The following is a 57,671-nucleotide window of genomic DNA, read 5'->3' as shown; positions in this document are numbered from 1 at the left end:
CCTGCCGCCGGTCATCCCGTGACAGGGACGAGTGGGATACATACGTCCGTACCCCGAGGTCACGCAGCGCAACCGTCAACTCCTCGACCTGGCTGCGGGAATCGCAGAAGACCAGCCTCTTCATCCCCTGATGAAGGCGGGCGACCACGAGGGCGGCGTTACGCAGGGAGCCCACGTAGTCGATCCCGACCTCCGTGGTGGCTGTCGCGTCCGTGGTGGCCGTCACGTCCGTGGTGGCCGTCACGTCACTCGGCCGGACGACCGCGCGCGGCCGGGCGGATCCGTCCGCGAGCCAGTCGAGCAGTACGTCCGGGTTCCCGACAGTTGCGGACAAACCAATCCGCTGTACCGGCCGGTTGGCGAGCCCGCGTAACCGGGCCAACACCCCCAGCAGATGCCAACCGCGGTCGTCACCGGCGAAGGCGTGGACCTCGTCGACGACAACCGTCCGCAGGCCGGCGAAGAGCCATCGATGATCGACGCGCGCGGAGACGAGCATCGCCTCGATCGACTCCGGGGTGGTCAACAGAAGATCCGGCGGATCCACGGCCAGCCGCCCGCGTACCGAGTCGGCGACATCTCCATGCCAGACGGCGGCCCGCCGGCCGAGCCATTCGCACATCGCGGCCAGCCGCGGTTCGAGGTTGTTCAGCAACGCCCGCAGCGGACACACATACAGCACCGACAGCCCGCGCCATTTCTCCCCGGCCATCCGGGACAGCAGGGGCAGCGCCACCGCCTCGGTTTTCCCACCGGCGGTCGGTGCCAGCAGCAGCACGTCATGCCCGTCGAGGACCGGACGTATCGCCGCCTCCTGCAACGGGCGCAGGGCAGGCCACCGCAGACTGTTGACGACGTGATACTGGACGGCCGGGTCGAGGGCGGCGAAGCCCGAGGCCCCGGAAGCCCCGGAAGTCCCCGAGGCCCCGGAAGCCCCGGAAGTCCCCGAGGCCCCGGAAGCCCCCGAGGCCCCGGAAGCCCCGGAAGCCCCCGGGGCCCCGGACGTCCGGGAGATCACAGCGGTAGGTCGATGTCGTCGACCGATGCCGCCGGGGGCGGTTGTGGCGGGCTGGGCATCGCCGCACGTTCGGTGTCGGTGAGCTCGGTGGCGGACAGCCGCGGGACGTACGCACGCCGGGGATCGAAGGCGGGATGCTGGTCGACGCGGTCGAGCACATCGACGAGTTTCTTCACGAAGATGCGGGGCGCGACGCCTACTCGCCCGCCGAACTGCCCGACCACGGCCTGCGCGAACTCGGCCAGGTAGCCTTCGTCCACTGCCGTGGCGAACCGCTCCGGATCACCATGGCCGGAGCTGTACAGCTCCCGGATCCGGCCGCCGAGCTCCAGCAGGGAATCCCGGTTGAACCCGGGCAGTCGCAGCTGCACCGCCCGAGGGTTATCGAAAGCTTGATCCGGGAGGAAGTCGACGTGGAGCCGCTGCGCGAGCGGGGCGAGCCGTTGCGCTCCCTGCGGTCCGTCGAAGAACGCGGGAGTGCCGGTGATGACGAGCATCAGCCCGGGGAATCGCCCAGCGTCCACGTCGTCGATGAGCTGGCGCAGCGCGTTGAGCGCCTTGTCACGCATGTCGCCCCGGACCCGCTGCAGCGTCTCGACCTCGTCGAGGACGACCACGAGACCGGCATGGCCGCTGTCGGTGAGCACCGCGAGCAGCCCCTGCAGGAAGCCGAGCGCTCCGTCGTGATCGAGGTCGCCCCGGACACCGCCGGCCCGTTTCACCGCCGCCGCCACGTGCGGTTGCCCGCCCAGCCAAGCGATCAGTCCCTCCGCGGCCGCGGTTTCGCCGGCCGCGGTCGCCCGCCGGTACGCCCGTAGGGCGGCTGAGAAGGACGGCGCGACCCGCCCGACGGCGGCCAGCCGCTGTTCCAGCAACTCGTCGACCCGGCGCGCCAGCTCATTCTCGACGACCTCGCCGCCGGCGAGAACGTCCTCCTCCAGCGCGAAGAACCAGGAATCGACGATGGGACGCAGCGCGCTCGGCGCGAATTCGGCGGTCGCGAGCCGTTCGGCGAGCCGGCGGTAGACCGTTTCGAGCCGGTGCAGCGGGGTCTCGTTCTCGGAGATCGCGATCTCGGCGGTGGCGAACCCCCGGGCCTTGGCCCGCTCGGCGAGCCAGCGGGTGAAGAACGTCTTTCCCGCGCCGTAATCGCCGCGGATCGCCCGGAACGTCGCCTGTCCGCCGGCGAGCCGGTCGAGATCCTCCTCGATCGCCGTGGTGAAGCGGTCAAGACCGACCGCGAGCACATCCAGGCCCTGCCGCGGCACGGTTCCGCGCCGAAGCGCGTCGATCACCTCCCGTCGGCGTTGTTCGGAGATGGTCACGTCAGACCGGCCTGCGTCGCCAGCAACGCGGCGTTCAGCCGCACGGTGTCACCATCGATCCGCAGCACCTCGTAGCCGTCGATGTTCAGCACCCGCTGCGCCGCGGCGAGGTGGCTGGCGATCCGCGCGTCCGGCACGTCGAGCGCGCGGGCGACCGTGGCCCGCGTGGCGGCGCCGCCACGGGCGTCGAGCGCCCGCAGGAGCAGCCCGAGCCGGTCCGCGGGCATGGCCCCGCGACGCATCCGGGCGAGCCGAGCCCGCATCACCTCGGTATCGAGCACGCGATCCACCCACGGTTGCGGCGTCACCTCGGACTCGTCGAACAGACCGAGGTCCGGCTGTGCGGCCGAGCCGGCACGTCCGGCCCGCGTGGTGCCCGTGGCCGGCGTGGTGCCCGTGGCCGGCGTGGTGCCCGTGGCCATCGGCTCCACCCACCAGGGAGGCGCGGCATGGTGCAAGGGAGTCCAACCGGGCAGGTCGAGGTCGACCCGACGCAGCAGCGCCAACGGGATCACGATCTCCTGGGCACTGGCGCCGCCGTGGTAGCCGTTGCGCAGGGCCGTATAACGTAGCCGTTCGTTCCAGGCGGCGACGATCCGGCCGCCGCCCAGCAGCACCCGCGGGCCGATGAGCGTGACCTCGTCCTCGTCGGGCGGGCGCGCCGAGGATCGCCACCGCGCGCCGCCGCTGTCGTCGGAAACCAGCCGGGAGCCGCGTTCATGGACGTGGCCGTGGTCGCTGACCAGCAGGACGGCCCGGCCCGATCCGTCCGCGGTGGCCAGCAGGTCGAGCAGCCGATCGACCGAGCCGGCGGTCCAGGGGGTGCGCCCACCCTTGTCCAGGGTGTCGTCGACGGTGTTCACAACGATGCCGACCACGGGGGCGTCGCCCCTGATCGCGTCCGCGACGCGCGGCTCAAGCACCTCGCCGGCACCGGCCGCGGCGAGGTCGCCCTTGTGGAACAGCGGCCAGCCCCGCTCGGCGAAGGATGCCTTCTCCTGGCTTTGCGTGCCGTCCACGAGCCGCCCGCACAGCAGGCTCGTCCGCGAGGTCCGGGTGACCGACGGCAGGGTGGCCAGCACCGGTCGGGCCGGGGTGAGGGTGTGTTCTACCCAGCCCCGGGTCGACAGGTCGGCGAGCAGCTCCCGCGCCACCCCGGTGGACATCCCGTCCAGTACGAGCAGCAGCAGCCGGCATCGGCCGGCCAGCGGCACCACGATCTGGTCGAGCACGTCCTCCACCGGCAGCAGCTCGCCCAGCGTCGACCCGGTGCGGGTGTGGTCGGCGAGCAGATTCGCGAACCGCCGTTCGTGTTCGCGGCGACGGGCGTCGACCGTCGTGCACAGTGTCCGGTAGGCCGCGGCGACCACCTGATCGACGTCGCCCTCCCACACCCGCGCCCGGGCCAGGTCGACCCATGCGTCCTGGTCCTGCTGCCGACGGGACGCCTCGGCAAGGCTCGGCGCCGGTGGTCGGGCGGACGCGGCCTCCTGGGCCAGCCAGCGCAGCAGCCGAACGGCCATCTCGGCGCGACTCACCCGCTCGGCATGGTCGGCGGCCAGCGCGTGCGCGTTCAGCCGCGCCACCTCATGTTCGACCGGCCCCAGATCCTCGGCGCGTAGCCGCCGCTTGCGCAGCACCGCGGCGACCTGCGAGCCAATGTGCCGCAGGCGCTGGGTGAGACCGGATTCGAGGACGGCGCTGGGATAAGACAGCTCAGCGGCGCCCTGCCCGGCCAGGATCTCCTCGGCGCGTCGCAGGATTCCGCCAGCCACGGCCCGCCCCTCCTGGCCGAGCAGCCGCTGAACCAGCCCTTCAGCCGCGCGTCCCCATTCCGCGGCGACGGACGGGGCGAGAGCGCCGTCGACCACCCGCGTCTCCAGCATGGTGCGCGGCACCTGCGCCGTGTCCCGGACCTCGGGATGGCTGAGAGCCGCGAGCACCAGTCCGACGGCGACGGCGTCGGGACCGTAGGGCCCGGCGAAGCACCGGAGAACGGCGGCCACCACGTCGCCTCGACCGCCGCGGCCGGCAAGCCATCCGCTCATGCCGGTACGCACCGCCGGGTCCAACGCGCGCCACCGCGCGAGGTGTTCGGCGTCGAGGCTCCATCGCAGCAGGCCCGCGAGGTCGAGGTCGAGCGGGGTGAGCCCGGCCTGGGTCTCGGCGAGTGTGGCCAATGCCGTGGCCCGGTCCAGGTAGCCGTTGCGCGCGGCGGGATACCCGTCCGGCGGGGGGGTGGCGAGCAGCGCGTTCACCGCCCACTGCTCGTCGACGAGGGCCGGATCGATGCCGTGTGCCCGAAACAGGCTGGTGAGCTGCTGCCAGCGATCAAGCGGCAGGATCTTCTGACCGGCGAGCCGGGCAGTGATGCTCGTCCCCAGCTCGCCGGTTTCGTACTCGGTGAGCAGGACGAGTACCTCCCCGGCAGGGAGATCGTCGACCTGTTGCAGCTCGTCGCGGATCGCGAGGGTGGACACGCATGGCCGGACCACTACGCCGCGGCCACCGGGCAGTTCCAGGCGTTCGTCGTGCGGCCACACCGGCGCCGCGGCCAGGGCGACGACGCGCGCCTTCTCGTCTCGGCGGAGCACCTCGGCCACCTTCGCCCGGACCAGGACCGGCGCGGCTACCACGGTCACCGCACGGCCTGCCAGGTGACTTTGATCCGCCAGCCCTGGGCGGTGAGCGCCGCGAGCGTGGACGTGAACTCGGCAACCGAGTCCTGATCGACCTCGCGGGCGCCGCTGGTTGCCACGCCGCCCGGTGTCGCCACGCCCGGTGTGGCCACGCCCGGCGGGTTGATGGTGCCGGTTCTGCTCGCTGGGCGGGAGACCCGTCGGCTCCATTCCAGCAGCAACCCGCGAGCCTTCCTGTCCGCCTTGGTGAGCGCCGGCTGGAGGTGCTGGACGTACTCGTTGGCCGCCCAGACCGCGGCGAGCTCGGTCACCAACGCGGCTGCCTCCGCGCCCCGCGGATGCTCGGGTCCCCAGTCGGCCACGGTGGTGAAGATGTTCCAGTCCACCTCCCGGATGGCCGCGTCGAGATCGGCGGCGGTGGTCAGGCTCCGACCGGTGTGCAGCGGGACCGCGGGGAGGTCGAAGGCGGCGAGCCGCTCGACCAGGGCCAGATTGTCGGTGATGGTCGCCAGGTCCGCACAGAGACGCAGCGCGCCCTGGGCGATCCGGACTCGTTCCGTCGCCGGGTCGGTGCCGTCCCGGAGCACGGTCGGTCCTCGGCGGATGAGGGCCGCGTGCAGCGCGCGAACCTTCGGAAGCCGGTCCGCGACGGCTGATCGTACCCGAGTGGCCAGCAAGGCGACGTTGCGCGCGGTACACAGTTCGGTGATGTCAGTGATCAGGAAGAGGGCGTGCGCCCGGCCGCGGGCCTCCTCCCAGGTGTCCCGATCGGGTAGCGGCTCGGCGACAACGCGCGCGTCCGCGGGCAGCGGGCGCGGGATGCTCACGTCGAGCGGCCGGCCGTGGAGGATGCCGCGGTTGGTCTGCTCGGCGAAGACCAGCACAACAAGGTCCGCGATCTCCTGGGGCAGACCCATCCGCTTCGGCTCGTCCAGCCAGGCACGCAGGTCTCCGACCGTGACCGGCCGGCCCGCCGCCTCGGCCTCGATGATCTTTCGGCCGAGGTGCCGTTCCCAGTGGTGGCCGAGGACGAAGTACTGGTCGCTCTGCTCGCCGAGCCCCAGCGGGTTGGCCACCTTCCGCATGACGGGCCGCTCGCTGGATTCGACCATGATCCGGTGCTCGGGATGTTCGATGGCCCGGCGCACCTGGGCGTGCACTTTTGCCAGGTCACCCGGGCGCACCTCGCCGTCGAAGTGGGGGTGGGCCGGGAACTCCCAGCTCAGTGCCTGGTCGAGCAGGTTTTCGAAGGCGGGGCGCAGGGCGGCACCGGCGGGGACCCGGGGCGTGAATCCCGGTTCGAGGCTGACGAACATGTCGATCCCGCCGTGCGCGGGATCGACGACCGTCTCGTCCGGGGTGACGAGGCCATAGGCTTGCAGCAGCGCGTTCGTCAGTTGGCTGCGCAGCTGGTCGAGCTGCGCGGTCAACTGCTGGTGGGCGATAGCCCGGTCATTGTCGGACAGGTGCCCGGCGAGTTGGTCGAAGCTCGGCCCGACGGCGTATTCCAGCCGCAGGTAGCGGCCCAGGCTCCATTGGGTGTGTGCGGTGAAGTGCCGCGGGACCCAGCAGAGGGTGCGCGCTGGGAGCGCGTCCCGCAGCCGCGAGACCCGGTCGAGGGCCTCGGCCGGGGAGTGGTCGTCCGGATCGAAGGGGACGTCGAGGGCGAGCCGCCAGCCGTTGTGGGTGGGCGTGAACATGCTGTCGCCCACGTCACCGGGGTCGCGAAGATAGCCGTAGATGAGCTCGACGTTGCGTTTGGTGCCGCGCCAGGTGGCGGTGACGATCGTCGCGCGGTCGATACCCTCCGGTTTCGTGGCGCCGAGCGCGTCGAACAGCAGCGTTCGCACGGTCAGCCGGCGGTCGCCGGGCGAGTCGGCCCCCTTGGCGTTCTCCAGAATGCCCTCGATGTCGACGCCTTCGAGCCGCACCGACAGGAGCGGGCTTGCGTCGTCCCCGCTGACCTGCACCGCGCCGAGCCGGGCCGCCCATTTGCGGACGACCTGGGTGACCGCGCCCGTCTCCTGACCCGGCACCATCGACCGGATGTACCCGTGGTTGAGGGCCACGATCCGGCGGGCGGTGAGATCCCGCATCGACGGGACCTCGGGGAGCAGGGCGGCGAGCACCAGGGTCTTGGCGATCCGGTCGTCCATGTGCACGGCGTGTTTCGGGGCCACCCCGGTGACGGTTTCCTCGGTCAGCCCGTGGCTTTCCAGGATGAGCCGACGGATCTCGCCGTAGACCTTCTGCGCGTTGCGCCACAGTCCGCCGAGCTCGCCGCTGATCGGCGACGCATCCGTGATGAGCGCGTCGAACAGGTCGGAGACGGGGACGAGCTGGCCGAGCTGCAGGGTGTCCCGCTGGTCAACGAGTAGCTGCTGCATGACCCGCAGCGCGGTCCGCTCCCGCTGGAGGAACCCGGACAGCGCGACGAGCGTCTCGACGAATGCCGGGCTGAACGGATAGGTCAGCCGGAACGCGGCCCGGTCGGCGTGGGCGGTCATCAGCGCGGCCCGGATGTCCGCTCGGACCCGGTCCATCGCGGCGAACGAGGTGTCGATCTGTGCCCGGGTGGCATCGCTGCGCGGCCGCAGGACCCGCTTCGACATGATGAGCGGCAGGTTGTTGTCGGAGAGCTTGATCGAGCCGAACCGACCCTCCCACCACTTGAGACTGTCGGCGAAGGCAAGATGTTCGGTGCCGGGCAGGTTGGTGCCGACGAGCTCGCGCAGGTCCCGCTGGCGGGCGACGAAACTGATGATCGGCACCGGTCGGTCGGCGTTGGCCGCCTCGACGAGCTTGGCGACCTTGGGAGCCTCGTTCGCCACCCAGGCGTGATCGGCCATCCTGGTGGCGAACCACAGGATGAGCTCGTCGAGGAAGAGGATCAGCCCGTCGTAGCCGAGGCCGGCGGCATGCTGGCTGATCGCGGCCAGGCCGTCGTCGATGTTGACGTAGCCGGTGGCGGCGCCCCGGGCGAGCTCGGCGAACCCGACCAGCGCCTTCTCCAGGGTGCCGACCAGGTCGCGGCGCTCCTGCGCGGCGGGAGCGGCGGTCAGTGCCTGCTCGAACCGGTCGGCGTCCCAGGCCCCGTGGTTCAACGTGCCCCAGCGCGGGTCGGCAGCCGAGCTCCGGTCGCCGCCGCCGAGCAGGCCGAAGAACGCCTGGTCGCCGAGTTGGCCGCGCAACGCCACCGCGGTGTCGAGCAGCGGCTTGTCGATGAGGACGGCGGGCAGCGGCGCGTCCGGGTGCAGCGCGCGGACGTGCGCCAGGTAGCCGCCGAGGACCGCCTCCTCCAGCGACGTCTTGCCGACGAGATGATACGGCACGACGAGGAACTGCTTGCCGATGACGTCACCGTCGAATGCGGTGATGACAGGGGCGAGCTCGCCGATCGCCCGGGCCCCGGGGTGGTTCCGCGCCAGCGCGCCGAGCACAGCCATGAAGTGGCTCTTGCCGGACCCGAACGAGCCGTCGAGGTAGGCGGCCTTGCTACTGCCGTCGGTGAGCGCGCTCTTGATCAGACCCAGCGCCTCCCCGAACCGGATGGCCAGCTCGGGGGTGACGACATACTCGCGCAGGGTGCGATCGATCTGGGTCACGCCGCGGGACAGGTCGAGGACGAAGTCCCCCGGGTACACGGCCTCGGGGATGTCGAGGAGTTCCGAGATCAGGGTCATGACCGGGCCGCCTTCGCCGGAGTCGTGGCGGGCTTATTCGCCGGCTTCTTCGCCGGCTTCTTCACCGTGGTTCTCGTCTTCCTGGCCGCGGGGAGCCAGCCGGTGAGATCGTCACGGGTCAGCCCGAGCTGGCGCACCTGCTCGTCGAGGAAGCCGGTGTAGGCGTCCGCGGGCCGAATACCGAACTCCGGGTCCAGTTCCGAATGCCATTGCGCGACCCACGGCAGGAGTTCCAGCAGCCCGGCGAGCAACGGCTTGGTTTTCTCGGCGTCCCAGGCGTCGACCTCGCGCCGATCGGCGATATAGGTGGCCAGCGCCTGCGCCTGCTGGAGATGATCCCAGCCGGCCCAGCCCAGCAGCAGGGTCCCGTCCCGGGAAGCATCCGGGTACGAGATGAACCGCTCCTTGGGCACGTCCAGCTTCCCGCGGCTGCGCCAGTAGGACGTCTCGCGGAAGTCGGTCTGTTTGTACTTCGGCGGCACCTTGATGTCGATGATTTTACGCGGTGGGGCCGGTGGCAGCGGCTCGTCGGACTCCTTACGCCGCTCCTCCTCGGCCCGGATCCGCTCGTCCTCGGCATCCTGCTCCCGCTGGAGATCCCAGGTGCGTTCCCACTGCGCCCGGACCCGCAGCCCCATGTCGGTGTACCGCCAGGCGGCGAGGAACGGTACATGCTCGTCGCGCACGAGATCGGCGACCACGTCACCAAGAGCGGTGTCGCGGGCGTAGAGCCTGGCGACGGCGGTGAACTCGGCGTCGGTCCGCAGCTCGTCGGCGAGCTGGGCGACGGTGCGCGGGGTCGGTTCCGGTCGGTGCCACAGTTCGCGGGCCTCCAGCCGGTCGAGCAGCCAGGCGCGCAACGCCTCGGCCTCCATCTCCGCCCACGGCCGGCTCGCCCAGCGCCGCTTGCATTCCGGCCGCTCGATGAGGTGAAGGTACGGATCATCGTCGATCTTCGCCAGCCGCCGCTCGACGAGGGCCCGGTAGTCCTGCGGCCAGTGCGCGGGCAGCTGGATGATCGGCGTCGAGCGGTGCCGGGTGAACCATTCCGTCTCGGTCTCGCCGGCATCGTGCTGCCGCGCCAGCACGATCTCGAACGCCCGTTCGCCAAGCGCCAGCGGCGGCTTCGTCACACTCGAACCGATCAACCCGTCCGCGTCGTCGCCGAGCAGCCCGTAGAGACCGTAGACCTCCCAGTCCAGCTCCTCCTGCGCCGAGATCATCTCCGCCCGGATCCGCTCCCACTCCGCCCGCGCGTGCACGAGTGCCTCCCGGGTCGGAACAGCGACCCTGGCCACCGCGGCCGGCGCGACCCGCTGGAGCTCCTGAGCCAACCCGTCCAGCCGCGTCGCCAACACCAGTGGCGCCCCGTCCGGCAGCGGAAACTCCTTCAGCTTGGTCCCGGTGAACTCGTAGAAGTGTTCCCAGTCGTCACTGGTGAAGCCTCCTCCCTGGCCACGGATTCCTTTGTCGTGGCTCACCTGCTTGAGCCAGAAGCACGCCGCCGACGAGTTCAGCACCCCGACCAGCCGCAGATGTTTCTCCTCCGTGGCTCCCTCGGGCAGCTTGAGAACGGTTGCGGTACGATTGAATATCTTGCCGCCTCGGTCGAGTGTGAAGTGGTTGTGGGTCGAGACGAACGGAAAGGCGATCGCCAGCGGGGTGTGCAGTCGGTTTGCATATATTTCTAAATATGCATACCATGGTCGATCGTTTTCGGCAAGACTTCTACCGAATATTGTGCGAGCAGACAGGATTGTTCGGTTTGGCCAGAGGAGATTTTGTACAACTTCCTGATCTTTTAAAAGGGGGATTCCTTTGGTTATGTCGGCATACGGATTAATTGCAATGGGAGGTTGTTCGATCGTGTAGTCACGTACTAGCTCGCCGAAAACATGGGGGACCATGTTGTCCTGAAACCTGGTCACCGCCGGAGAACTATGGGCAAGTATCCAAGCGTCATCTTCGCCGAGCTGGACGGTGCGTCCGATGTCAACTCCGAGATTATGTAGACGCGCGCTGGTTGTGTCTATCTGAGCTTGCAACTGAGCCGCTCCACCGCCAGCGAGTGACCAGGGATGCCTCGCAAGATCTATCCGCTTGATTCCGAGGGTGCTGATATACGCATCCGTGTGGTCAGCATTCGCGAAGTTCTCTACTATTCGTGTCCACACGAGGCCTTTGGCCGGGTCGGCCGGTGCGCTGGGCTCGCCCCGGATCCCAAGGACAGTCTGCACCGTGGTCAGGGAGGGGCGGCGGTGGCGGCCGAAGATGAGGACGGTCGGGGTTCCGTGGCCGGGGATGTAGGCGCCGCTGGTGTCGACGAGCAGGGTGAGGTCGACGCTCGGGAAGAACTCCTCGATGAGTTTCTTGCCGAACTCGCGCTTCATGAAGGAGTTCGCGGTGATCTGGCCGGTGAAGCCGCCGTTGACCGCGAGTCGGAAGAACCGCTGCGCGAACGGCACGCTGAGCGCGTACTGGCGATGGCATGCGCTCCAGCGCACCCGATAGGCGTTGCTGGGGGCCCGGTCCTTGACCGTGATGTACGGCGGGTTGCCGACAACCGCGTGGTAGCGGGCTTCCAGGATCTCCTTCAGCTCGCGAGCGTCCTCGTACTCGTAGGTGAACTCACCCTCACCGGTGGAACCCGTCAGGGCGTGGGTGGCGACGCCGTCGAGTTCGTCCTGCTGATCCTCGGTGCCCCACAGCAGGGAGTCACCGATGGCGATGCGGATGCGCCAGACGGGGGCGTCGACGAGCCGGGTGATCCCGCAGACGGCCAGTGCGGCGATGACGAGGCGGAACCGGGCGATCGCCGCCGCGAACGGGTTGATGTCGACACCGTGGACCTGGCCGAGTACGCGCTCCACGTGGACCTTGACGTCAATCCCATGTTCCTGCTTCTGCCACCGGTCGAGCAGGAGGTCGAAGGCGCCGAGCAGGAAGTGCCCGGAGCCGCAGGCCGGGTCGATCATCCGAACCTCGGCGAGGCCGAACTCGTCGATCGCCGGGGCAAGGGTCCGGCCGAGGATGAACTCCTCGACGAACTCGGGGGTCTGGAGCAGCGCGTAGTCCTTACGCGCCTGTTCGGAAAGATCCTGGTACAGATCGCCGAGGAAGCGGGTGGAGGACGCCGGATCGGAGAAGTCGTGGACGAGAGCGCCGGTTTCCGGGTCGATCCGCCGCCAGAACTCCAGCAGGCCGGTCGCCGCGTCCGGTGAGATGTCCACCAGGTGCAGCGGGTTGTGCCGGTTGACCAGATCCCGGGTTGCGTCGTACGCCTCCAGCCGGGCGACCGCCGCCCGCAGGTAGTCCAGGTCGGAGTCATTCTTGTGGTCCTCCGCCTGGAAGTAGAAAGTCTGCCATTCCCGGGCCTCGGCCACCCCGTCGACCCGTTCCCTGGCCTCGCCTGTCTCGTCGGCCTCCTGCTCGGGGCGGACCGGGCCGGCCAGCATCGGACGTCCCAGCAGCGTGTTGTCCTCGCAGAATCGGGTGAACACGCAGGCCAGCACCCAACCGACCGCCACCTGGGTGAGCTGCTGGTCGAGCCACGTCTCGTAGCCGACGCCGGTGCGACAGCCGGTCTTCGCCTCCTGGTACCGCTTGTGCAGCCGATCGTCGACGTCCCGGTCCGACCGGGCCCGCGCGCGCAGGTCCGCCTCCAGGCCGCGGACCTGCCGCTGGAGATCGGCCAACAGGCGTCTCGCCTCGATCACGCTGCTCCTCCCTCAGCGCCGTCGGCGAGCCGAGACTCGTGCCGGACAATCCACTCCTCGGACAGCGCCAGGCCCTGGTTGCCGAACTGGGGCACGGGAGCGCCACCATCCAACAACGGTTGTTTGTCCACGTCGGCCCAGGGTACGAGCAGCCACACCGTACGCACCGGTGATGTCTCGGTCGCCATCCGCACCGATGCGCGCAGCTCATCCAGTACCACCAGCGCCGGATCGTACCGGGCGACCACCCCCGCATTCGTGATCAGCACCGCCGGCCCCGCGGCCTCGATCGAGGCCCGCACACCGGCGAGCCCGGCCTGCGCGACCCTTGAGAGGTTGGCCCAGTCGCGCGACGATCGGTCGGCGGCGTCGGCCGCCAGGACGATCGACCACTGCACCCGGTGCTGGGCGCAGAACTCCCGCATCCCCGCGAGCAGGGCTTGTTCCGCGTCGACAACGGTGACATCCTGCGCGGCCAGGCAGCGTTCGGCCCGGGCGAGTCGCCGCGGCGGCACCGACAGCACCAGCCAGCCGCCGTCCACCAGCGAACGGGTGAGCCGGTCATCCGCGGCCAGCACCTCGTCGGAGACCCGGCGCCATCCCATTGTCGTCCAGGCGGCGCCCGCGCCGGTGCTCCAGCGCGGCCTGGTTCCACGGGAGGTGACCAGGGAGGTGAGCCCGGTCACCTCGATGCGGCGGGTCACGTACCGCTTTTTCTCGTCGTCCCAGCACAGCGGCACCCCGGCCGCGTCGAGCAGGGCGTCCAGCTCGGGACGGCCGGGCAGCGCGCCCGCGTGCGGGAACCGCACGATGATCCGCTCGGCCACCTGCTCGGGGGTCAGCTCCGTGCGGCCGTACAGCGCCCCGGCGGCCAGCCGCAGCGCCCGTCCCGCGTCGAGGCCTCGCGGGTAGACCTCCAGGCGCGGCGTCACCGCGGCGTTCTCGGAGGCGATCATGGCGACGTCGAGGAGCCGTTCGGGGAAGATCAGGGAGGGGTCGGTGTCGCCGGGGGCGCGGACGGCGCGCAACGTCTCGATGACCCGAGCCGGAGCCGGCAGCGGGTCCGCGCCGGCGAGGTCGTCGGCCGCGCCGCCGAGCCGGGAGGCCCAGTCCAACCGATCGGCGGTGGAGGGCCCGTCCCCGGCGCGCGCGGGGCCGGCGGCGACGAGGATGCCGTTGGGCTCTCGGCTGTACACCAGCCGTGGATCGCCACCCATCTCGGAACCGCCGGAGGCGTCGTGGGTGGTGTCGTGAGTGGTGTCGTCGCGGGGGGAGTCGTCGGCCAGCTCGGCATCGATCGCCGCGCGTACGACGGCCTCGGCGAGCCGGGAGCGCAGCGGTTCCTCCACCGTGCTGCCCTGAAAGTCGAGCAGGGCCGCCGCGCAGTGCCGGGCGGAGGCGACCCCACCGACCGACTCGACGACCTTGACGATGGTGTCCCGCAGCTCTCGCATCCCGTCGAGGGCCAGCCAATGCCGCTCGAACCTGGCTACCGCCTGCCGGACGGTACGTTGCTCGCGGTCAAGGGCCTTGGCCGCGTCGCGCACGCTCGTCCATGCGTTGCCGCCCTGCTCGCCGAGGCCGAGCAGGGCTTCGGCGACGGCCCGGTCGGTCGCGCGGGGGATGAGCCCGGCGGCGACGCGGTCGAGGAGCGTCGGCTCGGTGGGCCGCTCGGCCGGGGAGGAGGTGACCTGGCCGGCCAGCCGGTCCAGGTCCGCACGCAACTGCTGGCGGGTCTTCGTACCGATGCCGGGCAGCCAGACGACCTGGGCGGGCGACAGGTCGAGCGCGCCGCCCACCGTATCGATCGACAGCCGTTCGAACACCGACAGCACCGGGCGGGACAGACCGGCGGCGCCGATGGGCGTGTCCCGGCTGATGCGCGCGGAGGGCGGCTGCGGGACCACGCTGGCCGGTTCGGCCAGGATCGCGTTCCAGGCGCGGCGCATGTCCTCCGCGGTGTCGAAGCGCTGTCTGACGTCCCGGTGCAGCGCTCGGCGGAAGAACTCGGTGAGACCGGTCGCGTACGACCGGTCGAACAGCTCGGGTTCGATCGCCACGTCGGCGTCGACGAAACTCGGATGCCCGCCATGGGTTCCGTACTCGGGCCGGCGTGCGGTCGCCATCTCGTAGAGCGTCACCGCCGCGGCGTATCGCTCGGCAGCCTGATCCCATCGGCGGCGCTCGCCGCGGCCGAGGAACGGGTCGAGGTACGGGCGGGTGCCGGCTTCGATGGCCTCCAACGGCTCCTTCGCCAGGGAGAAGTCGAACAGGACGAGCTGCCGCTTCTTGCCCCTGCCGCCACGTTCGGCGACGCCGAGGTTGTCCGGCTTGATGTCGCGATGCGCCAGCCCGGCCCGCTGTAGATGCTGGACGATCTCCAGCAGGTCGTCGCCCCACCCCTGGAGCCATTCCGGTTGTAGTCGGCCTCGCTCGCGTAGCTCCTGGGCGAGGGTGCGTTCCCCGGCTGAAGTGATCAACAGGGCCCGGCGTGGGCCGACGTCGATCACGCCGTCGCTCAGCAGCTGCACGACACCGGGATGCTCGCTGAGGGTGCGCAGCGTCTCGGCCTCGGCGACCAACCGCGGATCCCTGTCTCGGTCCAACGACACCTTGAGAACCGCGCGCCCGCCGTCCCGCTCGACGAGCAGAGCGAGCGCCGTCGAGCCGCGGCCCAGCCGGCCGAGGACCGAAAATCCGCCCTCCAGTTCGGCGCCGGCCTCGGCCTCCAGGGGATCAACGACAACCGGTGCCTCCTCCGCGATGGCGGCCAGCCGTTCCCGAACCAGGTCGAGATCGAGCAGGAACGCGGCCATGTCCCGGGTGCGTTGCTCCGGGTCGGCCTCGGTCGCCCGGGCGACGAGCTCGTTGAGCTCCTCGGAGACGGCATCAACCTGTTCGGCGAGTAACAGTCGGTTGTGTTCGGACAGACGTCGGCTGAGCTCCCCGGATGAGGCCGCGGGGGGTTTCCCGGTGAAGATCCGGTAGGCGATGGCGCCGACCCCGAAGACGTCGAGGGTGACCCCCTTCGCCGTGCCCCAGCTCCACTCGGGTGCGAAGTAGGCCGCGGCGGCGTCGTCGGCCAGTTCGACGTAGCCCCCCGTCGACGTGGCCGGGCCGGTGGTGCTCGGTATCCCTGACGTCGATTCGGAGCCGCGGGAGGCCGTCTGCCAGTCCGTGATCTGGAGGGCGAAGCGGTCGGACCGGCGCCGAACCCAGACGCATCGCGGGCTCAGGCCCCGGTGCGTCAGCACCCGCCGGTGGGCGTACGCCATGGTCTCGGCAAGGACGCGCAGCAGTGCCAACCGATCGTCGAAGGACAGCTCGCGTTCGTGTTCTTGGAGGAAATGGTCCAGCCGGATCAGCTCGGGATCGTGGGGAAAGACGAGCGCGGGGCCCAGATCGTGCTCGACGAAGTCGATCGGCGCCGCGATCCCCGGATAGTCGATGCCGCGTAGTGCGAGGTACTCCCGCTCGGCGGCCCGCACGAGCTGGTCACGCTGGTGCACCGACTCCACACCACTGGCCAGATAGATCCGCACCCGCCGCGGCCGGTCGTCGGGAAACCGCTGGTTGCGGGCGAGGAAGTCCTGCCAGCCGACGCCCTCCTGGAAGGCGGGCAGCTCCAGGCGAAGGCTGCCGACGGTCCGCGCCCGCTGGGACGGGCGGATTCCGGCCTGGTCGACGGCCCGGGCCAGGGCATTACTGAGCTCGCCGTCCACCCGGCCGGGCTGCCGCGCGAAGTCCAGGAAACTCGGCAGCTGGGTCTGGTCATGCCGTCCGAAGACGTGCGCCCGGCCTTCTGGGACAAGGCGGATCTCCAGCCGCGCGTCGCTCAGGAATACCGCGCCCTCCACCCATGGCACCCGTCGGCCCCGCATCGCCGGCCGGGAAACCAGCAGCGACTTCAGTTTGCGGGCCTTGCGGTTTGCTCCGATGACGGGGTTGTCGACCGGGGCGCGGTGGCTCTGACGCCAGGTGCCCGCGTCTCCCACGAGGACACCGGACCAGGACTTGATCTCCAGCACGACGATGCCCGCCGGCAGGACGAGAAGCAGGTCGACCTCGTTGACGGAACCGTCGGACCCGAGAAACTCGGCGTTCGCCCAAGCCCGGTAGGGATCCCCGGTTGGTAGCTGCGCCTTGAGATAGGACAGGGCCGCACGCTCCCAGGCGTACTCGGACGGTGTGCACTGCGTCCAGCGCTCATCGTCCAATGGGCCCTCCCCCGATGCGCGGCCGGGCCCGGAACCGGACCGGCACAGTCCAAAGATCTTGAATCGTATCTCTGTGGCTGCAGGTGCTTGCAACCAGTGCTGTGGGTAGGCCGTCCCGCGATGGGCTCCAGCGGTGTCGGGGCTGCCCAATCTCGCCGACGCCGCCGGGTGAGGCCACCGCGGCGCGGTGAGATCTGGACCGGCGGGCATCGGGGGCCAGCCGGGCAGCGGCTGGTCCTTTCCTACCGGGCTTCTGCCGGGGCGCGTTCCACCGGCGGCCGATCAGGCCCCGGAACCGGTGCTGATCCGTTCCCGGTACCGGCTCGCCCGGTAGACGCCGAGGATGCGGTGGTCGGCGTAGAAGGACAGCTCCTCGAAGGCGCGGGCGACGGCCGGCTCCTCCGGGCTGCCCTCGATGTCGGCGAGGAACTGGGTGGCGACGAAGCCCCCGCCCACCATGTAGCTTTCCAGGCGGGTCATGTTGACCCCGTTCGTGGCAAAGCCGCCGAGGGCCTTGTAGAGCGCGGCGGGCCGATTGTGTACCTTGAAGAAGAACGTCGTGACGATCGGGCCGACACCGGCGGCCGCGCGCAGGTTCTCGCCGGACAGAATCAGGAACCGCGTCGTGTTGTGCTCCGCGTCCTCGAGATCGGCCTGGAGGATCTGCAGCCCGTACGCCTCGGCGGCGAGCCGGGAGGCGATCGCGGCCCTGGCCGGATCGCCGGCCTCGGCGATCTCCCGGGCGGCCCCGGCGGTGTCGGCGTGGGCGACCGCCGTCAGACCCAGCGTGCGCAGCGCCTCCCGGCACTGGGCCAGCGCCTGGGGATGGCTGTGCACCGTCTTCACCTCGTCGAGGGTCACCCCGGGCAGGCCGAGCAGCTGGTGACGGATCGGCAGGAAGTACTCGCCGATGATGTGCACCCCGGGGCGGGGGAGCAGATGGTGGATGTCGGCGACCCGACCCGCGGTGGAGTTCTCCACCGGGATCATCGCCAGGTCCACCTCACCCTCCTCCAGCGCGGAGAAGCACTCGTCGAAGGTCTGGTAAGGGACCGCGTCGTAGTCCGGATAGACGTCCCGGCAGGCGATGTGGGAGTTGGCTCCCCGCTCGCCCTGGAACGCGATCCTCTGTCGGGCGGTCATCCATGTCCTCGAATCCGCTGGATCGGGTACCGGCTGGGTCCGTGCCGGCTGGGTCCGTGCCGGTGTTGGTGCCGGTGTTGGCTCCTCGACCGTACAGTCCCCGGGCGAGGAGTCCCCCCGCGCCCGAGGAGCGGGCTCAACCGCCGGCGGCGAGCGCGCGCGGCAGCGTCCGTGGCAGTGTCCGTGGCTCCGTCTCGGGCGGGAGCAGGCGGATGCCGGCGTGCAGCAGCACGACGCCGCGGCGGCCGACGAGCACCGGATCGAGCAGGATCTCGGCGATGGCCGGCAGTTCCTCCCCGAGCCGGGCGACGCGGTGCAGCAGGTCGGCCAGGGCGTCGGTGTCGGCGGCGGGCGCCCCGGAGCCGCCGAGCAGCAGCACACTGCCGCGGATCTCCTGGATGAGCTCGGCCGCGTCCCGGTCGGTCAGCGGCAGCGTGCGGGAGAGCGGGTCGACGAGCAGGTCCGCGACGACCCCGCCCAGGCGCAGTGAGAGCAGCGGACCGACGATGGGATCCTGCCGCAGCCGCACCACGGTCGACACCCCGGCCGGGGCCATCGGCTGCACGAGCATGTCGCCCGGCCCGACGGCGGCGCGGATGGCCTGCCAGGCCTGCGTGAGCCCGGCCGCATCGTCGACTCCGAGCTGGACGGCGCCGACGTCGAGCCGGCTGCGGAACCGTTCGTCGGCGATCTTCAGCGCCACCGGCCGCCCGAACGCCTCCGCCGCGGCGAGGGCCTCGGCCTGGTCGCCGACCCGCCGGCTCGGCCAGGCGCGCAGGCCGACCCCGGCCAGCAGGGTCGCGACGGCGGCATCGGGCAGCCACGCCCCGTCCTTCGGGTAGCGCTCGGCCTCGGCGCGGGCGCGGTCCAGGTCGATGCCGGCCAGCACGGGGACGCTGCCCTGGTCCCGGGCCCGCCAGGCGGCATGGTCGGCCGCGCGGGACAGCGCGAGCGCGGCCGACTCCGGCGAGGCGTAGGACGGCACCGACCCCGGGCCCGGGGTACCCGAGCCGTCCCGGACAGCCAGTTGGGCGGGGATCCCATCCTGCCCGAGAAAGGAGGCGAGCAGCGGCAGGCCGCTCTCGACGGCCACCGCGCGCACCGAGCTCGCCAGCCGGTCGACCTGCGCGTGCGGGGTGACCAGGGTGATGATCGCGTCGACGTCCCCGGAGGCCGCGACCGCGCGCAGCGCGGCGTCGAACCGGTCCGGATCGGCCAGCGGCCCGAGATCGACGGGGTTCGTGGCGTACCGATGGCCGACCAGCGTGGCGAGGCCGGCGCAGGTCGAGGCGGACAGCGCCGGCACGTCGAGCCCGTAGGTACGGCAGGCGTCGGCGGCGAGCGCCGCGAGCGCGCTGGAGGTCCCGACGATGCCGACCCGCCGGCCGGCCGGCAGCGGTTGGCAGGCCAGCAGCTGGGTCGTGTCGAACAGCTGGCTCAACGTGTCGACGCGGATCACCCCGGCGCTGCTGAACAGGGCGCCGATGTCGCTGTGGGCGGCCTCCCGCCCGCTCTTGAGCGCCACGACCGGCTTGTGCCGGCTGAGCTCGCGGGCGATCCGGGCGAACCGGCGTGGGTTGCCCAGGCTCTGCAGATGCAGCATGACCACGCCGGTTCGTGGATCGGAGCGCCAGTACCGCAGCAGGTCGTTGCAGGAGACGTCCGAGCGGTCCCCGATCGAGACGAACGTGGAGATGCCCAGCGCGCGCCGGGAGGCGTCGGTGAGGAACGTGCCCGCGAGCGCCCCGGACTGGGTGAACAGGCCGACCCGGCCGGGCGGGGGGTCGCCGACCGCGAAGGTGGCGTGCAGCCGGACCGTCGGGACGGTGTTGATGACGCCCATCGCGTTCGGCCCGATCAGTCGCATGCCGCCGTCACGGGCGATCCGGATAACGTCCGCGAGCCGGGCCCGTCCCTCGTCACCCCCGTCGGCGAAGCCGGCCGCGACCACGATGACGCCGCGTACCCCCTTCTCCGCGCAGGCCCGCATGACCTCGGCGACCCGTGGCGCCGGCACCGCGACGACCACGAGGTCGATCTCGACTGGGACGTCGCGCAGGTCTCGGTAGGCGTAGACGGACGCCACATGGGTTGCCGCGGCGTTGACCGGATAGACAGAGCCGGTGAACTCGCTGGCGAGCAGCCGACGGAAGATCTCGTGACCGATCGAGCCCGGCTCGCGGCTCGCCCCCACCACGGCGACCGTGCGCGGGTGGAGTAGCCGGGCGATGCTGCGCGACTCCGCCAGGTTCTCCCGCAACGGATGCCTCCTCGCTGGTTCGTCGCTGGTTCCTCGCTGGTTCCTCGCTGGTTCCCGCTGGCGGCGGGGAAGACCGCGACGCCGGCGCGACGCCGTCCGGAAGCGAGGTTTACTCGTGTCGTCGCGGGTAGGTCCGGGTACGCCCGGACAGCATCAGGTAGTCAGCGAGGTGACCATCATGACCGATCCCGGGACGTCGCGCCTCCCCCGGGACGACGCGAAGCAGCAGCAACTCGACGCCGTCCGAGTCGGCGACGACGGCGCCCGCATGACCACCGACCAGGGGATCGGTGTCGAACACACCGACGACTCGCTCGCGGCGGGGGAACGCGGTCCGACGCTGCTGGAGGACTTCCACTTCCGGGAGAAGCTCACTCGGTTCGATCACGAGCGCATCCCCGAGCGGGTCGTCCACGCCCGTGGTGCCGGTGCCTACGGGTACTTCGAGGCGTACGAGTCGCTCGCCGACGTGACCCGGGCGCACTTCCTGGGCGAGGACGGCCGGCGTACCCCGGTGTTCGTACGGTTCTCGACCGTCGGCGGTTCCCGCGGTTCCGCGGACACGGTCCGGGACGTACGCGGATTTGCCGTAAAATTTTATACCGAGGAGGGTAACTTCGATCTCGTCGGTAACAACATGCCGGTGTTCTTCATTCAGGACGGCATCAAGTTCCCCGACTTCGTCCATGCGGTGAAGCCGGAGCCGCACAACGAGATCCCGCAGGCATCCTCCGCGCACAACACCCTGTGGGACTTCGTCAGTCTCGTCCCCGAGTCGATGCACATGATGATGTGGCTGATGTCGGACCGGGCGCTGCCGCGCAGCTACCGGATGATGCAGGGCTTCGGCGTGCACACCTTCCGGTTCGTCGATGCCGCCGGGCAGGGGACCTTCGTCAAGTTCCACTGGCGGCCGAAGCTCGGCACGCACTCCCTGGTCTGGGACGAGACACAGAAGATCGCGGGCAAGGACCCCGACTTCAACCGGCGGGACCTGTGGGAGTCGATCGAGAACGGTACGTTCCCGGAGTGGGAACTCGGCGTGCAGCTCGTGCCGGAATCCGACGAGCACGCGTTCGACTTCGATCTTCTCGACGCGACGAAGATCATCCCTGAGGAGCGGGTGCCGGTGCGGCCGGTGGGACGGCTGGTGCTCAACCGCAACCCCGGCAATTTCTTCGCCGAGACCGAGCAGGTGGCGTTCTGCGTACAGAACGTCGTCCCCGGCATCGACTTCACGAACGACCCGCTGCTGCAGGCCCGGCTGTTCTCCTACCTGGACACCCAGCTGATCCGGCTCGGCGGCCCGAACTTCGCCCAGCTGCCGGTCAACCGGCCGGTCGCGGCGGTGCACAACAACTCCCGCGACGGTTACGGGCAGCATCGCATCCAGCAGAGCCAGACGTCGTACTTCCCGAACTCGATCAGCGGCGGTTGCCCGGTGCTCTCCGATCCGGCGCACGGCGGGTACGTGCACTACGCCGAGCGGGTCGACGGGAACACGATCCGTAAGCGGAGCGAGAGCTTCAAGGACTTCTACAGCCAGGCCACCCTGTTCTGGAACAGCATGTCCTCCTGGGAGCGGCGGCACATCGTCGACGCGTTCAGCTTTGAGCTCGGCAAGGTCGACTACACCCAGATCAAGGAGCGTGTCCTGGGACATCTCGCCCAGGTGGACCACGAACTCGCGGCCGGGGTCGCCGAGAACCTCGGACTGCCGGTGCCACCGGAGAGCACCCCGAACCACGGACGATCCTCACCCGCGCTGAGTCAGGCCGACCAGCCCAGCGGGGTGGCCACCCGCAGGATCGCGGTGCTCGCGGCGGACGGCGTGGACGAGGTGGCATTGCGTTCGGCCACCGCCGCGCTGCGCGAACAGGGCGCGATCCTGGAGGTTCTCGCGCCGCACGGAGGCATGCTCGCCACGGTGTCCGGCGACGCGTTGCCGGTGGACCGAACGCTGGTGACCATGTCCTCGGTCCTCTACGACGCGGTGTTCGTCGCCCCGGGCGAGCGCGGTGTCACCGCACTGACACACAACGGCGAGGCCGTGCACTACGTCGGCGAGGCGTACAAGCACGCGAAGCCGATCGGCGCGGTCGGCGCGGGGGTGTCGCTGCTCGAGATCGCATCCTTGCCGGGCGCGCGGGTCGCCGACCAGGGTGACGCGGTGGTGTCCGACCGGGGTATCGTGACGGTCCGCGACCTTGCGGGGCCGTCCGTGCTCGGCGACTTCGGTTCCGCGTTCGCCACGGCCGTGGCCGCCCATCGGCACTTCGACCGCGCGCTGGAGGCCGTCGCCGCGTAGGGCCGGGTGCCGATGGTGCCGATGCGCCAGATCGTGACTGACGGTCAAGGCCTGTCAGGTCCTCGGGGAGGCCGGGTTCACGCGTGACCACGGTGGTCCGCCGGGTTGGTCACGTCGTTGGCGCCGACGACCAGGGCGGCATCGGCCTGCGCGAACTCGGGGTTGACCGCGGCCAGCTGCGCCATCACCTGCGGCCGCGGCAACGGCGCCAGCAGCCCTACCAGGGTCTGCCCGCCGCGCAGCAACGCGCGCGTCCGCGGGTCCGGGAGGCTGACCGACACCACCACGTCTGCCCGCGCGAACAGGTCGAGCCGTGCGACGACGGTGGCGCCGGCCTCGGCATAGGCGCCGTCGGGAAACCATGCGCCACGTCCGGCTCCGGTCTCGACGAGCACGTCGAGACCGGAGCCGACCAATCGGCCCACGACCTGCGGAACCATGGCCACCCGACGCTCGCCGGGCGCGGTCTCCATGGCCACGCCCACGGTAAGCGGACTCATGGTCTTTCCCCCTTTCGGGATTCTCCTCGTGTTCCCTTCCCCGTTGGGGGGATGAGGACCGATGGCCGTGCGGGCAAGATCAAAGCAGACCAGGTCAGACCAGGTCAGACCAGGTCAGACCAGGTCAGACCAGGTCAGACCAGGTCAGACCAGGTCAGACCGGATCAGATCGCGTTAGATCGGGTCAAATTTGATCAGGCCGGACCGGTCGGAATGGGCCAGATCAGAACTCGAACACCAGCCGGGCCGGGACCCTGCTGTCCAGGACCTCGTCCATGCAGGCGTTGACGTCGTCCAACTTCCGGCCGGAAGCGATCACCCTGGTCCGGCCGGCCGCGTGCAGCCGGAACACCTCGGCCAGATCGTTGCGGGTGCCGACGATCGATCCCTTGACCGTGATCCCCTTCAGGACCGTGTCGAAGATCGGGATGGACATCGTGCCATCCGCCGGCAGGGCCACGCAGACCAGCCGGCCGCCGCGCCGCAGCGAGGCGAACGCCTGCTCGAACGAACGGGGCGACGCGGCGAGCGCGACCGCCACGTCGGCGCCGCCCAGCCGCTGGATGGCCTCGACCGGGTCGGCGGTCCGCGCGTTCACCACGTGGTCGGCGCCCAGTTCGGTGGCCAGCTCCAGCTTGGCCTCGGTGACGTCGACCCCGACGGTGAAACCACCCGCGATGCGGGCGTACTGCAACGCCAGGTGGCCCAGCCCGCCGATGCCGAACACGGCCACCGTCTCGGCCGGGGTCACCCCGGCTACCTTGATGGCCTTGTAGGTGGTCACGCCGGCGCAGGTCAGCGGCGCGGCGTCGAACGACGGCACGTCACCGGGCACCGGCACCGTGTAGTCCGCGTCGGCCACCGCGTACTCGGCGAACGCACCGTCGATCGAGTAGCCGCTGTTGCGCTGGCTTTCGCACAGCGTCTCCCAGCCGCCGACGCAGTAGCGGCAGCGTCCGCAGGCGTGACCGAGCCACGGGATCGCGACCCGGTCGCCGATCGCGCGCCCGGTCACCCCGGCGCCCACGGCCTTGACCACGCCGACGCCCTCGTGACCAGGGACGAACGGGGGAGTCGGCTTCACCGGCCAGTCACCGTGCGCCGCGTGGATGTCGGTGTGGCACAGACCGCTGGCCTCCATCCGTACCAGGATCTGGCCCGGCCCCGGCACCGGGACGTCCCGGTCCTCGATACGCAACGGTGCCCGGAAATCGGTGACAACTGCTGCCTTCATAACATCCTCCAGTCAGGGGAATCGTCGATGGGAAATGCCAAAGGACTCCGGAACCCTGGACTCCGGAACCCTGGACTCCGAGACCCTAGAACAGGCCGAGCGCGTTCTCGTCGTAGCTGACCAGCATGTTCTTGGTCTGGCTGTAGTGCTCCAGCATCATCCGGTGGTTTTCGCGGCCGATGCCGGACACCTTGTATCCGCCGAATGCCGCGCCCGCCGGATACTGGTGGTAGCAGTTGACCCAGACCCGGCCGGCCTTGATGCCCCGGCCCATCCGGAACTGGCGGGCACCGTCCCGCGTCCACACACCGGCACCGAGCCCGTAAGGCGTGTCGTTGGCGATGGCCAACGCCTCGGCCTCGTCCTTGAAGGTGGTGACAGCCAGCACCGGGCCGAAGATTTCCTCCTGGAAGACCCGCATCTTGTTGTGGCCCTTCAGCAGCGTCGGCTCGAAGAAGTAGCCGTTCGCGAACTCTCCGGCCAGCCGCGTCCGGTGCCCACCGGCCAGCAGTTCGGCGCCCTCAGCCAGGCCGATGTCCACGTAGGAGCCGATCTTTGACAGCTGCTGCGCGGAGACCTGCGGGCCCAGCATTGTCGCCGGGTCCAACGGGTTGCCCTGCTGGATCCGGCCGACCCGTTCCAGCGCCCGCGCCATGAACTCGTCGTAGATCGACTCCTGGATCAGCGCCCGGGACGGGCAGGTGCACACCTCGCCCTTGTTGAACGCATACAGCACCAGCCCCTCGACCGCCTTGTTCAGATAGGCGTCGTCGGCGGCCAGGACGTCCTCGAAGAAGATGTTCGGGGACTTTCCGCCCAGCTCCAGGGTGACCGGGATGATGTTCTGCGCCGCGTACTGCATCATCAGCCGGCCGGTCGTGGTCTCACCGGTGAACCCGATCTTCGCGATCTTCGGGCTGGTGGCCAGGGCTCTGCCGACCTCGGCGCCGGGCCCGTTGACGATGTTGATGATGCCGGGCGGGATGACGTCCTGAATCACCTCGGCGAGCTTGAGGATCGACCACGGCGTCGGTGACGCCGGCTTGATCACCGAGCAGTTACCCGCGGCCAGCGCGGGCGCCAGCTTCCACGCCGCCATCAGCAACGGGAAGTTGAAGGGGATGATCTGCCCGACCACCCCGAGCGGCTCGTGGAAGTGATAGGCGTAGGTCCTGCCGTCAATCTCGGAGATCGACCCCTCCAGGGTGCGCGCCGCCGCGGCGAAGTACCGGAAGTGGTCGGCGGCCAGCGGGATGTCGGCAGCCAGCGTCTCCCGCACCGGCTTGCCGTTCTCCCAGCTCTCCGTGACCGCGAGCATCTCCCGGTTGGCGTCGATCGCATCCGCCACCGCGGTCAGCACCTCGGCCCGCTCCGCCGGGGACGCGGCGGCCCAGGAGCCGGCGGCGGCGTGCGCCGCGTCCAGGGCGTCCTCGACATCCTCCGCCGCCGACCGCGGTATTTCACAGATCGGCTGCGCCGTGGCCGGGCTGAGGTTGGTCGAATACTTACCGGCCCGCGGCGGCAGCCACTTTCCACCGATGAAGTTCTCGTACCGGTCCGTAACATGGACGATACTGCCTGGCTTTCCAGGTGGGACGTACGTCATGACAGCCTCCCGATCTCCACAGGGCGGGCACACCTTCCGGCGTGCCCCGACCGGCACGTATGTTTCTCTGCCGAGGCCAAGCACCCCATATCGCGCCAGTCCTGAGACCATGTGCGGAAGGTCCCGACCCCCGATGCCGAACGGGCCGTTCCCGGACCAGTGCCGGGCAGCCTAAGTTGATCATGCTGTTGTGTTGGGTTTTCGGGGTGCGGCGCGGTGTGGCTCGATGACCGGCGACGGCAAAGAGGGAACTGCCCGCGCCAGGGCGGCGCGGGCAGGCCACGGGCCGAGGCCTCACCGGCAGGCCTCACCGGCAGGCCTCACCGGCAGGCCTCACCGGCAGGCCTCACCGGCAGGCCTCACCGGCAGGCCTCAGGCGGCGAGGTCGATCACCACGCGCGACGGGTTCGACAGTTCGAGCACCCGAAAGCCGACCCGATCGTCAACCCCCAGGCCGAAATGGACGTATCCCTCGTAGTCGCCGGTCATCCGATACTGGACGAGCGCGGGAAGCCCGCCGCCGGCCCGCGGTGTGCGCAGCGTCGACCTACCGGTCTCATCGTGGGCCACGGCCGGGAACAACACCACCTCCAGGAACGCCTGCCCCCGCAGCGGGACCGCAACGCCCTCGCCCGGCGACAGCACCTCGGCCACGTAACGCACCTCGTAGCCAGGGAGCTGCCCTTGGAACTCGATCGTCAGCCGATCGAAAGCCATCCCGCCGGCGACGTTGTGCGCGCCGCGCACCGCGACGACCGTCGCGTTACCGTACAGCTGATGCTCGACGCGGCGCGGTTCGCTCGACCAGACCGGCTCCCGCGGCGTCGCGGTCGTGGAAGGCGACGTCACCACCGGTCCATCCGGCGAGCGGGAGGACACGGACGGAGAAGGCACCGGCGTGGTGCCGGACACCGATGGCTTCGGCGTGGTGACGTCGGTGGAGCCGCCGCCACCGGCACCGCCGCCACATCCCAGCGGCACGAGCAGCGCGCCCGCCAGCAGCGCCACCGCCCCGATCCATCGCCGGCCCGTTGTTGTCCGCACCTTCATGCAACTCACCTCGCAGCCCAGCTCACCTCGCCGCCCCGGGTGGCCGAAAGGGACCTTCGGTAGGGGGACGGTCAGGTTAACGTCCCCCGACCAGGTGAGCCGGAAGCACCACGGAGCACCGGCGCAGCTCGAACCGATGGGAGATCTGATGTGCGTGAGCTCAGCTCCCGGGGTAGCGGGTGGACCAGGCCGGGGTGGCCGCGCCGAAGGCGTCGGAGACGGTCGCGGTGTTCTCGATCTCGGTTACCAGATCGTCCGCGACCTGCCCGACCAGCTCATAGCCCGCCAGCTCCTTCAGCCAGGCTGCCGGCAGCGCCGGCTCACCCAGAGCGGCGCCAACGAGGTTCCCGCAGATCGCGCCGGTCGAGTCGCTGTCGCCGGAGTGGTTGACTGCCGCGAGCAGCGCCGTCTGCGGATCGTCGGGCGCCGCCACCGCGCAGTACACCGCGATCGCTAGCGCCTCCTCGGCGACCCAGCCGGCGCCCAGCGATTCCACGCGTTCCGCCGTGGGCGCACCGTCCGCTGCCGTTCCGAGCGCCGCCCGCAGAGCTCTGGCTACTTCCTTGCCGTCGCGTTCGGCCGACAGGCGGCCGAGGGCCGATGCGGTGGCCTGGGTGATGCCAGCGCCGTCTACCATCGCGGCGACGATCCATGCGAACGCGCCCGCGGCGAGGTACCCGGAGGGATGACCGTGGGTGAACACGGCGCATGCGACCGCATGGTCGAAGGAGGTTTCCGGGCCCCGCCGGAGCAGCCCGAACGGGGCCGAGCGCATCACCGCCCCGCATCCCTTGCTGTCGGGGTTCGCCGGCCGCGCGAGCGTGCCCATCTCGGGGCGCCCCAGCCCGGACAGGCAGGCGTTCCCCGGAGCGCGCCGGGCATACATCAGCTGCTGCGCCGCCAACCAGCCGTCCACCTCCCCGGCGGCCGGACCGGTCCGCCGCTGCGTCGTGAGCCAACGCTGGTAGGCGCGCCACAGCACCGCGGGCGGATCGGCGATACCCCGGGAACGGCTGCGGACCGAGGCCCGGATCAGACCCTCCACGGTAAAGAGCGTCATCTGAGTGTCATCTGTAAACGGAGCGTGTACCCCGTAGGCGGCCGTGAGGCCGATGACCCCCGCCGTCCCGTACTCCCGTCGGATCTCGTCAAGCGACTGGAATTCGATTGCCGCACCGAGCGCGTCTCCCAACGCCCCGCCCAGCAGGCAGCCCCGGACCCGGTCCCGGTAGGAGAGGCCGGAGTTCGCATCGTCCGTGGGCGCCGCCGCGCGCCGCTCTGATGGCCACAGGCTGACCGCGAGCCCCACGGCGGACCGGGCGGCCGGGGCGGCCCACAGACGTTCCTTGGTTCCGGCGGCGCCCTGGCTCTCTTCCGGGGTTTCGAGATCGGCGGCGGCGGCGAGTTCGGCGGCGGTCATGCGTTGGCGGGCCAGTGCCCGGCCCGACCTGCTGAGAATGACACCCTCGGCGGTCAGGATCTCCCGTGGATCGTCGGTGCGTTCCGGATCGGGCCAGCGGAAGTCCGGGGAGACGGAACCGTTCAGGAGCAGGACGCGGTGGGCGTTGGAGATCCGGGCACTGGCCAGCTTGGCTCCCACCGCGACGGCGTGGGACCCGATCACCTCCGCGACGTCGGAGTAACTGGTCCAGCGGCCGGGTGGGATCGCGGCCAGTACCCGGCTCATCAGGGTCCATCGCTGGTCCTGGGGCGGCGGTACTACGGACTCGTCCGGGCCGGGCCAGATCTTCACGATCCGCTCGGCGAGCGCCCGGCCACGATTCTGGATCTCCTCCCGGCCCCATCTGTCCTGACCGGCGATTTCTCGGTTCATCGCCAGCCCGCTGTCGGCCAGCAGCTTCTTCTTCTCGGTGAACTCGTGATCGGCGAGTTTCGGATTATAGGCGGTGAGCGTCAGATTGCCCAGAGTATGGACGAGCCTGCGGTGCAGCTCGTCGCGCGTCTCACCCTCGTGGGCATCGGCGTCGAGAACCGCTTTCCATCCCGGTCTCGACAATGACTGGGGGAGGATGTGTTCAACCGTCAGCTTCACGCCCCAGTCGACTGGTTCGAGATGCTCGTAATCCTCTTCCAGGCTGCGCAACACATAGGTGCGCTGAGGGCCGCGTCCGGTCCAGTAGAAGGGATTGAGCAGGACGGCTTCCTTCACAGGCTGATCGGTCGGGAACTTCTTACGCGGGCCGGAGAGAACCCGCGTGACCGCGGCGGCGGTCGGTGTCTGGTCGCCGAGCTCCTTGACGAGCGACATGAGGATGCGGTTGCTGTTGGCGCTCGCGATGCCGACCAGCATCCGCCGCACCAGGTAGCTCTCCACCACCCGGAGTGCCGCGGCGGTCTCGGTGGCGTCGAGACGGTCATTCGCATGCGCGATCAGCATGTGTAGGACGATCGGCCGGACGACGTCCGCCCCCCACCGGCGCAGCCGGTGCAGGGCCTGCCGCAGGACCGGGTCCTCCTCCCGGTCCGGATCGAGGATCCGGCTGAACAGCAGGGCCTTTGCATGCAGCTCGGAGATCCACTGCTCGATGGCGTCCTCGTCCGGCAGCGTCTGGAGATACTGCCGCTGCGACTGGTACACGGTCTCCTTGGTGGCACGGTCGTCGCCGCGGAGCACGAGGTCGAGCCAGACCAGATCCTCCAGTCTGTCACCGAGCAGTTCCTGGAGTGGGAACCACCGCCAGTCGTACACCCGGTCCGCTCGGGTGGGTAGCCGCATGAACAGGTAGTTGCGCAGCAGGTCCGCCTGGGTGAGCCGGCGGCCGGTGTGGTTGAGCGATTCGAAGATGCGGTAGACGTCGTCGTCGACATGCGCGGCGATCTCCACGATTGCGAGCTGACCGACCACGGCCTGCTCGATCAGTGCTGCGTCCAGCGGGTCGTCGGCGTCGCGCAACGCGGCGAGTTCCTTGCGGAAGAACTGGTATGCGTCGCCGATCCCCGCCCGGCCTCCTGCCTCCGGCGACCGCTCGACGAGAGCGGTCCAGGCGGTCCGGTCGGCTCGCGTCGGTAACAGGGTGTAACGTTCGGTTCCGGCCGCGTACCTGTTCATGAGGTACAGATCGTCGATTTTCGCCGCGAGCATCTGATCGTCATCTCGGACATGATCGCGGATCGCGCAGAGCAGGATGCTCAGCGCCGTCAGCCGTTGCTGACCATCTACCACCAGCCAGATCGCCACTCCGGCCGGCGTGGTTGACGGGCTCGGCGCGAGAACCAGCGAACCCAGGAAGTGTGTTGCCGCTGGACCGGCGGCGGCCACGCTCGTGATGTCGGCCCAGAGTTGCCGCAGGTTGGCGCGTTCCCAGCTGTAGGGGCGTTGATACAACGGGACGACGTACTGACACTGACCCTGGAGGAGTTCACCCAGAGTAGTTTCGTTCGCCTTCACTGCTGCTCTCCGCCCTGCCTGGGTAGCCGAATCCGAACCGTTTTGCCACTTACCGGTGGAAAAGACTATCGGAGGCGGCGGATCCGCCCACCGGGTCCGTGCCCGGCCGTCGCCGCGGGCCGGTATGACAAACTGGCGGCAGCGGACGAGTCCCCATACCCCACCTCAGCGCGGTGCCTGTTCCCCTTGTGGCGCGCCCGATCCCGGCCGGGTCCGGCGAGGACCGGCCAGGTGCGCCACGGCGTGCCGAGCGGTGTTGATCGGCCCCGGACCGATCCGGTTGAGGATGGTCCGGTCGAGGCATGACCGGGACGGGACCGGTTCGGCGTGCTGGAGGGGGGTGGCATGGCAGCGGGTTCTGGAAGTCCCGGCGTGACCGGAGGCAATGGCACCGTCAACGTTCATGGTGCCCTCGATGGGCATGGCACCGTCAACGTTCATGGTGCCCTCGATGGGCATGGTGCCCTCAGCGGGCATGGCGCTGTCAACGGTCAGGGCGGCTCGGGAGGTTCGGGCGCCTTCGGTGGTCTCGGTGGTTCGGGTGGTTCCGACTCGTCGGGTCACGTCATTGTCTGCGGGCTGAGCAACCTGGGGCTCCGGCTGGCCGAACAGCTCCGGGCGTCGGGTGTGACGGTGGTGGCCATCGACGATCGGGTCGCCCCCGCCACCCGGCGCAGGGTGGAGCGGTGGGGCGTGCGGGTCCTGGTGGAGAGTACCCGTGGCGCCGGGGCGCTGCGCGAGGCCGGCATCGCCGCGGCGCTCGCGGTCGTGTCCTGTCACGAGACGGACCTCGACAACCTGGGCACGGCGCTGGTCGCGGCCGAGACGGCCCCCGGTGTCCGGCTCGTCGTGGCCATCAGTAACCGCCAGCTCGGCGACCAGCTCGCGGACGCGCTCAGCCAGGTCCGGGTGCTGAACCGGGCCGAGCTCGCGGGGCCGAGCTTCGTCGAGGCGTGCCTCCGCTCGGACGTGACGCACGCCTTCCCGATGGACGAACGGTCCGATGCCGAGGTCTTCGCGGTGATCGAGGAGTCGATCATAGGCCGGCATGCCTTCCGGGCCCGCTATGGCGATCTGACCCCGATCTCGCTGCGCCGCGCGGGGGAGCGCCTCCCCGAGCTCTGCCCGCCCCGCGACGTCTCGCTGCGCCCCGGCGACCGGCTGACGCTCCTCGGGCGGCTGTCGGAGTTCCACGAGCGGGGCATGACGGTCGCGGGCCTGCACGACGCGCGGCTGTTCGCCGCGCTGGCCGGCGGCTCGGCCGAGCATGGCGATCCCGGCGATCCCCGCGAGCCCGGAGGGGTCCGGGGGGTCTGGCGGGCCACGGTGGCCAGGTTCCGGGAGATCGTCTCGATGATCCGTGGGGAGCTCGACCCCCCCTTCCGGTTCGCACTCGCCGCCGTAGTAACGATCATGATGGTCGGTACGGTCGTGCTGTGGTTGACCTACGCCAACCACAACGAGGCCGCACCCGCCGAGTTCGGCCCGCTGGACGCGCTTTACCTCACGGTCGCGACGATGGCCACGGTCGGCTACGGCGACTTCAACTTCGGCGCCGCCGACGAGTGGCTACAGGTGTTCGGCATCGGACTGATGCTGCTCGGCGCCCTGTCGATCGCCGTCGTCTATGCGTTCATTACCAACATCATCATCAGCCGTCGGTTGGAGCGGGTGATGGGACGCGGGCGGGCCGGGGCGGTGCGTGGCCACGTCATTCTATGCGGGCTCGGCTCGGTGGGGGTCGCCACGATGAACGGCCTGGTGCGCGCGGGCCGGCATGTGGTGGTGATCGAGCGTGACGAGAACAACCGGTACCTGCCCGTCGCCCGTGAACGTGGGGTGCCCGTGATCATCGGGGACGCCACCGTCCGCTCGACGCTGCTGGAGGCCGGCCTCGCCCATGCCGCCACGATCGCGGTGCTCACCAGCGACGACGTCGCGAACCTGGAGGCCGTGCTGTCGGCCCGGGAAGCGCACGAGGAGTTGCGGGGGGCGTGGGCGGCCCGCCGCCCCGCCCGGCGGGCCGCCCGGCGGGGCGGCGGGTGGTCCCGCGGCCGGATGCGGGAGTCCGACCCGGACACGCACCACCCCGACCTGCGAGTAGTGCTGCGGATCTTCGACACCACGATGGCCGACGAGGTCGAGCGGCGCTTCGGCATCCATACGGCACGCAGCGCGTCCGCCCTGGCCACGCCGTATTTCGTCGGCGCGGCGCTCGGTTACGACGTCATCAGTACCTTCTACGTGCAGCGCACGCCGTTCCTGGTGGCCAGGATGACCATCCACGCCGGCGGCGGGCTGGTCGGCCCGACCCTGCGGGAGCTGTCCACCGGGACCCGGGTGCTCGCCGTGATCACCGCGGCCGCGAACGCGGACACCGGCGGAGACGTGAATCTGGACAGCGGCGTGAATCTGGACAGCGGCGCGGACACCGACGGCGGCGTGGAGCGGGACGGCCAGGGGGCTCCCGGTGGCGGGCCGGACTACCGGCCGGGACGCCACACCCGGCTCCGGCCCGGGGACGAGCTGTTCGTGGTGGGACCGGTGAACCGGATCGTCGACATGGTGCGGCGCAACCAGCAGGTCGACATCACCACGGCGGGAACTGCGTAACACCATCACCGTGACGGTGCGCTACCTGGACGAGTGGCCGCGCGGCACACAGTCATGCCCGGACCACAAAACCATGTGAATATTTACCGCCTATTTGGATGAAAGGGAACAAGTGGACATCTACCTGGAGGGGATGAACCGCCTCACGGTCGATAGTCCGCAGCCGTCCGTCACGCCCGAGCCGCTCGGCCGGATCATCAACGACCTGGGCCTGTGACCGGCTCGGTAGAGAGCCGCCTCGTTTCCCTATGACCCGGAACTTTCGGTAATTCTGGACGCGGTTCGTGAACCAGCCTTCGGGTAGCCGTCGTCTGCGGTATGAATGCCTTAGCCCCACAGTCGCCCGGGGGCGAGCCCGGGTCTCTGCTCGTCACCTGTATGTCCCCAACATGCACAGGACGGAGAGCTGAAGCGGATGGTCTCGGCGCTGGTCGTGATCTCTCTCGTATTGACCGGGCTGGTGGCGGGCACGTTGACGGTCGGCCTGGTCGCCGTACGGCCCGCGATGCATTCACTGCCGCCCACTCCCTACGTAATGGTCAAGCAGGCGTTCGACATCAGCTACCCGCGGATGATGAAGCTGCTGCAGATTACAAATCTGATCGCTACGATCGCCCTGGCGGTCGCGGCCGGCGTCACCGGTGCGACGGCCTGCGCGGTGCTGGCCGGCATCGTGGCGGCCTGCGTCCTCACCAACATCCTGGTCACCGTGCGCGGCGACCTTCCGATCAACAACGCCATGGCCACCTGGCAGCCGGAGTCTCCGCCGGCCGACTGGCGCGAGCAGCGGGCGCGCTGGGACTTCTTCAACAGCATCCGCACGACCGCCGCGGTGATCGCGCTGGTTCTGCTGGCCCTGGCCGCGACCACCCAGTACTAACGCGGCTTCGCCCGCCCAGGCCTTCCAGCGGAAGCTACCGGCTTTGAACTTCGGCGAATTCAGCAAGGTTAAGGTCATCTCTTATCGTCCAGTACACGTCCAGTACACGTCCAGTACAGGAGTATCGATCTCCGTAAGAGGCGGAGAATGTCGGGGGCAGCAGCTCGTCCGGTCAGCGCATTGGTTGCTCGATGACCAAGGAGAAGTGTCGTTTTACTGGTCGGCGGGGGACCAGTCCTCGGTGAGGGTCTCCATCTGGGCGAGGACGAGGTCGATCGCCGCCTTCGGGTAGCTCCAGCGGGATGTGTGCCGGTTCAGAGCAGCGCGTGCTCGGCGGTCGCCAGGAGCCGGGCCGCGACCTCGTCGACCGACAGCCGGCGGCCGGTGTAGAGCAGGTCGAACGCGTCGAAGCTGGTAAGCAGCCAGAGGACGTCGACCGCGGCGGCCACCGGCACGCGCAGGAGGCCGTGGGCGGCCAGGCGTTCGGCGAGATGTTCCATCCCGCCGAGACGGTCCTGCTCGGCCCGTTGCAGCGCGCCATCGAGCGCCTGTTCCATCGAGCGCAGGGCCCACAGGGCGTCGCGCTGCCCGGCGTACACCCGCACGCTTGCGGTGATCCCGCCGCGCAGGTGAACGAGTGGGTCCGGATCCTGCACGGCCCGCACCAGGTCCGCGAAACCGCCCCGGTCGAGCACGTCCTGGGTGAGGGCATCGAACAGCCCCGCTCGGGAGCCGAACACCAGGTAGACCGTCGACCGGGCCACGCCCGCCTGCCGCGCGACCGCCTCCACGCTCGCGAGCCGGGGCAGCTGTTCGTACATCGCGTCGAGGATCCGGCGGCGGGTCTGGTCCGCACCAGCCGTGCGCAGCCGTTGCTCGTAGCGACGGGGAGACATGACTGCACCCTACGTGCGATGGACAGGCTGTCTTCGAGACGAAGACAAGCCGTCTGTCAACCGTGGTGAACCGGACGGTCGGGGCTGCCCGGTGGGAAGCGAGAATCACGGTGGGGAGCGGCTGCTTCGAACAAGTTCGAACAAGAGGGATGGCGAACAAGAACAAGAGGGATGGCGAACAAGAACAAGAGGGATGGCGAACAAGAGGGATGGCGACAGTGAGCGGAACCGCGACGAGCACCCCGTCACGGTGCGGTTCCCGTCACCGGGCGCCCGTGCCGCTCCGGCCGAGGACGAGGTCGATCCACTCGGCCACGTGGCGTGCTATGACAGCGGGTTCCTTCATCCAGTCGAAGTGACCGAGGTGGGTGGATCCACTCGTGCGGTCCAGGTGGACGCGATGGACCTCCGAGCCCGTCAACCGCCTGGTGAAATAGTCGACCGCCCGGCGCGGCGCGAGATGGTCGGCGTCCAGGGAGATGGCCAGTACCGGCAGGGTCACCGCGCCGAGAAGACCGAGGAGGTCGGGCTCCGACCTGGCCAGCCGGTAACGGCCGGTGCGGGCACTTCTGGCCCAGTCCAGCATCAGCGCCCTGGGCTGCCGCCCGCCGAAGCCGAACCGGTGCCCGGGCCAGTAGCCCAGCAGCTGCGACACCCCCGCGACGAACGTGGAACCGCCCAGGACCCACGCTGAACGAAGGGGCCTGAAGACGCGCCAGTACGAGGTGCCCGCGCCGATGACGGCCAGGCCGCTCAGCCCGCCGCTGTCGGGGGCCTCCCGCGCGGCACGCAGGATCGAGAGTTGTCCGCCGAGACTGTGACCCACGACGAACAGCGGCGCCCCGGGGAATCGTTCCCGCGTCGCCGCCGTGATCGTCGGCAGGTCGTCCTCGACACCCTCCTGGTAGCTGCCCCGGCTGCCGGCCGAGCGCCGGAGCGCCGCGGCTCCGTGGTGATGCCAGCGCAGATCGGTTGTCACGACCGAGTACCCCAGCGACCGCAGTGCCTCGGCGAAGGGGGTGTAGTACTTTGTCCGAACCCCCATCGCCGGAAGCAGGAGAATCACCGGCGCGGACTCGTCGGCCTGCGGAAGAACACGCAGGCCGAATCGCGTCCCGGCAGTGGTGGCGACCTCGAGTTCCGTCTCGCTTTCCGCCGCGGGTTCGGTCTCACCGGCGGCCGCCGACGGGGGAGGAACAAGAGCATCTGCGGACACGTGCCGCTCCTTCCATCCGGATCGCCGATCGTCTGATCGGTATTTCCGACAGCGGGTCCGATAAAGGTTGGTGAGCGCAGCCGGAAAGCCGGGCATGATGGTGAGCGTAGTAACGTCTGTGGACTTCTTCCAGTGAAGTCGCGGAGGACGCCCGGGCCGGGATGCCCGGCCCGGGCGAGGGAGAGCCGTGGTTACGGGCTTTACCTGCGGGCAGGGCCCTCCTGCTGCCGGCGGCGCCTTGCCTGCAGGTATCTTTCCTGCAGGTGTCTTGTCAGGAGGCGTCGAACCAGGCGCGGTAGTCGAACTCCGCCTTGGCGACGAGGGCGCCGGCGTCGTCGTAGAGCAGCGAGCCCCCGCGGATCTCGAAGCGTTCTTCGGCGGTCCGCTCCGCTGCCGGGTGCGCCACCTCGATGTCCACTGAACCGTGGGCCCGGATCCGACCGACCGCCGGCCGCAGGTACATGATCCGGCAGTCGCGCAGCACGAAGCTGCGGAGGCTGAAGATCCTCGGTGCCAGGGCGCCCGAGAACGCCGCGGCTCCGGAGACCTCGGCGGCGAGGAACTGCGCCGCCGCATGCACGGTGCCCATGTGGTTCTGGAGGTCGGGTCGGTTGGGGAGCTCCGCCACGCCGCCGTCCCGGCGCAGCTCGACGACCCGCACCCCGGTCAGGTTGCAGAATGGCACCATCGTGTCGATGACGGAACGGAGTTGTTCGAGATTTGGTGGCGCGTCACCGTTCGCCTGAAAGTGCGCCTCGCGAACCATCTCCAGTGGGGATCGTATCTCCGACTGAGCAGACATGTTACTGAGCATCCGCTGGAAAGGTTTCTTCGGGATGAATTCGAGGCGACTTTACGAACCCTTTGCCATTGGTGATTCCTATCGTGCGATTACATCACCTTGTGACGCCTTGCAGGTATATAGGGGAGCCTAGGAGGATGCCCAGGAGGATAACGACAACACATCCGCCGGGGACCCGTCGTGCCAGTGTAACGATCGGTTGACCGGCATACTTCAGGGAGTCTCCGACCATGTACGACGTGATTGTCGTGGGAGCGCGCTGCGCCGGCTCACCTGTGGCGATGTTGCTTGCCCGGCGCGGTCACCGGGTGCTGCTCGTCGACCGCGTGTCCTTTCCCAGCGACACGATCTCCACCCACTATCTTCAGCAGGCCGCACTGCTCCGTCTGCGGGAGTGGGGGCTGCTCGACGCACTCACGGCGACCAACTGCCGGCCGATCACCGACATGACGGTGTCCCACCTCGGTGTGGTCATCCGCGGGTTCGCCGATCCGGTCGACGGGCTGGCGTTCTCGATGGCGCCGCGCCGCATCGTGCTGGACAAGCTCCTGCTCGACGGCGCGGTCGCGGCGGGTGTCGAAGTCCGGGAGGGCTTCTCGGTCCGAGATCTGATCCGTCACGACGACGGCACGGTCGCGGGGATCGTGGGCCGGGACGCCACGGGAGCCGTCGTCGAGGAGCGGGCCACTCTCGTCGTGGGCGCCGACGGCCGCAACTCCGTCGTGGCCGACCTGGTGGGAGCCGACTTCTACAAGGTCGTGCCGGCGGCCAGCTTCATCTACTACTCCTATTTCAGTGGGCTGGACTGGCAGTTCCACAGCCGGTTCGGTGACCACGAGCAGTGCGCCGGCTGGCCCACCCATGACGGGCTCACCCTCGTCACCGCGATGCGCAACCTCGAGGATTTCGAGGAGTTCCGCGCCGATATCGACGGGAGCCTGCGCCGGACCTTCCGCAGCGTCGCGCCCGAGCTCGCCGAGGATCTCGACAGCCATGGCGTCCAGGAGGACCGTTACTACGGAATCCGTTATCCGGACAACTACTACCGCACGTCCTATGGTCCGGGTTGGGCGCTGACCGGAGACGCTGGTTACCACAAGGACCCGGTGACCGGTCTGGGCATCACCGACGCCTTCCGCTGCGCGGACCTGTTGACCGAGCACGTGGACCAGGCGCTGCGTGGCGACCGGCCCATGGACGAGGCCCTCGCCGAGTATCAGCGGTTGCGCGACGAGGAATCGGCCGGTGCGTTCAATTTCACCACGACGCTGGGCGAGCTGAACTTCCCGCCGCACCTCGTGGCGCTGTGGCGGGCCTTGCCGAACAACGAGACGGCGCGGGCGCAGTTCTTCGGAATGATCGCGGGTGTCGTGCCGTCGTCGGTCTTTCTCGCGCCGGAGAACGTCGAGTCCATCATGTTGGCCGCGGCGGCCGTGTAATGGACAGTCGACCGATCATCGGCGGTCCGACGCCGTCGCCGATGCTCACCGTGGTCGGCGACAGCTTCGCCGAGGGCCGCGGTGACCCGGCTCCCGACGGCGCCTGGATCGGCTGGGCGCCCAGAATGGCCGCGGCTCTGGGTATTCCGCGCAGTCGCGTTCTCAACCTGGGGCGGAACGGCGCGACGACGCAGGATGTCATCGACACGCAGCTCGACGTCGCCGCCTCCGCCCCGGCGGCCCTCGTCGGGATCGCCGCGGGCAGCAACGACCTGCTCGCGGACTACTCGCAGGACAGGTTCGAAAAAAACTTCACCCACCTAGTCGCGACTCTCGCGGTCCCGGGAACCACCGCGTTCACCTTCACCTTTCCGGACCTCACCACCAGGCTCTCGGCGCCGCCGGCGATCCTGGACGTACTCCGCTCCAGGATCGAGCGGGCGAACGACCATGTCCGCTCGACCGCGGCGAACCACGGAATTCTCCTCGTCGATTTCGATCACGTCGACCGCGCCCACGACTCTCAACTGTGGAATCCCGGGGACTATCATCCCAACGCGGCCGGATACGAATTCGTCGCCAGTCTCCTTGCGGATCTGGTGCGCGAAGTCCTGTCGCGCCCGGCTCCCCGGATTCCGGTTCCGGTTCCATCCTGACCCTGTTCGGTTGACCGGCCTCTCGACGTATTCTGACCCGACGTCGAGTGGATCGGGAGTGAAGCATCTCACGACGCACCGTCGCGGCGATTGCCTCGGCCGATCGAGTGTTCGGCAGGTTGTTCTTGCGGAACAACAGGACGTCGATGACACTGGTTCCAGGATGCCCGCGCGGATCGGATACGAGTAAACTGTCGCCAGGCCTCGCGGTTCGCTGTCACGGCCACGAAGACCTGCGGCAGTGCTTCGGAACAACGTTGTTCCGGGACAACGTTGTTCCGGAACAACCCGCCGGCCGTCTGGCTCTCCGGCGGACCGGCCGGTCCGCTCCGGTGAACCGGTTCCCAATACCTCACACCTGAATACCTCCGCCGGATACATCACGCCCGACATATCAGGGCACCACGCCCGACATATCAGGGTCCCGCCGCACGCGGTGGTGACCTGCCGGCCAGTAAAGGGGAGAAGCACGTGGACGAGTCCGACCGCCCTGACGACCGACGACTCGCGAACAACCCGATCGCGATCGTCGGGCTCGCCGGACTGTTCCCGATGGCGCGCGACGTGCGGGAGTACTGGAGCAACGTCATCGACGCCGTCGACTGCGTCACCGAGGTGCCGTCGACGCACTGGCGCCCGGAGGACTACTACGACCCGGATGCGACGGTGCCCGACCGTACCTACGCGCGCCGGGGCGGCTTCCTCCCCGAGGTCGCGTTCAGCCCGGTGGAGTTCGGCTTTCCGCCCAACCTGCTGGACGTGACCGCGGTCGTGCAGCTGCTCAGTCTGATCGTCGCGCGGGATGTGCTCGTCGACGCGGGCGCACCGGGATCGGCATGGTACGACTCCGAGCGCACCGGGGTCATCCTGGGCATGGCCGGCCCCACCACGATGGCCCACCCGCTGGCGGCCCGGCTGGAGACGCCGGTCCTGCGCGAGGTCGTGCGCGCCGCGGGACTCGACGAGGCCGAAACCGCCGCGGTCTCGGAGGCCTTCTCGCTCGCGTTCCCGCCGTGGGAGGAGAACTCGTTCCCCGGGCTGCTCGGCAACGTCGTCTCCGGCCGGATCACCAACCGGCTCGACCTCGGAGGCACGAACTACACGGTCGACTCCGCGTGCGCGAGTGGGCTCACGGCCGTCCGCGGGGCCATCGCCGAACTCATCGACCACCGTGCCGATCTCATGATCACCGGTGGTTGTGACACCGAGAACTCGATCTTCAGTTACATGTGCTTCTCGAAGACGCAGGCGCTGTCCAAGTCCGACCGCATCCAGCCGTTCGCCGCCGGCGCCGACGGCACCCTGGTCGGCGAGGGCATCGGGATGCTGGCGCTCAAGCGGCTGGCCGACGCCGAGCGCGACGGGGACCGGATCTACGCGGTCATCCGGGGTCTCGGGTCGTCCAGCGACGGTCGGTTCAAGAGCGTCTACGCGCCGCGCGCGGAGGGCCAGGTCCGCGCGCTGCGCCGGGCCTACGCGGACGCCGGGGTGAGCCCGGCGTCCGTCGAGCTGTTCGAGGCGCACGCCACCGGTACCGCCGTCGGTGACGCCACCGAGCTGTCCGCGCTCGGGGCCGTCCTGGCCGAGGCCGGGGCACGCCCGGGCCGGGCGGCGATCGGCAGTGTGAAGTCGCAGATCGGGCACACCAAGGGCGCTGCCGGCGCGGCCAGCCTGATCAAGCTGTCGCTGTCGCTGTACAACCGGGTGCTGCCGCCCACGATCAACGTCCGCGAACCGAATCCGGCGCTCGCCCAGGAGGGCTCGCCCTTCTACCTCAGCACCCGCACCCGGCCCTGGGTGCTCGACCCGGACGTGGGGCGGCGCCGGGCGGCCGCCTCCGCCATGGGGTTCGGCGGTACCAACTTCCACGTCGTCCTGGAGGAGACCCCCGACACGGCACGCCCGGACGCCGATAAGCGTGCCGCCCGGGCGACGCACCGTGCCGTCCGCGCCCACCTGTGGCATGCCGCGACGCCCGCGGAGCTCCTCGACCTGGTGCGCGGACAGGCCGAACCGAACGGTGACACGGGCATCCCGGGCAGCGCCGCGCGGGTCGGGTTCGTCGCGCGCACCGGCGCCGAGGCGGAGCGCCTGCGCGCGATCGCGATCGAGCAGCTCGCGGCGCGAGCCGACGCCGCCGAATGGTCGCATCCCGCCGGGGTGCACTACCGCCGGCAGGCGGCCGAGCAGCCCCGCGTCGGCGTCGTCTTCGCCGGCCAGGGCAGCCAGTACGTCGACATGGGGCTCACCGCCGCCGTCGAGATCCCGCCGGTGCGGGAGGCCTTCGACGCGGCGAACGCCACCTTCGCCGGGGCCGAGCTCACGCTCGCCCGTGCGGTGTTCCCGCCGCCGAGCTTCGATCCGGGCGACCGTGCCGACCACGAGATGAACCTGACGCGCACCGAGTACGCGCAGCCCGCGATCGGTGCGCTCTCCGTCGGCCAGTTCCGGTTCCTGCGGGAGCTGGGACTGCGCCCGGTGAGCCTGCTCGGCCACAGCTTCGGGGAGCTGACCGCCCTGTGGGCCGCCGGTTCCCTCGCCGACGCCGACTTCTTCCGGCTCGCCCGGCGTCGCGGCCAGGCCATGGCCCCGCCGGACGAACCCGGCTTCGACCCCGGCACCATGGCCGCCGTCCGCGCCGACCGCGACGCGGTCGCCGAGCTGCTGACCGCGCACCCGGACGTGGTCGTGTGTAACCACAACGCCCCCGACCAGGTCGTCGTTGGTGGTCCGACGCCCGCCGTCGAGGAGTTCGTCACCGCCGCCACCGCGAACGGGCTCGACGCCCGGCGCATCTCCGTGGCCGCGGCGTTCCACACCTCGCTCGTCGGGCACGCGGTGGACGACTTCGCCGCCGCGGTGGACGTCACCGAAATCGGATCGCCGGCCGTGCCGGTGCACGCCAACACCGCCGGCGCCCGGTACGGCGACGACCCCGCCGAGAACCGCCGGGTCCTCACCCGGCAGCTGGGCAACCCCGTCGAGTTCGTCGCCGGGCTGCAGGCCCTGCACGCGGACGGCGCGACGGTGGTTGTCGAGATCGGGCCGAGCCAGGTGCTGACCGGTCTGGTCCGGCGCACCCTCGGCGACGATGTCGTGGCGATCCCCACCGACGCCGGTCGCGACGGCGACGGCGCGGTGGCTCTGATGACCGCGGCCGTGCGCCTCGCGGTGCTCGGCGTCGAGCTCAGCGGGCTCAACCGCTATACGGCCCCGCTGCCGCAGCAGGTGCAGCCGACCGGGATGACGGTTGCGCTGACCGGGGCGGACTACGTCTCGGAGCCTCGCCGTCGCGCCTACGCCGACGCGCTGGTCACGCTCGCGGCCGCCGCGGCCGTCCGGCCGCGAGAGTCGGCCGCCGCGGCGCTCGAAAACGTCCCGACCGCCACCGAGCGGCGCGTCCCCGAAGCGGCACCGGCGCCCACCCGGCCAGTACCCACCCAGCCGGCACCGGCGCCCACCCGGGCGGTACCCGTCCCGACGGCCATCGCTCCGGTAGCGCCTGCTCCGGTAGCGCCTGCTCCGGTAGCGCCTGCTCCGGCGGCAGCCACCCTGGCGGCCCCGGCCCCGAGCGCCGGTGAGGTCGCCGGCATCAGCGAGGTCGCCCGCGACCATCTGGCCCTGCACTCCCAGTTCCTCGACACCCAGCTCCGGGTCGCCGAGGGCCTCGTGCAGGTCCTTCGCGCGGCCCCCGCGGACAATGGGGCGGGTCAGGAGATCCGGGCCGCTGCCGACGCTGTGACCCGGCAGAGCCTGGCCGTGGGTGAGGCCCATATCCGGGTCAACGAGATCCTGGCGTCCCTGACCGACCTGGAGTACGGCAACGGCGTCGGCGGCCAGGGCAACGGCGTCGGCGGCCACGGCGTCGGCGGCCACGGCGCCGGCGGGCTCGCGGCCGGCGGGGCGCCGGGCGGCGCGCTCACCACCGGTACGGAACCGACGGACCTGTACGGACGGGGAACGGCGGGCGATCTGCGTACGCCGGGAATCCCGGCGCCCGGGCTGCCGGCCGTCCCGCTTCCGATCCCCAGCACCGGGAACAGTAACGGGCGTCCGGCGGGTGCGATCGCGGCTGCCCCGCCCGTGCCTCCGGTGACCGTCCCATCCGTCCCATCCGTCCCATCCGTCCCATCCGTCCCATCCGTGCCTCCGGTGACCGTCCCATCCGCGGCCCCGGCGACCGTGGGGTCGCAGCCGGCCACCGCTGGGATTGCCCAGCCGGCGACGGCCGAGCCGCCGGCGGGCGTCGACGTGTCGGTTATTGAGTCGGCGGTGGCGGAGGTGGTGGCGGAGAAGACGGGTTATCCGGTGGATGTGCTGGAGCCGTCGATGGCGTTGGAGTCGGATCTGGGGGTTGATTCGATTAAGCGGGTGCAGATTCTGGGGTCGTTGCAGGAGCGGTTCCCGGGTGTTCCTGCGGTGGGTCCGGAGCGGGCGGCGGAGATGCGGACGCTGGCGGATGTGGCCTCGTTCCTGCGTGATGGCCTGGGCCTGACCGCGCCGGCCAGCGCCGCACCCGAGTCGACCCCGCCCACCGCTACTGAGACGGCGGCGTCGATGCCCACGGCGACTGCATCGGCGCCGCACCCCGTTCCGACCGAGGCGCCCATCGAGCGGCTGCGCGCGGTGCCGCGCCTTCTGCCGGCCGTAGACCCGCTCGACGATCCTTTCGGCGTCCAGCCCAGCGCGCTCGTGATCGAGGTCGGTGACGCCGGTGGTGTGGCGCTGGTCCGCCACCTCAGGGAGCGCGGCATCTCGGTCGAGCGGATCGCGATCGGGTCCCTTGCGGGTTCCGACACCGCCGGCCTCCTCGGCTGGGATGGCGCCGCGGTCGAGGCGGCGCTCGCGGCCGTCGCCGGATCGGTCCGCCTGGACCTCTGCCTGCTCGCCCTCGGCGCTCCGGCATCACCGGGCGCCGGATCCGGGGCTGAGCCGGACCGCGCCGGGGAGGACGATCGAGCCGGGATCGGCGCCACCGGGCTGGCCGACTTCGACGTCGCCGCGCGTGGGCTCGCCGACGCCATCCTGGCCACGAAGGGGCTCGTCGTACCACTGCGGGCGGCGGCCTCGGCGGGCCGGCGCGCGGCCTTCCTAACGGTGACGCGGGTCGACGGGCTGCTCGGCCATCGGGGCGGGTCCTCGATAGCCGGGGCGGTCACCGCGGGGATCACCGGGCTGGTGAAGACCGTCGCGCTCGAGGCACCTGAGCTGGTCTGCCGGTCGGTCGACGTCCATCCGGCGCTCGACGACGACACCTTCGCGGCGGCCGTCCTGGCGGAGGCCGTCGATTCCGCCCGGGACGTCGTCGAGGTCGGTCTGGATCCCGAGGGACGCCGCTGGTCCGTCGAGTATGTCCAGGGCGGGGTGACCGGGGTGACCGGGGTGGTTGAGGCGGCCGGGGTGACCGGGACGACCTCCCCGGCGACACTCCGGCCCCCGGTGGGCCCGGATGACGTCCTGGTGGTGACCGGCGGAGCCCGCGGAGTGACCGCGCGCTGCGTCGAGGAGCTGGCGCGCCGCGCCTCCTGCGAGTTCGTCCTGCTCGGACGCACGAATCTGGTTGAGGAGCCGGGCTGGGCGGCCGGAGTCGAGGATGACGGCCTCAAGGCGGCGTATCTCGCCGGGGCCCGTGCCGAGGGACGCAAGGTGCGGCTGCCCGACGTCGATGCCGCGGCTGCCGCCGTGATCGCCGTCCGGCAGGTGCGGGCCACCCTCGGTGACCTTGCCGCGACCGGCGCGCGGATCCACTACCAGGCCGTGGACGCCTCGGATCCGGTGGCGACGGCCGCGGCGCTCGCGCCCTGGCGTGACCGGGTCACCGGCGTCGTGCACGGCGCCGGCGCTCTCGCCGACGCGATGCTCACGGACAAGACCGTCCCGGCCATCCGGTCGGTGCTCACCCCGAAGCTCGCCGGCCTGCGCTCCGTGCTCACGGCGCTGGAGGGGGCACCGCTGCGTCATCTCGTGCTGTTCGGTTCGGTCGCCGGTGTCTTCGGTAACCCGGGGCAGGCCGACTACGCCACGGCCAACGAGGCGCTGACCAGGGTCGCGGCCTGGGCCCGGACCGGGCTCACCGGCCGGGTGGTCGCCCTGAACTGGGGCGCCTGGGACGGCGGGATGGTCACGGCCGACCTGCGGGAGCTCTTCCGCTCCCGGGGCGTGACGCTGCTGCCGCCGGACGAGGGCGCGCGCCGCTTCGTCGCGGAACTCGTCGACGGCCACGGCGCGGATGGCGCGGTCCTCATCGGTGGATCCGCTCCGCTCGCGCGGGCCGCGGGTGGCACGGCGCCCGCCGCGTTCGTGGCGCACCGTTCGATAGCGGCTATGGACACCGAGACGGTCATCGACCAGCACCAGATCGGGCCGGCCCCGGTGCTGCCCGCCACCGCCGGTCTCGGCTGGTTGGTCAACGGGGTCGAACGAGCCTTGCCCGGGCGTCAGGTCGTCGAGGTCCGGAACTTCATCGTGCACAAGGGGATCGTGTTCGACGGGGCGCACCTGCGGGACTACTGGCTCGACGCGCGGCCCGTCGACGGGACCGGCGGTGGGCCCGGTGACGGGCGTGACGGCGGGCCGGTGACGGTGTCCGCGACCGTTCGCGGGGACAGCGGCGGCGCGTTGCCGACCTCGCACTACGCGGGCACCCTCGTGCTCGCCGAGGTCACCGAGGTCGGCAAGGCCGCCGGGGCCGCCCCGACCGCCCCGGGCTGGCCCGCCGATGGTTACCGGCTCGGCGAGCAGGGCGAGGACGCGGCCTGGGTCTACACCGACGGGCTGCTCATCCACGGGCCGTTGATGCGGGGCATCCGGCGCCTGCTCGTGCGGGAGCCGGGCCGTCTGGTGGCTGAGTGCCGCCTGCCGGAACTGCCCTTCGCCGGCGGCGCGTTCGCGGGCGCGCTGCACCGCCCGGTCCTGTGCGACATCCTCGCCGCGGCCGGGAGCGTGCTCGCCCGGTGGACCCTGAACGAGGTGGGCGCCCTGCCGATCGAGATCGGGCACGCGGAGTTCTTCGCTCCGCTGCCGGCCAACGAGACGTTCATCGTGGTCGTCGACGACGTCCGACCCGGCCCGATGACGGTCACGGTGACCGTGACCGCCCACACCCCGGATGGACGGGTGCTGCAGCGCCTGTCCGACTTCACCTTCGTCGGCACCCCGGACATGGCGGATCTGATCCGTCAGGGGGCGCAGCGGTGGCAGTCGGGTGACCGGGCATGAGGTCCGGTCGGTGGCCGAAAGACCAGGCACTGCACGGGCGATGGGAGGGATCACGATGACCATCACGGTCGAGGCGACGCAGGACGGGCTGGGTTTCGACGGCGAGCCCACCGACGCCGCCGTCTGGGCGGCGATGCAGGCCGGCCCGGAGTTCGAGGCGCGGCCCGGCGGCACCCACCGCCCTGACGACGTCGAGGGGGGCGACGTCGAGGGGGGCGATGTCGAGGGGGGCGAGGAGGACAACGCCGACGGGGGCAGGGAGATCACGGCAGCCACCCGCGGCGCGGACGTCCTGAGCGGCGTGGGCCACACGGCTGCTGTGGGTACGGCAGCCGCCCCGGCTGTCGACGACGCCACGGCCACCCTGCGTCGGCTGCGGGCCTCGGTGGTCGCGGCCCACGCCTCGGCGATGCGCACGCAGGCCGCCCTGGCCGACCGGGCGCTGGCCGCGATGGCCGCCATCGCACCGCCCGGCGGCCGGATTCCGGCCGCCGTGGGTGATCGTGGTCGGGGTGGGCCGGGATGGGGCACCCCGGCGGTGGACCGGCCGGCCTGCCACGATACGGGGCTCCCCGGGCACGCGGGTGCCTCGGCGCCCGGCACTCCGCCGCGGCCCGCTCCCGCGATCGCCCCCGTCGAGATCACGGCGCCTGCCGAGCTGACGGTGGATGTCACCGTCGTGGCCCGGGACGCCGCGGCGATCGACGGTTGGGTGTCGCTGCCCGCCGTGGTCCGCCAGGCCCTGGACGAGGTGTTGCGCGGGTCGGCGCACCTGGCACCCCGGGGAGGGGGGCACTGGGTGCTGACCCGGGCGGCTCTGGTGACCAGCGGACCGCTGCCCCGGGTCGGGGACGAGCTGCGTGTTCAGGCCACCACCCGCATCGGGGCCCCCGGCGGGTTCGACCCGGCCACGGCGGAGGTCACACTTGCGCTGCGGGTCACCCGCGGCCCCGACGTGCTCCTGGAGGTCCTCGGCGGGGTGTTCCGGTGGCTCGCGCGGGACGGCGCGAGCCATGGCGGTCTCGCCGGGGCTGCCGGGTTCGCCGGCATCGAAGCGCCGGGGAACCCGCCCGGTTTCGCCGCCCTGGAGCCGGTGGGTGCTGCCTCCGGCTCCCGGGGCGCGCGCGGCTGGACGGAGGACGCGTTCAAACTGCCCGGCCGTACCACCCGCACCACCCTCGACGCCGGTGACCTGGACCGGCTGACGCGCGGTGACGTTGCCGGCGTCTTCGGCGCCCGCTACGACCAGCGGGGGGTGAACCCGTCGGTGCGGCTCGCCCCCGGCGGTCCGCTGGCCGCCGTGCCGGAGCTCGCGCCGCGGGGCGGCGCGGCCGGCCGGGGCCAGTTGCGGGCCTCGGTGAGCCGGCTGACCGGCCGCGTGGAGCACGACGGGCAGCCCGATCCGACCCACCTGGCCATCGCGGCGCTCACCGCCTCCTGGCAGGCGGTGAGTGTGTTCGCGATGGCCGCCGGTCTGCACCTGGTGATCGCGGATGCGCACCTCGACGTCGCGCTGCCCGACGAGCGGCTGGAACTCCCCGACGGGCTCGGCCGGCTGTCGATCGAGATCCACGCGTCCGGCCACGGTGCCGGGCCGGCCGCCGAGGCCGGTCTGGAGCTCGTGCTGACCGTCACCGACATCGACCTGGTGCCGCGGCCCTGGCTGCGCGGTGACATTGAGCTGCGGGACGCCCACGGGCCGGTCGCCACGATCCGCGGGATCGCCCTGGCCGTGCGGGAACGTCCGGGCACCCCCGTGGGTCCGGCGCACGGCGGCGTCCTGCCGGCCTTCCTCGGCCGCGTGGGCGCGACCGGAGAGTCGGCGCTGCTCGGTGAGCTGCAGATGTTCCACGCGGCGCGCGGCGACCTCGCCATCGCGCTCGGTCCCGAGTTCGCCTCCGCCGCGGGCCGGACGGTCTGCCGGCTGCCCGGCGGCGGCCTGCGGCTGGTGGACCGGGTCATGCGGGTGGACGGCGCGCGCGGTCAGCTCAGCGGCGGCGCGTCGATGATCACCGAGTACGACTCGCCGGCGGACTCCTGGTACTACACCGACAGCCCCAGCCCGACGATGCCGAACATCGTGCACATGGAGACATCGCTACAGTCGGCGCTCCTGCTGGGCTACTACCTGGGTGCGACCCTGACCGACCCGGCCAACGACTACGTCCTGCGCAACCTCGACGGCACGGCGACCGTCCGGCGCGAGGTGGACCTGGCGGGACGCACCATCCGGCAGCGTTCGACCCTGCTGTCCACGACCGTGCTCAGCGGCGCGATCCTGCAGAACTTCCAGTACGAGCTGTTCCTCGTGCCGGTCGACGGATCCGGATCGCACGGGTCCGGCCGTGACGGCGATGACCGTGACGGCGATGACCGTGACGGCGAGCCGTTCTACGTCGGTGAGTCGTTGTTCGGCTTCTTTACCCAGCGGACGCTGGCGAACCAGAACGGTCTCGATCAGGGCGCGTTCGTGCCGACCTGGCTGGAACGCACCAACCCGGCGCAGGCGGACCGGCGGACCATCGACGTGGCCGCCCGGCGGGCCGCGAACGCGCCGCTGTGCGCCCAGGGCGCCATGGCCCTGCTCGACCAGATCACGGTGGTGGACGGCGGCGGCGACTTCGGCCGCGGTTACCTGCACGCCGTCCGCCCCACGAGCCCGGACGACTGGTTCTTCGCGCGGCACTTCTGGCTCGACCCGGTGATGCCCGGCTCGCTGGGTGTCGAGGCCGTCATCCAGGCGCTGCAGGAGTGGATGGTCCAGGAGGGCCTGACCGACGACCTCGTCGAGCCGGTCTTCGTCGTGCCGGCCGGGCTGCCGATGAGCTGGCGCTACCGCGGCCAGATCCGCCCGGATGACGGGGAGATGACGCTGGAGGTCCACATCAAGGACGTCCGCCGCGACGGTGCCCGGGCACGGGTCGTCGCGGACGCCAGCGTCTGGAAACCCGGTATGCGTATCTACGGACTGACCGACATCGCCGCCGAAGCGCGCGGTAGAGGAGCGCAATCATGGTGACGACGACAACGACGGTCCGTGGCGCGCCGGCGACGCCGCGCCCTGGATCGGGCGGGCCGCGGCTCGCGCGATCCGCCCAGGAGATCCACGACCTGCTCGCCCGGCTGGACGCGCCCTGCGTCGTGGTGAGCGAACAGGGCGGCGCGATCGCGGCCACCGACGACCCGGCGAGCCTGCGCGCGGCGGGGGCGACGGTGCTGGCTGTGGCGCCGCCGGCCCGCCCCGAGCGGCTGGGAGCCGCGTCCTTCCTGACCGACTACGGGGTGCGTCAGCCCTACATGACCGGCGCGATGGCGAACGGCATCGCTTCGCCGGAGCTGGTCGTGGCGATGGCACGGGCGGGCTTCCTCGCCACGTACGGGGCGGCCGGCGTGCTGCCCGACCGGATCGACGACGCGCTTGGGCGGATCCGCCGTGAGCTCGGCCCGGCGCCCTTCGCCTGCAATCTGATCCACAGCCCGAACGAGCTGGAGCTGGAACGGGCCATCCTGGCCGCCTGCCTGCGCCACGGGGTGACCTGCGTGGAGGCGTCCGCGTTCCTGGAGCTGACCCCGCAGATCGTCGCCTACCGGGCCGCGGGGCTGCGGCCGGGCGGCGCTGGCGGCGTACACGTCGGGCACCGGGTGGTGGCCAAGGTCTCCCGCGGGGAGGTGGCCGAGCTCTTCCTGCGCCCCGCCCCGGACGCGCTGCTGCGCCCGCTGGTGGCGGATGGCACCCTGACCGCCGAGCAGGCCGCGCTCGCCCGCACGGTGCCGATGGCCGACGACATCACCGTCGAGGCGGACTCCGGCGGCCACACCGACCGCCGGCCGCTCCCGGTCCTGCTCCCCGAGATCATCGCGGTGCGCGACCGGATCGCCGCCGAGCTCGGCTACCGCCGCCCGCCGAGAGTGGGAGCCGCGGGTGGCATCGGTACGCCATCGGCGGTGTTCGCCGCGTTCGCGCTCGGCGCCGCCTACGTCGTCACCGGTTCGGTGAACCAGGCGTGCGTCGAGTCCGGTCAGTCGGCGGCGGCGCGGGCGTTGCTGGCGAAGGCGGGCCCGAACGACATCGACATGGCGCCGGCCTCCGACATGTTCGAGATCGGCGCCGAGGTGCAGGTCCTGCGCCGCGGCACGATGTTCGCCGGGCGGGGCCGCCGGCTGTACGACCTCTACCGCGCCCACGACTCCCTCGACGACCTTTCGGCGGAGGATCGGAACTGGCTGGAGCGTTCGGTCCTGCGCCGGTCCGTGGACGAGGTATGGGCTGACACCGTCGACTACTTCAGCCGGCGCGACCCGGAGCAGATCGAACGCGCGCAGGCCAACCCGAAGAGACGGATGGCGCTGGTGTTCCGCTGGTATCTCGGGCTGTCCTCGGGCTGGGCGATCTCCGCCGCGCCCGACCGGATCACCGACTACCAGATCTGGTGCGGCCCGTCCCTGGGCGCCTTCAACACCTGGGCGGCCGGCAGCTACCTGGCGGACGTCGACCGGCGCAGCGCGGTGGACGTCGCGGGTGAGCTGATGCTCGGCGCCGCCTACACCGGGCGGGCCGCGGCACTGCGGTTCGCCGGGGTGCGGCTGCCGGCGCGGGCTGCCGCCTACCGACCGCCGGCCACGCGCGAGAGCTCGCCGGCGCACCGGTACGTTCTGACGGCGGGTGCCCGGTGACCGCGCCCACGACCGCGCCCGGGGCCACCGCTGGCACGCCCGTGCCCGTGCCAGCCGTCGAGGCGGAGTCGACCGCGGACCGCCTCGCCTGGCATCTGTGCGGGGGATGCCGGACCCTTCTCTATGGCAAGCGGTTCCTCGCAGCCAACCGGGTCTGCCCGGAGTGCGGCTGGCACGCGCCGCTGACGGCCCCGAGCCGGCTCGCCCAGCTGCTGGACCCGGGATGGTCCGAGCTGGCGACGCCCGTGCCCGCGGATCCCGATCCGCTGCGCTTCACCGATTCGGCCCCCTATCCGGACCGGGTGCGCCAGGCCCGCGAGCGGACCGGACTGGCCGAGGCGGTCGTCTGCGCGCGGGGACGCATCGACGGCGCCGAGGTGATCGTCGCGGCGATGGACTTCCGTTTCCTGGGCGGCAGCCTGGGATCGGCCGTCGGCGAGGCCATCACCCGGGCGGGCGAGTTGGCGTTGGCCGAGCGCACACCGCTGGTGATTGTGACCGCCTCCGGCGGTGCCCGCATGCAGGAAGGCCTGCTGTCGCTGATGCAGATGGCCAAGACGAGCCAGATGCTCGGCCGGCTCGACGAGGCGGGCGTGCTCACCGTGGCACTGATCAGCGACCCGACGTTCGGGGGAGTGGCAGCCTCCTTCGCCACTCTTTGTGATGTTATCGTCGCCGAGCCGGGTGCCCGCCTCGGGTTCGCCGGTCCCCGGGTGATCGAGCAGACGATCCGCCAGAAGCTGCCGCCCGGCTTCCAGACGGCGGAGTTCCTGCTGAACCACGGAATCGTGGACATGATCGTTCCCCGTGGCGACCTGCGGGCCGCGCTGTCCCGGCTCCTGCGCGTCGCCACCGGCGTTCATGAGGTGGCCGAGGGCGCCACAGCCGAGGGCGCCACAGCCGAGGGCGCCACAGCCGGGGGCGGCCTGTCCGACGGGCATGACGGAGCCGAGCGGGTGATCACCGAGGTGCTCCACCTGCCCGTCCGTCATCCCTGGGACGCCGTGCGGCAGGCCAGGGCGCTCGGGCGCCCGACCACTCTCGACCTGATCTCGCTTCTGCTGGACGACTTCAACGAGCTGCACGGCGACCGGGCCTCCGCCGACTGCCCGGCGATGGTCGCCGGTCTCGGCCGGTTGGGCGGAGTCGGGCTGGCCGTGATCGGTACCCAGAAGGGGCACACGGTCGCGGAGCTCAGCGAGCGGAACTTCGGCATGCCCAGTCCCGCCGGGTACCGCAAGGCGGCGCGGGTCATGCGGCTGGCGGCCAAGCTCGGCCTGCCGGTGGTCACCTTCATCGACACCGCCGGCGCCCATCCCGGCGTCGAGGCGGAGGAACGGGGACAGTCGGTCGCGATTGCCGAGAACCTGCGCCTGATGGGGGCGCTGCCCGTTCCGGTTGTCGCCGTCGTCACCGGCGAGGGCGGCAGCGGCGGGGCGCTGGCGCTCGCGGTCGCCGACCGGGTGCTGATGTGCGCGAACGCGGTGTACTCGGTGATCAGCCCGGAGGGATGCGCGTCGATCCTCTGGAAGGACGCGACCGCCGCGCCGAAGGCTGCCGAGGCGCTGCGCGTGGACGCGCGTCAGCTGCTGGAGCTCGGGATTGTCGACGGGGTCGTACCCGAGCCTGACGGCGGTGCCGCGGCCGATCCCGTCCACGCCGCGGCGCTCGTCGGTGCCGCACTGCGCGCGACGCTGGCGACGCTGGGACTGGCCGGCCCGGAGGAGCTCGTGTACCGGCGGTGGCTGCGCTTCCGTCGCTTCGGCGCGGTGGCGGGTGAGCCTGCCGGCGCGTCACCCCCGGGACGCCCGGGCAACTCCGAACACCCGGGACACTCCGAACACAGGGAGCAGAGTTCATGAGCACGACTGTGGCAGCGCGCCGCTCCGGCGCCGTCTCCTCCAACGGAAACCGGGCGGTCGACGATCCGGGCACGGCGCCGGGATGGTCGACCGCCGCGTCCGGCCCGCTGTCCGCCATCGACGCGGCGGACGTCGACACCGTCCTGGCCGCGGTGCAGCACCACGCCCTTGCCCTGTACGCGAACGCGGTGCGGCCGCCGTCGCACCTGCGGGTGACCGCCGGCGACATCGTCGTGGAGCTGGCCTGGACCGACCTGGCCGAGCTCGGTGACGACCGGCGCGAGCCCGTCCAGGCGACGGCGCCGCCGCGTCGTCATCCGGTTCCCGCGCCTCGCTCCGTTCCTGGTGGCGCTGTTTCCGGTGGCGCTGTTTCCGGTGGCGCTGTTTCCGGTGGTGCCGTTCCCGGCGAGGCCGCGCCGGTCGAGGAGCGGCCGGCGGACTCGTCGACCGCCGGTGGTGACGCTGGCCTGAGCTACGTCACCGCGCCGAGCGTCGGGGTCTTCTACTACGCTCCCGAACCCGGTGCGCGGCCGTTCGTCCGGGTCGGGGACACCGTGAAGGCCGGGCAGCAGGTCGCGATCCTCGAGGTGATGAAGCTGATGATCCCCATCGAGGCGGACACAGCCGGCCGGATCGTCGAGGTGTGCCAGCCCGACGCGACATCGGTCGAGTACGGCGAACGGCTGATCGCCATTGATCCGGACGCCCGCGGCTGATGGTCACCACCGTCCTGATCGCCAACCGGGGCGAGATCGCTCTGCGGGTCCTGCGCACCTGCCGGGAGCTCGGCCTGCGCACCGTCGCCGTCTACTCGGCCGACGACCGCGGCAGCATGGTGACCCGGCTCGCCGACCGGGCCGTCCAGATCGGTCCGGGCCCCGCCGGCCGCAGCTACCTCAACATCCCGACGATCATCGAGGCCGCCCGGCTCGCCGGCGCGGACGCCATCCATCCCGGATACGGATTCCTTTCCGAGAACGCGGACTTCGCGGAGGTCTGCGAGTCCGAGGGCATCACCTTCGTCGGACCGCCCGCCTCGGTCATGGAGAAGCTCGGGGACAAGGCCGTCGCCCGCTCGCTGATGGTTGCCGCGGGCCTTCCGCTGCTGCCCGGAAGCCACACCGCGATCGACCACGCGGACGAGGCAGAGGTGTTCGCCGACAGGATCGGCTATCCCGTGATCATCAAGGCCGCCGCCGGCGGCGGCGGTCGGGGGATGCGCATCGTCGAGCAGCCCGAGGAGTTCCTGCGCGCCTACACCGAGACCCGGGCGGGCGCGCAGGCCGTCTTCGGCGACGGGCGGGTGTACGTCGAGCGGTACCTGCCCTCGGCCCGGCACGTGGAGATCCAGGTGCTCTGCGACCAGTACGGCAACGGCGTGTACCTGGGGGCCCGGGACTGCTCGGTGCAGCGGCGTCACCAGAAGCTCATCGAAGAGACACCGGCGCCCTGCCTGCCCGCGGACCTCATCGAGGAGATGGGGCGGGCCGCGCTGCGCGGGGTCGCCACGGCGGGCTACGTCGGCGCGGGCACCGTCGAGTTCCTGGTCGACCCGGCCGGTGCGTACTACTTCATGGAGGTCAACTGCCGGCTGCAGGTGGAGCATCCGGTGACGGAGATGGTGACCGGCATCGACCTCGTCGCCGAGCAGTTCCGGATCGCCGCGGGGGAGAAACTCGACCTCACCCAGGACGCGGTCGTCCCGCGCGGCGTCGCGATCGAGTGCCGCGTCAACGCCGAGGACCCGGTCCGGGGATTCGCACCCGCGCCCGGAACGCTCACGGAGTGCCATTTCCCCGGCGGGCCCTTCGTCCGGGTGGACAGCCACGCGCACCCCGGCTACCGGATACCGACCCGGTACGACTCCCTGCTGGCGAAGGTGGTCGCCTGGGCGCCGGATCGCGACGGCGCGGTCCGGCGGATGCGCTCGGCCCTGTCAGAGCTGCGCATCGAGGGACCGGGCGTGGCCACGACCGTGCCCTTCCTCCTGCGGGTGCTCGACGATTCCCGGTTCCGGACCGCGACTCACGACACCTCTCTCGTCGCCGCGCTCACCTCGACCGGCTGACCAGAGTTCTCTACGCAGAGTTGTGGAGGGTTGGGTACGGTCTGACGCCGTCAGACCGTACCCAACCCTCCACATTTCCCCGGCCAGGCCGGGGTGGGCCATGCCGGGCCGGGTTATCCACAGATCGTGGTAGGGCCCTGGCGCCGCCGCTGATCGGCGGGTGAGTCTGTGACGGTGACAGCAGGATCATGCTCGGTGGCGGCGAGGGTGCGTTCGGCGTGGCGCAGGACGGGCGCGTCGACCATCCGCCCCTCGAAGGAGAACACGCCGGCGGAGTGCGTCGCCGCGTCGAGTACCCGCCGCGCCCACGCCACCTCGTCGGCGGACGGCGCGAACGCCTGCCGCACGGCCGCGACCTGCCTCGGGTGGATACACGCCTTCGCCGCGAAGCCGCTCGCGACGGCGTCACGAGCCTCGGCCGCGAGGCCGTCGACATCGGCGATGTCCAGGTACACGGAGTCGACGGCGACCCGCCCGTGCGCTCCGGCCGCCAGCAGGACGCTCGCCCGGGCATGCAGGGCGACGCCCCGGTAGCGGCCGGCCTCGTCCCGGCTCGACCGGCCACCCAGCGCGGCGACGAGATCCTCCGCGCCCCACATGACGCCGATGGTGGTGGGAACGGCCGCAATCTCGGCCGCGGCGAGCACGCCGCGCGGTGTCTCGCACAGGGCGACGACCCGGCGCGGCCCGACGGCGGCGACCTGCTCGGCGGACTCCGTCTTGGCCAGCATGACGACGGGATAGGGCGTGTCGGCGAGGGCGCGCAGGTCCTCGTCGTAGTCGGCGGTCCCGGCGGGGTTGATCCGGATGATCGTCCGCAGTGGGTCGAGGATGCTCTCCCGCAACGCGCGCCGTGCCCGCGGCCGGTCCGCCGCCGCCACGCCGTCCTCCAGATCGAGGATGACCCCATCGGCCGCGGCGGCCGCCTTGGCGAATCGGTCGGGCCGGTCCGCGGGGCAGAACAGCAACGCCGGGCCGGGCAGCTGCCCGATCACCGGTCCGCCGCCCGGCGCAGCATCAGCGCGGACCGTACCGCCACGGCTACCACGTCACCGTGCTGGTTGCGCGCGGTGTGCTCGAAGGTGACCACCCCCTGCCCGGGTCGGCTGCGGGAGAGCCGCTTGTCGCGTACCACGGTCTCGGCGTAGAGCGTGTCGCCGGGGAACACCGGTGCGGGGAAGCGGATCTCGGTGAATCCGAGGTTGGCCACGGTCGTTCCCTGGGTCAGCCGGCTCACCGACAGGCCGACCAGCGTCGCGAGGGTGAACATGCTGTTGACCAGCCGAGTGCCGAAGGTCTGGGTCGTGCTCCATGCCTCGTCGAGGTGCAGCGCCTGGGTGTTCATCGTCAGCGTGCTGAACAGGGTGTTGTCGGCTTCGCTCACGGTCCGCCCGGGCCGGTGGACGTAGACGACGTCGGTCTCCAGCTCGTCGAACCACAGCCCCCGTTCCTCGACGCGCCGACATTCTCGCTCGGTCCGCTCGGTCCGCTCGGTCCGCGGGGGAGGGGATGCCCCTGCCTCCATCGGTGCCTCCCTCGATCGACTCCCGTCGCCGGCCGCCGGTGTTCAGCGGCCGAGATGGCAGGGGTAGGGTAACCCGTGTTGTGCTGGCCGTGGGTGAAGGTTCATCACCCCTTCCGGGGGCGTTCCGGTCGACCCGATAGCTTCCGGACGTCCGGAGTGCGGGTGGCGGGCCGTCGGCCCGATGAATCGCCGTCCCCGGAAAAGAACCGTGCGGTCCTCGTGGTGAAGGAGCCCGGCAATGCGGCACCGCAGGCTTTTGTTGGCACTGGCCGTGGGTACGCTGACCGCGTCCGTGTCGATCCCGATCTCGGCGAACGCGGCCACCCCGCTCGGCGCCGGGACCGGGACCGCTCCGTCTACGATCGCCGTGATCGGCGACATCCCCTACGGCGCCGCCAAGATCGCCGAGTTTCCCACCGACATCGGCAAGATCAACGCCGATCCCGACGTTTCGCTGGTCGCGCATCTCGGCGATATCAAGAACGGCAGCAGCGTCTGCTCGGACTCGTACTTCGCCACCATCAAGTCGGATTTCGACCAGTTCCAGGATCCTTTTGTCTACACCCCCGGCGACAACGAGTGGACCGACTGCCACCGCGCGAACAACGGTGGTTACAATCCTCTCGAACGTCTCGGAAAACTGCGTCAGGTGTTCTTCCCTGTCCCAGGCCGGACCCTCGGCGTGAACGCCCGGCAGGTCACCAGCGAATCCGCGGACCCGGCCTACGCGCCCTTCGTGGAGAACACCATGTGGACCCAGTCCGGTGTGGTTTTCTCGACACTTAACGTGCAGGGCAGCAACAACGACCTCGTCCCGTGGTTCGGGGTGACGCCGCTGTCCGCGGAGCAGCGGAAAGAGTATTCTACCAGGCTTGACGCGGACCTTGAGTGGATCAACGAGGCGTTCAACGTCGCACGCCGGACCGGGGCGCCGGGGGTCGCGCTGCTCATGCAGGCCGATATGTGGGACACCAGCGCGCTGGCCGCCGGTGGAGACGGGCTGAGTGGCTTCGATCCCATCGTCAAGCGGATCGGGACCCTCGCCGAGCATTTCGGTAAGCCGGTGCTCATCCTGCAGGGTGACTCGCACAACTTCCGGGTCGACCACCCGTTCACGAGCACGGACCCGCTCTACGGCATCCACCCGCTGGCCCCGAAGACCCTGCAGGCTCCCAACGTGACCCGCGTCGTCGTCGATGGCAGCGCTCAGGCGAACGACTACCTGAAGCTCACGATCAACCCGGCTGCCCCGGGCGTCTTCAGCTGGACTCGCGTCAACTACTGAGGGAACGAATCCTCCCACCGGCCGGGGCCGTTTCGCGGTCCCGGCCGGCCCCGGAGCCGATGAGACCGACCCGTCGGGGTGCGGTGGCTGTCGTCGGTTCCGGGCAGAAGGCGCTGATGGCCGGGGTGCCGGCGCTCGCGGCGGTCTCCGCGCTCTCGACGCTCGCGGTGGACCTCGCCGAGGAGGCGGGGATGACGCTCGCTGGGTTCGTGCGCGGTACGTCGATGAACCTCCACACCGGCGCGCACCGGGTGGTACTGGGCTGACCCCGGCTCAGTACCACCCGGCTCAGCCGCACCTATGCCGCCTCGCCTCTCGGCGAGGCGCCCCCGGTCTGACCGGCCGTGGCCGTGCCGGGTTCCCGCTTCCCAGCCACCCGCCCGCTTGCGCGGGTCTTACGGTCGGCTCCACGGGCGTTTACCGTCTCCG

General features: G+C 70.8%; 30 protein-coding genes and 1 pseudogene (1 of these 31 running past the window's edge). 13 read left to right on the top strand and 18 right to left on the bottom strand.

Going from position 1 to position 57,671, the window contains the following annotated elements; genetic code table 11:
• The 8 genes from BMG523DRAFT_RS25940 to BMG523DRAFT_RS14110 form a co-directional block, all read right to left on the bottom strand.
• Positions 1-1,018: the 5' end (the start) of a DEAD/DEAH box helicase gene (locus BMG523DRAFT_RS25940; RefSeq protein ID WP_235463149.1), read on the bottom strand. Its footprint begins 1,268 nt before the window's first position; the window shows 1,018 of its 2,286 coding nt (coding positions 1-1,018); it begins with the start codon at positions 1,016-1,018; the stop codon falls past the left edge of the window.
• Complete coding sequence (brxD, locus tag BMG523DRAFT_RS14140) at positions 1,015-2,343, bottom strand: BREX system ATP-binding protein BrxD (RefSeq protein ID WP_011437342.1); 1,329 nt, start codon at positions 2,341-2,343, stop codon at positions 1,015-1,017. Before brxD ends, BMG523DRAFT_RS25940 begins: the two co-directional genes overlap by 4 nt.
• Positions 2,340-4,985 (bottom strand): BREX-2 system phosphatase PglZ, encoded by a 2,646-nt coding sequence (pglZ, locus tag BMG523DRAFT_RS14135; protein ID WP_043591368.1) that lies wholly within the window; start codon positions 4,983-4,985, stop codon positions 2,340-2,342. Before pglZ ends, brxD begins: the two co-directional genes overlap by 4 nt.
• Complete coding sequence (locus BMG523DRAFT_RS25335; protein WP_011437340.1) at positions 4,982-8,665, bottom strand: hypothetical protein; 3,684 nt, start codon at positions 8,663-8,665, stop codon at positions 4,982-4,984. Before BMG523DRAFT_RS25335 ends, pglZ begins: the two co-directional genes overlap by 4 nt.
• Positions 8,662-12,381 carry a BREX-2 system adenine-specific DNA-methyltransferase PglX gene (pglX, locus tag BMG523DRAFT_RS14125; RefSeq protein WP_051623882.1) on the bottom strand — a complete coding sequence of 1,240 codons (3,720 nt, stop codon included), beginning with the start codon at positions 12,379-12,381 and terminating at the stop codon, positions 8,662-8,664. The genes BMG523DRAFT_RS25335 and pglX overlap by 4 nt, the downstream gene beginning before the upstream one ends.
• The gene (gene pglW, locus BMG523DRAFT_RS14120) at positions 12,378-16,598 is read right to left on the bottom strand and encodes a BREX system serine/threonine kinase PglW (RefSeq protein ID WP_023841474.1); all 4,221 of its coding nucleotides are present in this window, start codon (positions 16,596-16,598) and stop codon (positions 12,378-12,380) included. Before pglW ends, pglX begins: the two co-directional genes overlap by 4 nt.
• A gap of 282 nt (positions 16,599-16,880) precedes the next feature.
• Positions 16,881-17,741: a prephenate dehydratase gene (locus tag BMG523DRAFT_RS14115; protein ID WP_011437337.1), complete on the bottom strand. Its 861-nt coding sequence runs from the start codon at positions 17,739-17,741 to the stop codon at positions 16,881-16,883.
• A 136-nt stretch (positions 17,742-17,877) separates the two neighbouring features.
• On the bottom strand, positions 17,878-20,001 hold the full coding sequence (locus tag BMG523DRAFT_RS14110) for an acetate--CoA ligase family protein (RefSeq protein ID WP_043591365.1): 2,124 nt from the start codon (positions 19,999-20,001) through the stop codon (positions 17,878-17,880).
• 178 nt (positions 20,002-20,179) lie between these two features.
• Between BMG523DRAFT_RS14110 and BMG523DRAFT_RS14105 the strand changes: the two genes are divergently transcribed.
• Positions 20,180-22,309: a catalase gene (locus tag BMG523DRAFT_RS14105; RefSeq protein ID WP_043591373.1), complete on the top strand. Its 2,130-nt coding sequence runs from the start codon at positions 20,180-20,182 to the stop codon at positions 22,307-22,309.
• 77 nt (positions 22,310-22,386) lie between these two features.
• Here the strand turns inward: BMG523DRAFT_RS14105 and BMG523DRAFT_RS14100 are convergent, their stop codons facing one another.
• The 5 genes from BMG523DRAFT_RS14100 to BMG523DRAFT_RS24585 form a co-directional block, all read right to left on the bottom strand.
• A complete protein-coding gene (locus tag BMG523DRAFT_RS14100) occupies positions 22,387-22,809 on the bottom strand; it encodes an NAD(P)(+) transhydrogenase (Re/Si-specific) subunit beta (protein ID WP_083494828.1) in 423 nt (140 codons plus the stop codon).
• 223 nt (positions 22,810-23,032) lie between these two features.
• Positions 23,033-24,043 (bottom strand): zinc-dependent alcohol dehydrogenase, encoded by a 1,011-nt coding sequence (locus BMG523DRAFT_RS14095; protein ID WP_011437331.1) that lies wholly within the window; start codon positions 24,041-24,043, stop codon positions 23,033-23,035.
• An 85-nt stretch (positions 24,044-24,128) separates the two neighbouring features.
• Positions 24,129-25,649 (bottom strand): aldehyde dehydrogenase family protein, encoded by a 1,521-nt coding sequence (locus tag BMG523DRAFT_RS14090; RefSeq protein WP_023841477.1) that lies wholly within the window; start codon positions 25,647-25,649, stop codon positions 24,129-24,131.
• Positions 25,650-26,021: 372 nt separating this feature from the next.
• The gene (locus BMG523DRAFT_RS14085) at positions 26,022-26,699 is read right to left on the bottom strand and encodes a hypothetical protein (RefSeq protein WP_011437329.1); all 678 of its coding nucleotides are present in this window, start codon (positions 26,697-26,699) and stop codon (positions 26,022-26,024) included.
• A 160-nt stretch (positions 26,700-26,859) separates the two neighbouring features.
• On the bottom strand, positions 26,860-30,108 hold the full coding sequence (locus tag BMG523DRAFT_RS24585) for an ADP-ribosylglycohydrolase family protein (protein WP_023841478.1): 3,249 nt from the start codon (positions 30,106-30,108) through the stop codon (positions 26,860-26,862).
• Positions 30,109-30,453: 345 nt separating this feature from the next.
• Between BMG523DRAFT_RS24585 and BMG523DRAFT_RS14075 the strand changes: the two genes are divergently transcribed.
• On the top strand, positions 30,454-32,721 hold the full coding sequence (locus BMG523DRAFT_RS14075; RefSeq protein ID WP_035911351.1) for an NAD-binding protein: 2,268 nt from the start codon (positions 30,454-30,456) through the stop codon (positions 32,719-32,721).
• Positions 32,722-33,136: 415 nt separating this feature from the next.
• On the top strand, positions 33,137-33,601 hold the full coding sequence (locus BMG523DRAFT_RS14070; protein WP_023841481.1) for a DUF1772 domain-containing protein: 465 nt from the start codon (positions 33,137-33,139) through the stop codon (positions 33,599-33,601).
• A 314-nt stretch (positions 33,602-33,915) separates the two neighbouring features.
• On the opposite strand, the gene BMG523DRAFT_RS14065 is transcribed toward BMG523DRAFT_RS14070, so the two are convergent.
• The 3 genes from BMG523DRAFT_RS14065 to BMG523DRAFT_RS14055 all read right to left on the bottom strand — a co-directional run bounded on the left by BMG523DRAFT_RS14065 (position 33,916) and on the right by BMG523DRAFT_RS14055 (position 36,515).
• The gene (locus BMG523DRAFT_RS14065) at positions 33,916-34,497 is read right to left on the bottom strand and encodes a TetR/AcrR family transcriptional regulator (RefSeq protein WP_011437324.1); all 582 of its coding nucleotides are present in this window, start codon (positions 34,495-34,497) and stop codon (positions 33,916-33,918) included.
• A gap of 262 nt (positions 34,498-34,759) precedes the next feature.
• The gene (locus BMG523DRAFT_RS14060; protein WP_011437323.1) at positions 34,760-35,713 is read right to left on the bottom strand and encodes an alpha/beta fold hydrolase; all 954 of its coding nucleotides are present in this window, start codon (positions 35,711-35,713) and stop codon (positions 34,760-34,762) included.
• Positions 35,714-35,984: 271 nt separating this feature from the next.
• Entirely contained in the window at positions 35,985-36,515 is a 531-nt protein-coding gene (locus BMG523DRAFT_RS14055; RefSeq protein ID WP_023841482.1) for a PaaI family thioesterase, read from the bottom strand.
• 230 nt (positions 36,516-36,745) lie between these two features.
• Here BMG523DRAFT_RS14055 and BMG523DRAFT_RS14050 point away from each other — a divergent pair, with 230 nt between their 5' ends.
• The 8 genes from BMG523DRAFT_RS14050 to BMG523DRAFT_RS14015 all read left to right on the top strand — a co-directional run bounded on the left by BMG523DRAFT_RS14050 (position 36,746) and on the right by BMG523DRAFT_RS14015 (position 54,432).
• Complete coding sequence (locus tag BMG523DRAFT_RS14050; RefSeq protein WP_011437321.1) at positions 36,746-37,954, top strand: NAD(P)/FAD-dependent oxidoreductase; 1,209 nt, start codon at positions 36,746-36,748, stop codon at positions 37,952-37,954.
• Positions 37,954-38,610 carry an SGNH/GDSL hydrolase family protein gene (locus BMG523DRAFT_RS14045; protein WP_011437320.1) on the top strand — a complete coding sequence of 219 codons (657 nt, stop codon included), beginning with the start codon at positions 37,954-37,956 and terminating at the stop codon, positions 38,608-38,610. The genes BMG523DRAFT_RS14050 and BMG523DRAFT_RS14045 overlap by 1 nt, the downstream gene beginning before the upstream one ends.
• A gap of 471 nt (positions 38,611-39,081) precedes the next feature.
• Positions 39,082-45,828: a type I polyketide synthase gene (locus BMG523DRAFT_RS14040; protein ID WP_043591362.1), complete on the top strand. Its 6,747-nt coding sequence runs from the start codon at positions 39,082-39,084 to the stop codon at positions 45,826-45,828.
• Positions 45,829-45,883: 55 nt separating this feature from the next.
• Positions 45,884-48,847, top strand: a complete 2,964-nt coding sequence (locus tag BMG523DRAFT_RS14035; RefSeq protein WP_152987855.1) for a beta-hydroxydecanoyl-ACP dehydratase — start codon at positions 45,884-45,886, stop codon at positions 48,845-48,847.
• Complete coding sequence (locus BMG523DRAFT_RS14030; protein WP_011437316.1) at positions 48,841-50,502, top strand: PfaD family polyunsaturated fatty acid/polyketide biosynthesis protein; 1,662 nt, start codon at positions 48,841-48,843, stop codon at positions 50,500-50,502. Before BMG523DRAFT_RS14035 ends, BMG523DRAFT_RS14030 begins: the two co-directional genes overlap by 7 nt.
• A 47-nt stretch (positions 50,503-50,549) precedes the next feature.
• Complete coding sequence (gene accA, locus BMG523DRAFT_RS14025; protein WP_368671111.1) at positions 50,550-52,364, top strand: acetyl-CoA carboxylase carboxyl transferase subunit alpha; 1,815 nt, start codon at positions 50,550-50,552, stop codon at positions 52,362-52,364.
• Positions 52,361-53,080, top strand: coding sequence for an acetyl-CoA carboxylase biotin carboxyl carrier protein subunit (locus tag BMG523DRAFT_RS14020; RefSeq protein ID WP_051623880.1), 720 nt, complete (start codon positions 52,361-52,363; stop codon positions 53,078-53,080). Before accA ends, BMG523DRAFT_RS14020 begins: the two co-directional genes overlap by 4 nt.
• Positions 53,080-54,432, top strand: coding sequence for an acetyl/propionyl/methylcrotonyl-CoA carboxylase subunit alpha (locus BMG523DRAFT_RS14015; protein WP_011437313.1), 1,353 nt, complete (start codon positions 53,080-53,082; stop codon positions 54,430-54,432). The genes BMG523DRAFT_RS14020 and BMG523DRAFT_RS14015 overlap by 1 nt, the downstream gene beginning before the upstream one ends.
• A 113-nt stretch (positions 54,433-54,545) precedes the next feature.
• Here the strand turns inward: BMG523DRAFT_RS14015 and BMG523DRAFT_RS14010 are convergent, their stop codons facing one another.
• Together BMG523DRAFT_RS14010 and BMG523DRAFT_RS14005 are read right to left on the bottom strand one after the other, a co-directional pair.
• The gene (locus BMG523DRAFT_RS14010; protein WP_051623879.1) at positions 54,546-55,427 is read right to left on the bottom strand and encodes a CoA ester lyase; all 882 of its coding nucleotides are present in this window, start codon (positions 55,425-55,427) and stop codon (positions 54,546-54,548) included.
• On the bottom strand, positions 55,424-55,957 hold the full coding sequence (locus BMG523DRAFT_RS14005) for a MaoC family dehydratase (protein ID WP_011437311.1): 534 nt from the start codon (positions 55,955-55,957) through the stop codon (positions 55,424-55,426). Before BMG523DRAFT_RS14005 ends, BMG523DRAFT_RS14010 begins: the two co-directional genes overlap by 4 nt.
• 238 nt (positions 55,958-56,195) lie before the next feature.
• Here BMG523DRAFT_RS14005 and BMG523DRAFT_RS14000 point away from each other — a divergent pair, with 238 nt between their 5' ends.
• Entirely contained in the window at positions 56,196-57,242 is a 1,047-nt protein-coding gene (locus tag BMG523DRAFT_RS14000; protein ID WP_011437310.1) for a metallophosphoesterase, read from the top strand.
• Positions 57,243-57,346: 104 nt separating this feature from the next.
• Positions 57,347-57,508: pseudogene (locus tag BMG523DRAFT_RS13995) on the top strand (formate dehydrogenase accessory sulfurtransferase FdhD); the annotation flags it as partial.
• Positions 57,509-57,671: the final 163 nt, after the last annotated feature.

This window comes from Frankia sp. BMG5.23 (assembly GCF_000685765.2).
Taxonomy (GTDB): Bacteria; Actinomycetota; Actinomycetes; order Frankiales; family Frankiaceae; genus Frankia; species Frankia casuarinae.
Note: the sequence above shows the minus strand (reverse complement) of the source record. Positions and strands in the feature narration are given on the sequence as shown.

Coding starts and splice junctions, on each gene's coding strand:
- BMG523DRAFT_RS25335 (WP_011437340.1), bottom strand. CDS start 8,665: ATGACCCTGATCTCGGAACTCCTCGACATCCCCGAGGCCGTGTACCCG.
- BMG523DRAFT_RS14115 (WP_011437337.1), bottom strand. CDS start 17,741: ATGACCGCCCGACAGAGGATCGCGTTCCAGGGCGAGCGGGGAGCCAAC.
- BMG523DRAFT_RS14105 (WP_043591373.1), top strand. CDS start 20,180: ATGACCGATCCCGGGACGTCGCGCCTCCCCCGGGACGACGCGAAGCAG.
- BMG523DRAFT_RS14100 (WP_083494828.1), bottom strand. CDS start 22,809: ATGAGTCCGCTTACCGTGGGCGTGGCCATGGAGACCGCGCCCGGCGAG.
- BMG523DRAFT_RS14095 (WP_011437331.1), bottom strand. CDS start 24,043: ATGAAGGCAGCAGTTGTCACCGATTTCCGGGCACCGTTGCGTATCGAG.
- BMG523DRAFT_RS14090 (WP_023841477.1), bottom strand. CDS start 25,649: ATGACGTACGTCCCACCTGGAAAGCCAGGCAGTATCGTCCATGTTACG.
- BMG523DRAFT_RS14085 (WP_011437329.1), bottom strand. CDS start 26,699: ATGAAGGTGCGGACAACAACGGGCCGGCGATGGATCGGGGCGGTGGCG.
- BMG523DRAFT_RS14075 (WP_035911351.1), top strand. CDS start 30,454: ATGGCAGCGGGTTCTGGAAGTCCCGGCGTGACCGGAGGCAATGGCACC.
- BMG523DRAFT_RS14070 (WP_023841481.1), top strand. CDS start 33,137: ATGGTCTCGGCGCTGGTCGTGATCTCTCTCGTATTGACCGGGCTGGTG.
- BMG523DRAFT_RS14065 (WP_011437324.1), bottom strand. CDS start 34,497: ATGTCTCCCCGTCGCTACGAGCAACGGCTGCGCACGGCTGGTGCGGAC.
- BMG523DRAFT_RS14055 (WP_023841482.1), bottom strand. CDS start 36,515: ATGTCTGCTCAGTCGGAGATACGATCCCCACTGGAGATGGTTCGCGAG.
- BMG523DRAFT_RS14050 (WP_011437321.1), top strand. CDS start 36,746: ATGTACGACGTGATTGTCGTGGGAGCGCGCTGCGCCGGCTCACCTGTG.
- BMG523DRAFT_RS14045 (WP_011437320.1), top strand. CDS start 37,954: ATGGACAGTCGACCGATCATCGGCGGTCCGACGCCGTCGCCGATGCTC.
- BMG523DRAFT_RS14035 (WP_152987855.1), top strand. CDS start 45,884: ATGACCATCACGGTCGAGGCGACGCAGGACGGGCTGGGTTTCGACGGC.
- BMG523DRAFT_RS14030 (WP_011437316.1), top strand. CDS start 48,841: ATGGTGACGACGACAACGACGGTCCGTGGCGCGCCGGCGACGCCGCGC.
- BMG523DRAFT_RS14020 (WP_051623880.1), top strand. CDS start 52,361: ATGAGCACGACTGTGGCAGCGCGCCGCTCCGGCGCCGTCTCCTCCAAC.
- BMG523DRAFT_RS14015 (WP_011437313.1), top strand. CDS start 53,080: ATGGTCACCACCGTCCTGATCGCCAACCGGGGCGAGATCGCTCTGCGG.
- BMG523DRAFT_RS14005 (WP_011437311.1), bottom strand. CDS start 55,957: ATGGAGGCAGGGGCATCCCCTCCCCCGCGGACCGAGCGGACCGAGCGG.
- BMG523DRAFT_RS14000 (WP_011437310.1), top strand. CDS start 56,196: ATGCGGCACCGCAGGCTTTTGTTGGCACTGGCCGTGGGTACGCTGACC.